Below are 57671 nucleotides of genomic sequence, written 5' to 3'. Positions count from 1 at the left end.
CGCGCCAACACGCAACCGGTGTATCGAGAGACGCTATCCTGATTGTTTGGGGTCGGCCCGCTACCTGATGCGGGTCGACCCCGACACGGCTTACGCATTGTCTGCCTTGTCGCGACGTTTGCGCCGGGCCGACGCATCCCCGTCATGCAGGGCCAATCCCAATAGACGTGCCAACCTGGGCATGCACGATCGCGCTATATCGCCTGCAACCGTTCCAGCGCAAACACCAACGCCGGCAATTCCTGCTGGCTCGGCGGCAACAGCGGCAACGGCGGAAGGCTGTCGATCAGCCCCAGATGATGCGCGGCGGCGTACATCCAGCGCAGGCTGCCCTGCTGGCGGAACAGTTGCCATAACGGTTCGAACGCCGCATTGATACGGGCCGCCTCATGCGCGTTGCCTTCCCGCGCCGCCTGCAACAATTTGCGCGCCTGATGGGGAAACAGCCCCGCCGCCACGCTGTACCAACTATCGGCACCCGCCAGCAAGGCATCTGCCGCATACCAGTCACCGCTAAAACCGATGGAAAATCGCGGCGGCAATCGTGAACGCAGCAACGATAAATCGTCCGATACCGCATCGCCGCCCGGTTGTTTGAGCGCCACGATGCCCGGCTCGTCCGCCAGCCGGGCAATCAGATCATGGCTGAAGATAAAGCGAGTGGTAGAAGGATTGTGATAAATACACAACGGCAGCGGCGTCGCGCGCGCTACCGCCGCAAAATGCCGGAACACTTCTTCGTCGGTCAGCGGCGTATAGGATACCGGCGCCAGCAACACCCCGTTCGCCCCCGCGTCGGCAGCGTCTTTCGCCAGTGTGATGGCCTCATCGGTGCGCAGCGCGCCGATACCGACCACAACCGGCGACGCCCCTCGCGTCACATTGACGGCGGTTTCCACCGCACGCCGTCGTTCCTCGCGTGAAAGATAAGCATAAATGCCGGTGCTGCCCAACACGCCAATACTGTCGACGCCAGCATCAACCAATCGGCGCAATAGCATGGCGAACGCATCGGTATCCACCCGGCCTTGTTCATCGGCCGGCGTCAGAGGAAAAGCGGACAATCCATAAAATGACATCATCGTGCAGTATCCTTATGAAGTTTTAGGGTGCTCCACATCACACACCACCGATGCCATAGCCCGGTCGTGCGAATTATTGCGAACCACAGCCAGTATAGGCTCATCATAACGTCTACTCCGCCGCAGTCTCCCGTCAACAGATCAAGAAACCACAAGACACCGAAGGAAACCGAACGCCAATCGAGCGGTTTTCTCCCGGCGCCCGGGTTGACAGGATGCCGGATGCCCAGTGACTTCCCGCCCAGCCCCACGGCGTTGCGCATCGCTTTCGGAATCCTCGCTCAATATGTGCCGCGCCTATTCGCACGACATCATCGCCGGCAATTCCTCGCTTCACCCGCCGATGTCAAGCCGATGACACAAAAACAGCATACCATGACCGGTTCCGGCGCTATGCTTATCCACCATCAACGCCCTATTTATCATGTTGGAGGATCCATGCAGGATCAGACTCGGCAGCATTACTCTGCGCAAACCGGACGTTTCTTCAATACTCAACCCGTCACAACGCCGCGCATCTCGTTCTGGCAAAGCCTGTCGCTGATCTATCGGCTCGGTTTTCGCACGACAGGCCGTATTCCTGCGTCGCGACTGCCGGACATCACACCGGACATGGCCGCTTTTCTGACGCCGGATACGCACCTGAAATTCATCTGGTTCGGGCATTCGACCCTGCTGCTGAATCTGGACGACACCCGCATTCTGATCGACCCGGTGTTCTCCGCCAGCGTGTCACCGTTCAGCTTTATGTTCCGTCGTTTCCAACCGCCGGCACTGGCGCTGGAAGCACTGCCGCCTATCGACATCATCCTGCTGTCGCATGACCACTACGACCATCTGGATGAACGCACCATTCGCTTTTTCCGCCACACCGCGACTCGCTTTATTGCGCCGTTGAAAGTCGGCCAGCATCTGCGTAAATGGGGCATTGAGGCAAACCGTATCCGGGAGTTGGACTGGTACCATTCGCTGCACGACGGCGATATCACCTTCACCGCCACACCGTCGCACCACTTTTCCGGCCGCAGCCTGAGCGGACGCAACCGAACGCTGTGGGCCTCCTGGGTGATTCAGGGTAAAACCGAACGGATTTTCTTCAGCGGCGACTCCGGCTATGGCAGCCATTTTCGGGAGATCGGTGAGCGCTTCGGGCCATTTGATCTGGCCTTTATGGAAAACGGCCAGTACAACCAACGTTGGCCGGATTCCCACATGCACCCGGAACAAACGGTGCAGGCCGTGCAGGACGTGCGCGCCCGCCAGTTCATGCCGATCCACTGGGGAATGTTTACCCTCTCGCTCCATACGTGGGACGAGCCGGTGCAGCGCACCAGCCGGTTGGCTCAGGCGCAAGGATTGGCGCAGCTCACGCCGCTGCTGGGGGAAATCGTCAACCTGCGCCATCCCCCGCTCGCCAACGCCTGGTGGGAAACCCGGCTCGGCGACGCCAGACAGCCCGCGCTCACCGATACCGCCGTGCAGGATATGGAATAGCTGAGAGTTAGGGATGAAAGTAATATAACCAGAGAATGAATTAAGGACTAAATAGCCTCCGCATTGATGCTCCAATTATCATTGCGAGGCTCCAGAACTGACAGGATTTCATTCCTCACAGATACAGCGCTATTATGAGAAGCCATTTAGTAAAGATCGGCCAAGCTACTTTATTTCTCACTAACTCAGAAAAAAAGATGATATATTTTTAATATAATGAGATGCATTCATTGATAATGATTAATCTTTTTCTCCTGACAAACCTAAGTTCTATAAAAAAATATCATTTAAACATATATAATTATCGAGATAATTATGGCATTTGTAAGCGATCTAAAACTTGAAGATAATTCAACTGCAGCTTCCGCAACCGCACAAGTTACAGCCACCCGACTTGGACATGCATTAAGAGAAAGATATCAGGATTTTATTCATAAACGTGAATGCTCTGTTACTCAACCAGACTACAATATAAAGATGGCCAGTAGAGCCTTGGCTGCTTTTACTATGTTTCAATTAGGTGGCGTTGATGATCGGGAAGCTGGCGAAAGTGTTTGTGATAGCAGCAGTGATGGCGGTATTGATGGTGTATGTATTAACCACAATGAGAAAATTGTAGTTATAGTTCAATCTAAATTTAATCAGTCAGGTAGTGGAACATGGATAAAAGATGATTTTTTATCTTTTAAAGATGCATGCGAAAAACTCCAAAGTGAACAATATAATTTATTTGACGAGATACTACAAAACAAACAGGCAGATATCAGCATTGCACTTAGCTCTTTAGACTATAAATTCATCTTTGCAATGACTCACACAGGTAAAAGAGGCGCTGCAGAACAAATTCTGGATGACATGAAATCATGGCAAGTGGATTTGAATGAAGCGGCGTTAATGACAGAAAATACTCCAAATGAAGAGTTAGCCTTTCAAGTTCATCTTATTTCTGCCGAAGACATCCTTCAATGGTTACAGGCCGGCTCTAGGAATAGCATTGACTTGAAAGATGTTGAAATAGAACGATACGGTTTTATCGACAATCCACATAAAGCTTATTATGGTTTAATTAGTGGAGATCAGATCGCAGACTGGTGGAAATCTCACGGCCAAAGATTATTCACAAAAAATATTAGGAATTTGCTAGGAAAAACAGATGTCAATGAAGAAATTAAAAAAACTGCATTAACAAAACCAGATATGTTCTGGTTCTATAATAATGGCATAACGTTATTAGTTAATGAAATAGAGCCTCATAGAAGGAATGCAGCATTAGGTTCAGAAAGAGGAGTTTTTAATTTTACAGATGTAAGTGTCATTAATGGAGCACAGACAGTAAGCAGCATTGGATCATTGATCGACTCTGCAGGAGAAAATCTTTCAAAAATAAAAATCTCCGCAAGATTTATAAAAGTAAATGATGACAAAGGTGATACCATCGCCAATAGCATAACCAGGGCTAACAACCTCCAGAATAGAGTTCTCGGACGAGATTTTGCATCTCAGCAGCCAGAGCAACACAGGTTAGCCAAGGAATTAATTCTTGAAGGATACCAGTACCAACTATTAAGAACAGATGAAGACTCATTTCAAAAAAACGCCAAAACAATAGATCTTGATGAAGCGCTCAACGCTTTAGCTTGTTTAACCAAAAACAATACAATTGTTGCGACATTAAAGTTATATAGAGGCCGATTTTTTGACAACTTCGATGGTAATTTATACAAAGCGGTATTTAACCCACAAGTACCCGGAATTAGATTAATAAATGCCGTTATTCATCTTAGAATCATTGATGACCTAATTGGAAAGGAACTAACCACCATTGACAAGCTTTCAAATAGCAGAAGACATTTGATTGTCACTCACGCAAATAGATACTTTACCTCAGTATTATTAAATTCAGTTAAAAACCTCAAGTCATCAACAGATCATATCACTCCAGATATAAATGATTTAGGAACAAAGTTAATTAATTTAATCGATAGTACAGAGGAGTATATGAGTAGCAAGTATGCAAATGCATATCCAGCAAGGTTCTTTGCAAACGCAAATAAAATCGATGAGCTTTATAAAAATATTTAAAATATATCTACAATATAATTACTTTATCATGAGATAAGTATAAATAAATTTAACTGTATTAAGTTTACGCGCTAATTTTGGCGCGTTCTTTATACTTTCAACTATCACAAAAACTGTAGTTTCCGCATACAAGAACATAAGCCCCCTCCATACACGAAGTATTAAACAATAAATCAAATATTCGACATCTGATTATTATAAAAAAATAACCCTGATAACCCTGCAATATTGAAATACAGGGTTATCAGGGTTATAATTTATCGATAGCCAGGCTACGGGGTTTAAGGATGGACAGCAGGACGTTAATAGCAGAAATCAAGGCCGATGGATGGGAACTGGTAAGGGTTAACGGCAGTCATCACCATTTTACCCACCCAACCAAACCGGGATTAGTGACCATCCCACACCCGAAGAAGGATTTACCGATAGGTACGGTAAAAAGCATCAGGAAACAGGCGGGGATATGATCCCCTCTTACTTGAAGAGGCTGAATTATGTTTTATCCAATTGCAATTGAAGCAGGCGACGATACTCATGCATACGGCGTGACAGTGCCGGATCTGCCGGGCTGTTTCTCCGCAGGTGATACGCTTGATGAAGCCATCGCCAATGCTAAAGACGCGATCACCGGCCACATCGAGCTGCTGATCGAGATGGGCCAGGATATTCCTGCCGTGTCATCCGTCGGTGCGCTGGCGAAATCACCGGAGTACATCGGTTACACCTGGGCCGTTGTTGATATCGATGTCACCCGGCTGATGGGGGGGGTGGAAAAAATTAACGTCACGCTGCCGAAATCACTGATTGACCGTATCGATCGTTGCGTAGCGAGTAACCCGGAATTTAAAAGCCGCTCGGGGTTTCTTGCCCAGGCAGCGCTAGAACGAATTTCATCCCTGCGCTAACCGTCGCTGAAACCTGCCCCGGCAGGTTTTTCTCTAACATCCTCTGCATAGGCCGCTCCTAACTTGCGAGTGGCGCTGGCGCCTTTGTCGAATATCGGCATCCCCGACTGAACAACCGGCGCGCGCTTCCTTGTCATAGATCTCCATCATCAGCACGTCGACGGCGCGTCTTCCGGCGGTTTCTCGCGCCCGAACGGAATACACAATGGCGTATGGAAAAACGGGTCGGGGATGATACGGCAGTCCAGGTTGAACACCGTATTGACCAGCGCTTCGTCGAGAATCTCGGCCGGTGCGCCCTGCGCGAAAGCGGTGCGATCGTGCACCGCCACCATGTGGTCGGCGTAACGGCAAGCCAGATTAAGGTCGTGCAGCACCATAATGATGGTTTTGCCGTGCTGGCGGTTCAACTCACGCAACAAATCCAGCACCTCAATCTGGTGTGCCAGATCGAGGAACGTCGTGGGCTCGTCCAGCAGCACCACCTCGTTGTCCTGCGCCAGCGTCATCGCTATCCACACCCGCTGACGCTGACCGCCGGACAACGCATCCACCGGTCGTTCCGCCAGTTGCTGGGTGCCGGTTTGTACCAGCGCCAGGTTCACCATCCGTTCATCTTCCGGCGACCACTGCTGCAACCCGTTTTGATACGGGGAGCGCCCCAGGCTGACCAGATGTTTCACGCTAATGCCTTCCGGCGCGTCCGGCATCTGCGGCAACATCGCCAGTTCACGCGCCACTTCGGCGGTGGACTGGCGGTGGATATCCGCGCCGTTGAGGATAACCGCGCCTTTCAGTGGGCGGAGCAAACAGGAACTCTGTTCAGGGGTCATGTCGGCATTAGCCGATGCCTCAATAAAGATCAACCGCTCAACGTGGCGATGGTTGTGATTCAAACAACGGCACCGGTTTGCCGGTGATATAGCGTTGGCGCAGGCGTGCGGAGAGCACATCCATCGCCATCACCACCACCACCAGAATCAAGGTGATGAACATCACCACATCCCAGTTCCATAACCGCATGTTTTCGGCATAGACCAGGCCGACGCCGCCCGCGCCGACAAACCCCAACACCGCCGCCGAACGCACGTTCGATTCCATCTGGTACAGACTGAGCGCCAGAAACGCCGGGAATGATTGGGTGAAAATGCCGAAACGGTGCTTCTGCCAACTGTTGGCGCCGACCGCACCCAACCCGCGACTGGGCGCGCGCTCCACCGCTTCGTGCCCTTCGGCGTACAGTTTGCCGAGCAGGCCGGTATCCTGCATCAGGATCGCCAGCGCGCCGGACAACGGCCCCATGCCCACCGCCCGCACGAAAATCAGCCCCCAGATCGCCATATCGATGCCGCGTAGCACGTCCAGCAGCCGCCGCACCAGCAACGCCACCGGGCGCTGCCACGGTTCGTGCATCACATTACGCGCCGCCAGAAACGACAGCGGCAGTGCGACGAACGTCGCCGTCAGCGTCCCGGCGAATACGATGGCGATCGTGATAAATACCTGCGACAGGTAGTAGCCGAACGGCCAGTCGAGGAAATCGTGCCAGACGAACATCCGCAGAAAATAGCGGCCCAGCTCGCCCACGCCGTGCCCCCACTGCGCCAGCGTGATGCCGAACGTCGACAAAAACCACAGGTAGTAGACGACCATCGCCAACGCCAGCATGCCAATGCGCCACAGATAGCGCCGCTGCAGGGAGAACAGTTCAGCGTGTTGCTTGCGCAGCACCGCCGTATCATTACCCGCTGAGAACATAGGCCTCATGGTCATTTTTTTCCCTCTACGATTCGCTGCCGAATCCGGCCAGATAGCGTATCCAGCACCGATACCACCACGATAATCAGCAACATGGTCATACTGACCTGATCGTAACGATCCAGTTTGATATTAGTCATCAGCTCCTGGCCGATGCCGCCGGCGCCCACCAATCCGAGGATGGTGGATTGACGAAAATTGATCTCCAGCCGCATAAAGCTGTAGGACAGAAACGCCGGTTTCACCTGCGGCCACTGGCCGAAGCGCATCCGCTGCATCACGCCGGCGCCGCAAGCGGCCAGGCCGCGCACCGGTTTGTCGGAGGTGCTTTCAATCGCTTCATAAAACAGCTTGGTCAGGCTGCCGATGGTATGCAGCGTCAGCGCCAGAAATCCGGGAATTACGCCGATGCCGAACGCCATCACAAACATCACCGCCCAGGCCAGTTCCGGCATGGTGCGCAAGAATGCCACCAGTGCGCGCAAACTGATCTGCCCCCCTTGCGGAACCTGAGTATTCCCGGCGGCCAGAAACGCCAGCACCATCGATACGCCGACGGACACCAGTGTCGACGCCAGCGCCAGGTTGAGCGTCTCCCAAATCAGCGGTAACTGGATATTCAGGCGATAACCCCAATACGCCAGCGATCCTTCGGTATGCCCGTCGGCGAACAGCAGTTGCCAGTGCAGGATCGGCAAGGTTTCCGCCAGATAATCAAAGAAATGCGGAAACGAACTCCACAGCGTATAGACATTAAATTCGGACAGCTTACCCGCGCCGAGATACAACAGCGCCAGCGTCAAAGACCAGAGCAGCGTGTCGCGTTTCTGACGGGTGCGAATTTGCTGGTAATAGTGCTCAAAATCGGGATTGTGCATAAGCGGGCCGTGTGAGTGGGGGCGGGAAGCGCTTCCCTTGCGTTTTTCAGGCGGCGGATTTTCGTGCCCCGCCGCCTCGCCTGGCGCTATGGGTCAGGCCGAGCATAGTCGGCCCCCTTGCCGTATTAGCGGTTGCCTTTGGTCAGTTCACGCTTCATATCGATGATGGTTTTGTAATCATCGACCGTGGCTGGGCCGATGTGTTGCTTGCCGCCCACCGCCTTCACGAAGCAGGCGTGGTCTTCCTTATCCAGTTTGTGTACCGCGGCGATAAGCTTGGTTTTAAGATCCGCCGGCAACGCATTGCTCACCAACACCGGGCCGTTCGGGATCAACGGCGATTGCCAGATGATACGGATTTGCTTCATCAAATCCGGATGATCCATGCGAATCAGCCGGCCGAACGCGCCGCTGGTGTAACCGCTGTTGTAATCGCCGATCATGGATGCCCAGGTCACTGCGCCATCGAACTGGCCGTTCAGCACCCCGAGAATGTCCTGCTCATGGCCGCCGGAGAAGGTCACGCTGGAAAAGAAGTTGTTGTATTTATCGTCCGGCGAGCCGCCGAATTTCTCTTTAAACGCATGGTTGGGGATCAGGTAGCCGGAGGTAGAATCCGGGTCGGCAAAACCGAACGCTTTGCCTTTCAGATCTTCCAGCTTCTGGTACGGGCTGTCCGCCTTGACCACCACCACCGAGTGATAACCGCGCGACTGGTCGGCGTCATCCACCACGATCCCCATCACATCCACCGCGTTCGGATCCTTGAGGTAGACCGAGGCGAACGAGGACGGCGACATGCTCAATACCAGATCGATCTTCTTGCCCAGCAGCCCCTGGATCACCCCAGCGTAATCGGAAGCGTTGCGCAGCTGGGTATCCACATTCAGTTCTTTGTCCAGAAACTGTTTCACACACTGGTTATCGCCGATCTGCTGGGTCGCATTCTGGCCGCCCAGAATTCCCAGATTCAGCTCCCGCGGCGCAGCCTGAGCAAAAGAACCGGCGGTCAGTACCGCACCCGCCAGCAGCGTAGTCATCACGATATTTTTCTTCATGGGTTCTGCCTGTTGTTATGTAGTGTTTAACGAGTCATTAAATGACAGGGGGGTGTAAAAAATCAGTGAACCTGATGGATCTCGTCGCCGTACAGCGTTTGCAGCAGACCGTCGCTCAGCCCGGATGGCGCGCCGTCAAAAACGATGCGCCCCTGCGCAATGCCGATGACGCGGGTGCAATAACTTTTGACCAGCTCGACCGAATGCAGGTTGACGACCACAGTGATGCCGTTTTCGCTGACCTGACGCAGCACATCCATAATGCGGCGGGTGTTTTTCGGATCGAGAGAGGCGACCGGCTCGTCCGCCAGCAGGATGCGCGGGTTCTGCATCAGCGCCCGGCAAATGGCGACGCGCTGCATCTGCCCGCCGGAGAGATGCTCCGCGCGCTGCAACGCCTGCGGCAGCAGGTTCATCCACTGCAACAGCCCGATGGCGTGGGCGCGGTCTTCGTCGGAGAAGAGTTTGAAAAAGGATTTCAACGTAGAGGTTTGGCTCAACCGGCCCAATAGCACGTTGGTCAGCACATCCAGGCGCGGCACCAGACAAAAATCCTGGAAAATCATGCCGCACTCGCTGCGCCACTGGCGCATATCGCGCCCGCCGAGTTGCAGAATGTCCTGCTGGTCGTGCGCAGCGCGATAACGCAGGATCTGCCCGGCGTTGGCCGGCAGGGTACCGTTCATCACATGCAGCAGGGTGGATTTCCCGGCGCCGGAACGGCCAATCACCGCCACCATTTCACCCGCGCACAGATCAAAACTGATGCCGTCCAACACCGGGTTGCGCTGTCCCGCGTAAGCCTTACTTAACTGACGCACCGACAAAACGTTGTCCGGCGCGAACGCCCTGGGTTCACTCTGTGGGCTGATTTCGGGTTCCAACAGTGCCTGAGACATGAGCCTATTCCCGCTAACTGAACAATGGCTGTTATTAAGAGCACCGCAGATGAAAATTTGATGACGGGTTTATGATTAAAAAATGAACTCACTGACGTTCCATGTGATTATCGCCGCTGCTCAACCCGAACGGCGGCGTACACTGAACCACGCGATCGGTACTGCCATCAATACCAGCGCCGCAGCCGTCTGAAACGTTGTGCGCATCCCGCCGGATACCGCTTCGGCACGCGCCGTCATATCCAGCGTCGACGCCAGATCGACCGAGCTCGCCTGCGCAAATAACGCCCCCATCACAGCCGCGCCGGTGATCAACCCCAGATTACGCGACAGATTCACCATGCCCGACACCAGGCCGCGTTGGGTGGCATCCACGTTTTTCATCAATGAGGTGTTATTCGCGGTTTGAAACAGCGCATACCCGGCGGTGAGGCTTAACAGCGGCAGAACGTAGCCAATAATACCGGCTGAATACGGCATGACCGACAGCGTGCCACACCCGAGAATGATCAACATCAACCCCAGCATGGTCATGCGCATCGTCCCGGCGCGATCCACCCAACGCCCCGCCACTGCGCCGGTCAACGCGGCGGTTAACGGCCCAGCGGACATCACCAGCCCGGTTTGGGTGGCATCCAAACGCAAGGCATGACGCAGATAGAATGGGCCGACCACCAGCGTGGTCATCATCACGACAGCCACCAACAGGCTGGTCGCCAGCCCACCGCCCATCACCGCAGAACGCAGCATACCAGGCTGAATCAACGGGTTGGCGGTGTGCGTCTCCACCCGGATAAACCCGAACAGGCCGACAATCGCCGCCGACAGCAGCCACGGCCGGGTTGCGCCCATAACGTCTACGTCCGGCGTCATCGCCAGCGCATAAGCCACCAACGTCCCCACCAGCCACAGCGTTCCCGCCAGGTCAAACCCGGTTGTCTGCGCATCCGGCGACATGGCCGCTACCGGCAGACGCCGGGCCGCCAGCCATAACGCCAGCAGACCCAACGGCACATTGATCAGAAACAGCGACGGCCACCCCGCATATGCCAGTAAGACGCCGCCTAACGTCGGCCCCAGCGCAGTGCCGACGGCCGACATCGCCCCCAACTGACCGATCGCACGCCCCAACGACGCCTTATCGACCGTCTCCCCGACCAGCGCCAGCGTCATCGCCATCATGATTGCCGCGCCCAGCCCTTGAGCGATCCGTGCCGCGATCAACATGGCGAGGTTCGGCGCCAGCCCACATCCCAGCGAAGCCAGCGTAAACCACACAATACCGGTCGACAGCCAGCGCCGACGGCCGAACATATCCCCCAGACGCCCGACGCCGATTACCGTAGCGGTCAGCGCCAACAAGTAGGCGATCACCACCCACTGCACCTGCGCCAGCGGCGCCTGAAACGCCAGCATGAATTCAGGCAACGCGATGTTGGCAACGCTGGTGCCCAGCGAGGACAGCAGAGAAGACAGAGAGAGACTGATAAATGCGCCGCCGCCAGTCTGCGGGGCGGCACGGGACGAAGCAGTCAGGGGCATCATAGATAAACCTCGTGGGGTATGTATTCCATAGCCTATGACGCCACATCATCAGGCGGAAGACGCACGACATGCAGTACAATCGTGCATGTCACGCCCTATATCAGGCCATAGCTGCAGGCCACAACAGCTAGCAGGATGTCATCATGTCAAAACCGGATCTGAATCTTCTGAGTACGCTTCATGTTTTGCTGGAAGAAGGCAGCGTCGCGCAGGCCGCCCGACGCTTGCAGTTAAGCCCGTCGGCCATGAGCCGGGCACTGGCTCGACTGCGTCACACCACCGGCGACCCGCTGCTGGTTCGCGCCGGACGCCGACTGGTTCCCACTCCGCGGGCGTTGATACTCCGTGAACAGGTCGGGCAACTGGTGCTGGAAGCACAGGCGGTGTTGCGCCCGGCGGAACAACTCGACCTCGGTCGCTTGACGCGCACGTTCACCCTGCGCAGCCGCGATGGCTTTGTCGAGAACTTCGGCGCGGCGCTGATTACGCGCATCAGCCGGGAAGCCCCCGGCGTAAAGCTGCATTTTGTACAGAAATGGAACAAGGATCCGCAACCGCTACGCGACGGCAGCGTCGATTTGGATATCGGCGTGGTAGGCGAGACGACCAGCCCGGAGTTGCGCGCCCGCGCCCTGTTTCAGGATCGCTTTATCGGCGTCGTTCGCGCAGGCCATGCCTGGTGCGACGGCCACATGACCCCGCAGCGCTATGCCGCCGGGCAACATATTCAGGTATCACGCCGCGGCGATTCTCCCCATTACCTCGACGACGCCATGAACGCGATCGGGCTGACGCGGACGATTGTCACCTCCGTCAGCAACTTCTCCGCCGCACTGGCGTTGGCCAGGCAGTCGGATCTTATTGCCACGGTGCCCGAATACCATACCCGCAATCTGCGCCACGGGTTGTTCGGTTTTCCGCTGCCGGTTCCTCTGGCCGATATGACGGTATCGATGCTGTGGCACCCGCGTATGGACGGTGATCTCGCTCATCGCTGGCTACGTGATTGCTTACGGGCGGTGTGTACCGATGATCCGGCACGTCCCCACATCGAATAAAGACGTCGTCGGGCGGCGGTGCGCCGCCGTTTTCATCCTCAGGCGCGATTCACGTCATACGCGGATCCACGCGCCGTCGGCCGCCGCACGCACCCCGTCCGGCAGGTCGTTTAGCATCAGCCAGGCGTCGGTGTCGTGGCTGATATGGGTCAGCCAGGTCTGCGTCGGTCGCAGTTGGTCACGCACCCGCAGCACCGTGTTCAGATCGCTATGATTGAGCGGCGGTTGATCGCGCGGCGGCTGGGTGCAATCCATCACCATATGATCGAGCCGCCGACCGTGCAGAAAATCCCGCGTCGCGTCCGGCAGGTCGCCGGTATCGGTCAGATAAGCGACGCTCTGCCCGTTACATTCCAGCAGGTAGCCGAAGGTGGGTCTGGAATGATTAAGCGGCAATGCCGTTACCCGCAACGCCCCCATCGCCACCGGCTGAAACGGCGTCATCGGCGGCTGAAAATCCAGCCGGCGCGGGTGTTTGTACAGGTCGTCGCACCCCTGTTCATCCGGCGGGCCGAACACCGGAATGCGATCGCCGATGCCCCAGCGCAATGAAAACAGCCCCTGCACATGATCGACGTGATAGTGCGTCAGTAGAATGCGCCGAATTTCGTTAACGCCAAAACGCTGCTCCAGTTGCGTGACGCCGGCATCCAGCAGCGTCGCCTCGTCGTCGCACCGCACCAGCATGCTGCTCGGCCCGCGCCGAAAACGCGGATCCCGCCGCGCCCGCTCGCAGGCTATGCAATCGCAACCGGTCAGCGGCACCTGCTGCGCGTCGCCGGTGCCCATAAACATCAGTTCCATTCGTTTTCCTCCAGTAGTTGGTAGAACCGGTGCAACGTCTGCGCCAGCGGGCCGTCGTTGTCGATCCACGCAACGGCATCGTCGTCTGTCGGCACCGTGCGTTGCATACGCTGCGCGATCTCCCCGGCGGTCTCCCGGCCACGCGCACTCAGACGTTGCGCCAGCACATCGGGAGACACCTGCAAGCCAACGGGTAATAAGCGACGGCCATAACGCTGGCGAGCCAGCACCAGACAAGCACGGGAGCCGTTAACCACCACATCCAGCCCGGCGGACAGCCAGGCATCGACCTCGATACCAATGCCGTAATGGTACTGATGCGCCTGCCAGTGCAGCGCGAACAGGCCGCGTTCGCGGCGGTACGCAAACTCCGCTTCGCTCAGGGCGACATGGTTTTCTCCGCCCGCCGATGCAGACCGGGTGATGTAACGGTGCGCCACCAGCAGGCGCGTCGGGTTCGTCCGCCGCAAGGCTTCGAGCAAAGCATCTTTGCCGGCGCCGGAGGCGCCCGTCAGCCAAATCAGCCGCGCCATCAGAACACCTGCCTGCCCTGCGCCCAGACATGACGAACCCGCACCTGGCCGTGCGGCGCGTGCGCCAGTACCAGATCCGCCCGCCACCCTTCGGCGATACGGCCCCGATCGCCAAGCCCGATCGCCCGGGCCGGGTTGGCGCTGACCATCGCCGCCGCCTGCGGCAGCGTAAAGACATTGTTCTCGTCCGCCGCCAGCCGGAACACCGCATCCAGCAGGCTGGCGGGGTAGTAATCCGAGGACAGGATATCCAGCGCGCCCAGCGCCGCCAGCCGGGACGCCGCCACGTTGCCGGAATGGGAACCGCCGCGCACGATGTTCGGCGCCCCCATCAATACCTGCATGGCATGCTGATGCGACAGGCTGGCCGCTTCCTCGGTGGTGGGAAACTCGGCGATCACCGAGCCCAGCGCCAGCGACTCGCGCACATGCGCCTGCGTGGCATCGTCATGGCTGGCCAGCGCGACGCCGCGCGCACGGCAATGGGCGGCGATCGCCTGCCGGTTGGGCTGCGACCAACGTGCCGATAATGCGCACTGCTCCGCTTCGAACACATCCATTTGCGCGTCGTTCAGGTGGTACTTGCCCTGATAATACTCACGATACTTTTCCGGCGTGGCGAACTGGCGCTGCCCCGGCGAGTGATCCATCAGCGACACCAGCCGGAGTTCCGGCAGATCCATCAGGTTCTCGAACAGCGGCAGCGTGGATTCGTGCGGCAGTTCGCAGCGCAGATGGATCAGATGCTGCGCCCGGTTTACCCCCTGCTGCTGGCTGTGCACGATGGCATCCAGCATCCGACGCAGGTTTTCCAGCCGATGGCCGCCGTCGCGCACATCCCCCACCGCCACCGCATCCAGCACGGTGGTGATGCCGCTGGCGACGATCAGCGCATCGTGGCTGCTCATTGCCGAGTGCGCCGGCCAGTCCACCTTCGGGCGCGGCATAAAAAATTTATCCAGATTATCGGTATGCAGCTCCACCAGCCCCGGCAGCAGCCAGCCGCCTTCGCCGTCCAGCGCCTGCGGCAACCGGCTGGGGGGTATCGGCCAGCGCGCGAATCATGCCCTGATGACACTCCAGCGAGCCGGTGACGACCTCGTTGTCCAGCACCAACCGAACGTTGTTAATGATCATGCTTTTGATTCCTGTGTTACGGGGGCCATCACATGGAGCCGGTTCGCCACCCGCTGCCGTACCGCGTCGTCGTGGAAAATCCCTACCACTGCCGCGCCGCGGCCGCAGGCCTCTTCGATCAACGCCACCACCGCATCGCGGTTGGCGGCATCGAGAGAGGCGGTGGGCTCATCCAGCAGCAGCAGTGCAGAGTCGGCGATAAACCCGCGGGCGATGTTGACCCGCTGCTGCTCGCCGCCGGAAAAGGTGGACGGCGCCAGCCCCCACAATCGGGACGGCACGTTAAGCCGGGTCAACAGCTCGGCCGCCCGCGCTTCGCATTCCGCACGCGGCACGCCGCGTTCCAACAACGGCTGCATCACCACCTCCAGCGTAGGAATACGCGGGATCACCCGCAAAAACTGGCTGACCCAGCCGATGGTGTCGCGCCGTACCGCCAGCACCTGCCGCGCCGGCGCCGCGACCAGATCCACCCACCCGCCGCGGTGACGTACCCAGACATGCCCGCTGTCCGGCTGGTAGTTGGCGTACAACGCACGCAACAGGGTGGACTTACCGCTGCCGGAATGGCCGTGCAACACCACGCACTCGCCCGCGTTGACCGTCAGGCTGGTTTGGTGCAACACCGGCAGATGAACACCGTGTTGGTTGTGCAACACAAAGGTTTTACTCAGATTTTCAACGCGCAGTTGCGTAGTCATGGGTTCCGTTGCTCCTTATTCAGCCCAACACGGACGACACCAGCAGTTGCGTATACGGGTGGTGGGGGTCGTCCAGCACCCGGTCGGTCAGGCCGCTTTCCACGACGCGGCCCTCGCGCATCACCAACAACCGGTGCGCCAGCAATCGCGCCACGCCGAGGTCGTGGGTGACGATCACCACCGCCAGCCCCAGATCGCGCACCAGATTGCGCAGCAGATCCAGCAGCCGCGCCTGTACCGACACATCCAGCCCGCCGGTGGGCTCGTCCATAAACACCAGTTTCGGGTGCGTCACCAGATTGCGGGCGATCTGCAACCGTTGCTGCATGCCGCCGGAAAAGGTGGTCGGCAGGTCGTCGAGCCGGGATAGCGGGATCTCCACCTCCTGCAGCCACGCCCCGGCCTGACGACGGATCTCCCCGTAATGTCTTGCTCCCACCGCCATCAGGCGCTCGCCGATATTGCCGCCGGCCGACACCTGCGGTCGCAGCCCGTCGAGCGGATACTGATGCACCACGCCCCATTCGGTACGCAGCAACCGGCGACGTTCGCTCTCGCCCATGGCGTACACATCGCGGCCCAGATAACGCACGCTTCCCTGCTGAGGGGTCAACCGGGCGGACAGCGCCCTGAGCAACGTGGTTTTGCCGGAACCGGATTCGCCGACGATCCCCAGCACCTCGCCGGGGTAGAGATCGAACGACACCGCGCCGAACCCTTTGCCGGGCGCATAGAAATGCGTCAGGTTATCCACCTGCAACAGCGACGTTTCGTCGAGCCTGTCCGGCAGGACAGTATCAATGTTCATGGCGCGCTTCCTCCTGACGTTGACGGCAATAATCGGTATCGGAACAGACGTACATGCGGTTGCCTTGATCGTCCATCACCACCTCGTCGAGGTAGCTGTCGCGCGAGCCGCACAGCGCACAGGGCTGATCCCAGTGCTGGACGCTGAACGGATGATCATCGAAATCCAGACTTTCGACGCGGGTGTAAGGCGGCAGCGCGTAAATACGCTTCTCGCGCCCGGCGCCGAACAGTTGCAGCGCGGGCATCATATGCATCTTCGGGTTATCGAATTTGGGGATCGGCGACGGATCCATGATGTAGCGATGGTTGACCCGCACCGGGTAAGCGTAAGTGGTGGCGATGTGGCCGAAGCGGGCGATATCCTCGTACAGTTTCACCTGCATCACGCCGTACTCTTCCAGCGCATGCATCTTGCGGGTTTCGGTTTCCCGCGGCTCGATAAAGCGCAGCGGTTCCGGGATCGGCACTTGATATATCAGAATCTGATCTTCACGCAATGGCGTTTCCGGAATGCGATGGCGGGTCTGGATCAGCGTCGCCGCCGTGGTGCTCAGCGTGGTGGCCGCACCGCTGACCCGCTGGAAAAAGCGCCGGATCGACACCGCGTTGGTGGTGTCGTCCGCCCCCTGATCGATAACCTTGAGCACATCCTGCTCGCCGATCAGGCTGGCGGTCAGTTGGATGCCGCCGGTGCCCCAGCCGTAAGGCATCGGCATTTCCCGTCCGCCGAACGGCACCTGATAACCGGGGATCGCCACCGCCTTGAGCATGGCCCGGCGGATGCTGCGTTTGGTTTGTTCATCCAGATAACCGGGGTTGTAACCATCAAGCTGCGCCATCGTCACCCTCCTGACGTTGCTGGCGCAGTCGGCGCAACAGCGCCAGCTCCGCCTGAAAATCGACGTAGTGCGGCAACTTGAGGTGCGACACAAACCCCGCCGCTTCCACATTGTCCGCATGCGACAGCACGAATTCGTCATCCTGCGCCGGGCCTTGCACCGCTTCCTGATACTCCGCCGCCTGCAATGCCCGATCCACCAGCGCCATCGCCATCGCCTTGCGCTCCACACGGCCGAACACCAGCCCGTAGCCCCGGGTGAAGTGCGCCGGCGCATCATCAGGCTGAATAAAGCCGTTCACCATTTCACATTCGGTCAGCAGGATTTCGCCGATCTCCAGCGGGAACCCCAACTCTTCCGGCGCCACCTCCACCGTGACGTACCCGGTGCGGATTTCTCCGGCGAACGGATGGTTGCGGCCGTAGCCGCGCTGGGTGGAATAGCCCAGCGCCAGCAAAAAACCCTCGTCGCCGCGCGCCAGCTGTTGCAACCGGGCGCAACGCGGCGCCGGATAGGCGGGCGGTTCGCGCGTGACATCCGCCGGCTCACGGCCGTCATCGTCCTCTACCGCCGCCAGCCCCTCCGCCGTCAGCAACGAAAACAGATGCGGACACGGCTCCGGCAGCGGCTGTTCCGCCAGCTCGACCGACGGTGTTTCGCCTTCCGCCAGCAGAGCGAAATCCAGCAGCCGATGGGTATAGTCGTAAGTCGGCCCCAACACCTGCCCGCCGGGCAGATCCTTGTAAACCGCCGAAATACGCCGCTCGATGCGCTGTTTACGGGTATCGAGCGGCAGGCTGTCCGCCAGACGCGGCAGCGTGGTGCGATAAGCGCGCAGCAGGAAAATCGCTTCGACCAGATCGCCGCCCGCCTGTTTGATCGCCAACGCCGCCAGCGACCGGTCGTAAATACCGCCTTCGGTCATCACCCGATCCACCGCCAGCCCCAGTTGCTGGTCTATCTGCGCCGTTTGCAATGCCGGCAGATGGTCATCGCCCCGGCGCAGCCGCGCCTGCAACCGGTGCGCGGCCTCAATGGCCTTTTCACCGCCTTTCACCGCGACATACATCAGCACACCTCCACTTGCGTAGTGCGGGGCAACGCCAACAGCGACGCGCCGCAAGTCAGGATAATGTCCAGCCCGGCGGGAAAGGCATGCGGGCGAGAACACCAGTAATCCAATACGGCTACCGGCAACTGCGGCGCTATCATCCTCGCTTGCGCCAGCCCCGGCCCGGTCAACCACAACGGCAGCCCCCCCGCCAGATCATCGACTTCCAGCACCAGCGTGGTACTCCGTTCCGGCGACAGCTCATCGCCGGGATTGAAACTCGCCAGCGGTTGCTGGCTATTCACGCCAAGCACGGCGAACTGCGCCTGCGCCGGCGATGTTAGCTGGACGCCGGTGTAAAAACGCAGGCTGGTGACGACGTCGTCCTGCGCCAGACGCGGCTCCAGCCACAACGGCGTTTCATGATCCACCAGCGTCAGCAGCACCGCCGTCGCCGCCGGCGACAGTGCGCCCCAACCGACGTGATGATGCAGCGTCACCGTTTCTCCCGGTTCGCTCATCGCTTTGAGCAGGCGGCGAAAAACCTGCTGGGCGTCGCGATGCGCATCAGCGAACCCCGCCTGTATGGCGTCTGATTGCGTTACGGTCATGCGTTATCCCCTCGTACCAGCGTAAAAAAGTCCACCCGGCTGGCGGCGACTTCCCGCGCACGTTGCTGCAAACGTTCGGCGCGATCGGCGGCCAGCGGCGCGATCAATTGCTGGTGGAGCGCTCCGGTCTCACCCTGCTGCAACAGCAGCCCATCGATCAGCGCGCACAGCTCGGCGTGCGCTTTGTCGCGCCCCATGACGTAGCTGTAACCGCAGGTGCCGTCATCCAATCGAATGACCGCCCGGGTGATAGTCATATCGCCCAGCACAAAACGTGAGCCGGTACCGCCCATGCGACCTTGTAGCCTGGCCAGGCCGATTTCCGGCGCCCGCACGGTTTGCCAGGCGGGATGGAGCCCCAGTTGCCGCCATCGATGGCGTAATTGCGCCGGGTCGCTATGCGCCAGCACCGAGAGCCAGCGTTGTCTTGCGGTTTGCATCGTCATTCAGTGCTCCATGGTCAGTTCAATCATGTCGGCGCGCGTCAGGCTGATGGAATATTCCGCCACCCGATCGCTGCCGGTGCAGGTGTTCAGCGTGCGAATGCACATCACCGGCGTCTGCGGGGGGATTTCCAACAGTTGCCGTTCCCGCGCCTGCGCCTGACGGGCGCTGATGCGGGTTTGACGCCGGGTCAACGGTTGGTGTAATTCACGCGCGAGAAAATCGTGCAGCGAGCCGCTGCAAAAATGCTGTAATACGGGCCACCAGCGCAGTTCCGGCAGATAGTGGTCAATCACGCATACCGGCGAGCCATTGACCCGGCGCAACGTGCGCAAATGGATAATCTCCTCACCATCCCGACACCCCAGCGCAGCGGCAATCGCCGCCTCGGCCAACACACACTGTGCCGACAGACGTTCACTGGTGGGATGGCTGCCCTGTTCCAGCAGGTTCTGGCTGAAGCGGGCCTGCGCGTGCAGCGGATAATCATACGGACGCATCAGTACCAGAGTGCCGACGCCGCGACGACGCTGTACCAGCCCTTGGTTCACCAGTTCATCCACCGCCCGTCTCAGCGTGTGGCGGTTAACGTCATAACGTGCCGCCAGTTGTTGCTCCGACGGCAGATAGTCGCCGCCGCGATAATGGCTGCGCAGTTCTTCTTCCAGCTGGAGGGCGATCGCTTCGTATCGTGTGGTCGGATGTCTAGACAACACGTCCATAAAAAAACTCCTGATAACAGGGAAACCTGCGCCACCGGACGAACAAGGCGCAGGAAAGTGTGGCAAAGGACGATTAAATCCCCGTATCGCGACAACCTTATATCTTCACCGGCGAGCGACAACGGCATCAGGGGTTTCACGCTTACCGATAAAAAAACGAGGAGTTAACGGCGTTTATGGTGACGGCGAAATATGACAACGCAGTGAAGACAGGATGGCGAAGAGATGAATAAAAAAAGACCAGACAGGTATTCGGCATGCCAACAGCACGCGATAACGTTTAGACAGGATGCCCGCAATGGCAGTGCCATGGAAATAAGATAGCGACGATATCACTGGCCTGATTAAATAAATCAGACATTTTTTCAATGCTGGAATTTTTGTTAACACGCAGGCAAAAAAACACTTTGTATATCCATACTTCAATACGGTATCGACACTCATGTCAGAGGCTTCGCCAGAACATCAACGCAATGTATGAATACCATGGTTTTATGTATTACCAGAACGAGATCCACCCACCCAAACAGCCTGCTGACCGTTTGGTTGATAGCTCTATGATTCATTTACGATCTGAATAGGCCAACATCGCCAGGTCATTACACCGTGAATATCACCTGACGATCACACCGCGACGTTTTATATCGTCATACGTCGAGTTACCGGTACGTTGGCTTTATGACCCAGCCCATCAGCGCCGCCGCAAACTGCATTCACATCGGCTCCCGACAGCGGTTTTTTTCACCCGAATCCCTCACCGGAGTAAATTCATCGGGCACCTTTCTGCCGCTCGCAGGATGCGAACCTGAATTATAATAATTCAGGCCTGTTCCATTCGGCAGAAACACAAAATTCATACAACTCTTTTTTTGAATTTCTCTTCCTGACGATTTTCGAACTCACATTGTCATAGCCTAAAATACGCAGTGATTGCTCAAAAAGTTTGTCAGAATCCACCTTCACTCCATAAAAGCTTGAATTCCCGACGACATAATCCAATTTTGCACCTTTTGATAAAACGCTCCGCAGCGAACTAAAATGCCTGTGCATATCAAAGAAATATTTATGCACATATCTGCTCATCAGGTTTGCATGTTTATCATCTTTATTATTGATATCGTCACAGACATCAATAAGTATATCGGGTAGAGATATATCTGACGGCGCCCAATCTTTTAATTTAGATGTTGCGCTTCCCCAGGTTCCGCCAATAGCTTTCCAATCTAATTCAGCAGCTTCTTTCGACTCATTCAGGAACTTTGTCCAATACATATATGGACGGAGCTCCCTGATATAACTCATCCGGTTAGGATAAGGAGGCGAGGTTATAACATGATCAAACAGCATGTTTTCACCATTTTGATCAATCTCTCTGGCGTCACAACGAATGACCTTGGCTTGACGGTGAGTCAGGGTATTAGTCGCTGAGAATAAACGAGTTATGATCATCTGAAAAAGACCCGCAACCTCTTGATGATCGTGGCGAACCGTATCGGCATTAAAAGACATCGACACATGATTAAATGCCGCCGAAGACGTTTCAATGATCAATCGACAAAAACCGATCCAGATCAGACTATGATATTGATTCAATGCATTCGGCTCACCGATTTCATGAACAATTGCCGATCGTAATGCAGCCAAACTGGCTAACGTATCCTCACTCCACCATCTGTTAATATTATGAATCTCAGGAGTCCAATTTTTTTCACCCCAAAAAGCATTTGATTGACTAATAATTCCTTGGGCAAGTTGATACGTTTCAGACAAAAGTGACTGTTCAAAAGTAGCCAGTTTAGTATTACCAAACCAAATTAAAAACGGATTTATATCGCAAAGCAAAGCATCATACCCTTGCTCAAGAGAACATAACCCCGTCGTTGCGGTGCCCGAAAATGGATCTAATATTTTCTTGCCTTTTTCTGTATGTAAAATTAATTCTTCAACCAATTTTACAGAATACGCCGGAGTAAGCCGCAACCATCCATGTCGACCCTGGTTTTTATTATATTTAAAAGTATATTGACTACATTTTGATACTTTTTCGTTGTTCATCGTGCGCTCAACAATGTTGATAAAATACTGTTCATTTCATTTTTTATTCTGTTGGAGTTTCTCAGGAAAAAGCCTGACAAATCATACCCCAATACATTTTTCACAAAAGAAAACAGCGATAGGTACTCATCGGCTTCGCTTTCATGCACCCCTGTCAGAATACCACAGCGATTATTAACATAACGATAGACAAGATCTTTATCTATTTGAGATGAAAAAATCGCAAATATAGGAAGGTACCCACTCGCCCAGGCGACAGTAGCATTATCTAAATCGCCATTTTGTCTTTTGCTATCCTTACTCTTGTAACCCTGCCTGACCTCAAAAACAACCCCATGTAATGGCGGAGTCACATGAATCCGTTGGCAATATTCCGTCATCCATTCTTTCACTCGTTTTTTTACGAATAAATTTTTTATTTCGTCTAATTCAAGACGTCCATCCAGATAAAGGGTTTTAGTTTTCCCGCTACCAGCCTGGGTCTCATAGGACCAATTAGAATATTTAGCGTCGTCATAAAGACAACTATCCATAATAATTCGTCTAAATAGCTTTTCACAACCGAGACCAATCTGTCTGTAAACAGACGTCATTCCTCCAGCCGCTTTATGGGCTGAATACATAAGGTCACTATCAACACCAATCCAGGAATAAAAGGGATCACTTCCATAAAGGCTTTTAAACCCGTTAAGATCCACTCCATTAATATCATTAATCCCAAATTTAGGTTTATAATCCTTACATTTCCTCACTGGCGCCATAAATAATTCAAAATAAGCATCATCATAATCACTTTCATCTTGGCAGCTATCAGCGATAACTTTCACCCCGACAATTTTCATTTATTCTTATCCCACCCCAGAAAAAATTAATTTTTATATATTAACATTTACAGATATAAAATACCAGTTTTACGCCCTAAGGCGTCGATTGGCATAGATAAAACACATACGTTCACATTTAAAAACATAGCCAAAGATTAAATAAAAAACATTAAAAAATGCCAACCCTCTATCATTTTCATTATTTACAGAGAGACATAAAATATCTATTTAATTAATTAAAACGAGCACGACAGATATAAAACAGCCCTACCGATTCGAACAGCATTTAACTAATACTGACGAATAGCAATACTCTTCTGAAACGTGGACAGCACTCAACCGCAATGAGGTCAACGGGAAATTAAACAGGAGGTCGCTAAATATCTTAACCGGAACAGATACGGCGGCATGAATTCAGACTGAAATACAAAGGGAAGCAATAAAAGCAACCAAACTCAGCGAATATAATGTTTCATTGTTGCGCTAATCCCCGAAAAACGTACCAAAAAAAACCAGTCGAATAATCAGACTGGCTTGGCGTATCGGCTCAGCACCGGGCTGAACGCATATGACGGAATGTTCACTGTAGCGCAAATTCCATGTTGATGGGTTTAGGTTTGGCATCCTCCACCTGCACCGCCCTCAGCTTCGCCAGTGCGCGATCTGCTTCCTGCAATACGCGACAACACTGCTCGTGGGTGATGGTTAATGGGGGTTCGATACGGATTGACTTCGCGTTGTTCAACGTGCCAGCCACCAGCACGCGGCGCTGGAACAGCTCGCTGGCAAACGCATAGCCGATTTCGTTTTCGCGGAACTCGATGGCCTGCAACAGCCCCAGTCCGCGTGCTTCTACAATCAAGTCCGGGTACGCCGCCGCCAGCCGTTGCAGGCCGGAAAGCAGGAACGCCCCCTGACGGGCGGCCTGTTCAGGCAGCTTGTCGCGCAATAACACGTTGATGGTCGCCAGCGCCGCCGCACATGCCATCGGATTACCGCCGAAGGTGGTGGTATGCAGAAACGGGTTGTCGAACAGCACCGAGAAGACCTCTTCCGTCGCCACGGTGGCGCCGATCGGCATCACGCCGCCGCCCAGCGCTTTCGCCAGACACAGAATATCCGGCTCGACGCCATAGTGTTCACAGGCAAACATCTTACCGGTGCGCCCCATGCCGGTCTGTACTTCATCCAAAATCAACAGCGCGCCAGTCTCATCACACAATGCCCGCACCGCCGGCAGATAGTGCTGTGGCGGCAAGTTGACGCCGCCTTCGCCCTGAATCGGTTCCAGGATCACGGCGGCGATGCCTTCGCCATTGCGTTGACACTGCACAATCTGCTGCTTCATCGCATCGATATCGCCGAACGGGACATGGTGAAATCCCGGCACCAGCGGCATAAACGGACGACGAAACATCGGTTTGGCGGTGGCGGAAAGCGCGCCCAACGATTTGCCGTGGAAAGCGCCATGCGTAGCGATAAAGCTGAACCGCCCGCGCGGCGACTGGTAAGCTTTCGCCAGTTTCAGCGCCGCTTCCACCGATTCGGTGCCGCTGTTGCTGAAAAAACTGTACTTCAGGTTGCCGGGCGTGAGCGCCGCCAGCGTTTTCGCCAGCAGGGCACGCAGCGGATCCAGCAGTTCCTGGCTGTGCAGCGGTTGTTTGGACAACTGTTTTTCCACTGCGGCCACCACGGTGGGGTTACGGTGTCCAACGTTAAAGATGCCGTAGCCGCCCAGGCAATCGAGGTATTCGTTACCCTGAACATCCAGTAAGGTATTCGGGCCGCTGGCGCGCCATTCGACGGCGCCATAGCCCCCGCCGGCAGTCACCGACTTACGGTATTCAAGAAAACCAGGATTGACGTAATCGCGGAAGGCGTGGAGGGTGTCAAGACTGAGCGTGTTCATGGCGTCTGGCGATAATGTATCGCTCATAATCCATTCAAGTGCCTGCTGAGAAGACTCTAGCGGGGTGAAATGTGACGTTGATCTGGACAAAATAGGCTCCTTGTTTAACAGGTATCACAGGATACCAATCAAGTTTATGCACATATCGAGCCACTTGCTGACCACACACCGCCGTACCCGTCCGGGGTTTCAGGAAAGTCCTTCATAACATTAAATAAACAAAACTAATCATTATGTGAAATAGTCACCCGGTCATCGGGCTCAATCCGCGGCGAGGGCCCGCAACATGCACCGTTTGCGGGCAGGTTGCTCCACAAAAAAGCAACGGTTGGCCGCATTCATCCCCCCGAAACCGCACCCGGCAACACGGCGCCCCTCACGACGGACGCATTGCCGGGCGCCGTTAATTAATGCCGAATCATGATATGCCGCACTACGGTGTAATCCTCCAGCCCGTAGATCGACATATCTTTGCCATAACCGGAAAGCTTCTGGCCGCCGTGCGGCATCTCGCTCACCAGCATAAAGTGGGTGTTCACCCAGGTGCAGCCGTACTCCAGACAGGCCGCGACCCGATGCGCCCGGCCGACGTCGCCGGTCCAGACCGATGACGCCAGACCATAACGCGAGTCATTGGCCCAGGCCACGACCTGCGCCTCGTCGTCGAACGGCGTCAGGGAAATCACCGGCCCGAAGACCTCGCGCTGAACGATCTCGTCCTCCTGACGCGCATCCGCCAGCACGGTCGGCTGGAAATAGTAACCGCCGCCGGGAACACGCTCGCCGCCGGTAATCACCCGGATATGCGGCAACGCCTTCGCCCGCTCAACCGCCCCGGCTACCCGCTCCCATTGCTCCGCGGTAATCAACGGCCCCAATTCGGTATCGGGATCGTTCGGATCGCCCATTTTCAACGTGGACACCGCCTGACCCAGCGCCTGCACCAATGGTTCGTACACCGGCCGCTGGACGTAAAGTCGGCAGGCGGCGGTGCAGTCTTGGCCGGCATTGTAGAAACCGAAACTGCGGATGCCATCCACCACCTGCTGCAAATCCGCATCGTCAAACACAATGACCGGCGCCTTGCCGCCCAGCTCCATATGCGTGCGCTTCAACGTGGGTGCGGCATTACCGACGATATGCGCGCCGGTGGCGATCGAACCGGTCAGCGAGACCATGCGAACCTTGTCATGCCCGGTCAGCGCATCGCCGATGTCTTTGCCACGCCCGAACAGGATATTAACCACCCCCGGCGGGAACAGATCCGCCAACAGACTGGCGAGATAAAAGGTGGTCAGCGGTGTTTGTTCCGCCGGCTTCAGCACCACACAGTTCCCCGCCGCCAGCGCCGGCGCCAGTTTCCAGGCCGCCATCATCAGCGGGTAGTTCCAGGGGGCGATGGATGCCACCACCCCGATGGGGTCGCGACGGATCATCGAGGTGTGGCCTTCCAGATACTCCCCCGCCGCCGAACCGTTCAGGCAACGCGCGGCGCCGGCAAAAAAGCGGAATACATCCGCCACCGCGGGAATCTCGTCATTCAGCGCAGCATGAAACGGCTTACCGCAGTTGAGCGACTCCAGTTTCGCCAGCGCCTGTGCGTGCGCTTCGATGGTATCCGCCAGTTTCAGCAGCAGTGCCGCGCGGGTCTTCGGCGTGGTTTGCCCCCAGTGGGCAAACGCCGCGTCGGCGGCATTGACGGCAGCATCCACCTGCGCCAAATCTGCCTGAGCGATCGCCGCGATCGCCTCTCCGGTCGCGGGGTTAAATACGGTGTAAGGCTCACCGAGCCCAGCCACCAATTTCCCGTCAATCAACATGTTATCGTGCATACCTGTTTCCCTCTAAGGCCCATTCTGTCGGGGGTATATACCCGTCATGTATCTCGTTGCTGATGTGCCGGCTGCATGATTCGCGCCCCGCGGGGCTGCGGCACACTACGTTCAATGCGGCTCCCGGCCACATTGTCTCACCCTGACTTAATGCTGTAAGCGCCTGGATACCCAACAGATTGCCGCGTTACAACGCGCTGATGAGCTGGCCTAAGGCGTTGTGTTGCGACACTCAGACGGGTTGTCCGGCAACGCAACGTCGTTGAGGTATAACAAGCAAAATATCTGCCAGCTTGATTCAGATAGAACAGATTTGGTGGGCTTGAGGTGGGGCTCACATAAAAGCGGCGACCATTGGCCGCCGCCCGTTCAGATGACAAACAGGAGAAATAATCACGGGCCGGCCAACAGAGGTCTGACGGTTAAAATACGCATTAGCGCATACCAACATCGGCCACGAGATGGACTTACGGCGATGACGGCCGCCACAACGCCACACAGGCCAGCGCCAGCGCCTGGGTGGTATCAATGCTGCGTTGCAGCCAACGCGAACGGATAGCGTCCAACCCCGGCGCGACTTCGGTACAGGCCAGTATCAACCGCTCCGCGCCGCGCTCCGCCAGCCGCTCGGCCAGTTGTTCGAACAAACGCCCGCCCGCCGCCACCTCGCCGCGCTTCACCGCGTAACAGCCGGGCACAAACAGCGTCTCCAGCTCATCGGCGTCCGGCAACACCGGCGTCATTCCCCGTTCGGCCAGGCGTTGCTGATACCAACCCGCCGCAAGGGTGCCGTGGGTGGCGATCAGGCCGATACGCCGCTCCGACGGCGGTGCGGCCGTCGTCAATTGCGACAGCGCAGCGTCGGCGATATGCAGCAACGGCGCCTCGCTTGACGCCTGCAAATCGTCAAACCAGTGATGCGCGGTATTACAGGCGATCGCAATATGGCTGGCCCCCAACCGATTAAGCCGGGAGACGCCGTCCCGCAATGCAGGCAACGGCGATGGCCCGGTTCCGGCCAGCGCCCGCTGACGATCCGGGATCTGCGGCACGTTCCATACCACCAACGGAACATGCTGCTGGTCGCGTTCGGCGGGCGTGGCGGCAATGATTTTCTGCAGCAGATCCGCCGTCGCCAGCGGCCCCATCCCGCCCAGTATGCCCAGTAGAAACGGTGAAGATGCCGGCATCATCACTCGGCCTGCCGTTCAAACCATTGACGATAGCCGAACAATCCCGCCGCGCCGCCGGTGTGCACAAACAGTACGTTATCCTGTTTGCCGAATTCGCCTTTGCGGATCAGATCAATAAGCCCGGCCATCGCTTTACCGGAATAAACCGGGTCAAGCAGAATACCTTCCAGCCGGGCCAGCAGTTGCAACGCCTCCAACGTCGCGGCGGTGGGGATGCCGTAACCTTGCCCAACGTAATCGCTGTTGACGCGCACCGCCTCGCGCGGCACCTCGCCCTTCAGCGCCAGCTTCTGCCATACGCGCTGCGCCAACAGCCAAACATTCTCTTCTTGCTTCTCCCGAGGGGCTCGCACGCTGATGCCCAGCACCGGAATACCGCTGTGGGTAGCGGCCAACCCGGCTACCAGCCCGGCCTGAGTGCCGGTGCTGCCGGTAGCATGCACGATATGGTCGATACGCAACCGTTGTTGGCTCGACTGGTATAGCAGCTCTTCCGCCGCCGCCACGTATCCCAGCGCCCCCGTGGCATTGGATCCGCCGCCGGGGATCACATACGGACGGCGGCCCTGCGCGCGCAGTTGCTCGGCGTGCGCTTCCATCGCCAGTGGCATATCCGCCCCCGCTGGCAGGTGATCCACCCGTTCGCCACCCAGCAAATCATCCAGCAGCACGTTGCCCGAGCGCTGGTACTCCTCACCGAAATCATCGACCCGCCGCTCCAAAAAATAGTGCGTCTGCAACCCGAGACGCGCCGCCCCGGCAATGGTCTGCCGCACATGGTTGGACTGGGTGGCTCCCTGCGTCAGAATGATATCCGCATGCTGCGCTACCGCCTCCGCCAGCAGAAACTCCAGCTTGCGGGTTTTATTGCCGCCGGTCGCCAACCCGGTGGCGTCGTCGCGCTTGATATACAGTGTCGGGCCGCCGAGGTAGGCGGACAGCGCCGGTAACGGCTCCAACGGCGTGGGAAAATGTCCCAGCGACAAACGGGGAAAACGCGCCAGATGCATAATCAATTCCTTAATGGTTGAGCACTATTCACATCGATGTCGCGGCCGCGAAAACCGCTACCGCGCGATTCGTCAGATAAATCAGGTGATTGCTGCGGCTTCACCGGCCGAGCCGCCATCCACGTGGCGGCTATTCGGCGCGTCATGCTGCGTGCCGGTTAAACGTCAGGATATGGCGCGATCGCAAGGGAGAAGCGCGTCCGTCCAGGAAACCGATCCCGCGCGTTCGGCTTGTGAATTCAGCAGCGATCATCAGGCGTATTGTTTTTCCAGCGCCTGCAATTGCCCCCAACTGGTGTCGTCCACGGTGATGCCATGCTCCATCCGGTACGCATACGCCCGCTGTTCAGGGTCGCCGGGCAGCAACAGGTCGCCCTGTGGGCGCGATTGACGCACCCAATCCAGCAGCGCGGGAATCTCCTGCTGATAGCTGTCGGCGCCGCCCAAGCGCGCCGGATCGATCAACACCGACAGCATACTGTTGATAATACCTTTGCTCTTGCCGTCGGCGGTGCGCTCGGTACGCCCGCCGGTGAGTGCCGCTCCCAATAACGAACAGACCAGCGCCAACCCGGAACCTTTGTGCTGGCCGAACGCCAACAGCGCGCCGAACGGCGCTTCCATCAACCAACGCGGATCCACCGCCGGTTGCCCCTGGTCATCCACAATTTGCCCCGGCGGCAGTTCGCGACCTTCATTCCACGCGATGCGCGCCTTGTTGCCCGCAATCACGCTGGTGGCGAAATCCAGCACCACCGGTGCGGCATCCACCACCGGCACCCCGACGCAGAACGGATTAGTACCGAAACGCGGCTGCTGGCCTTGCCACGGCATCACAATAGGACGGGTATAGACATTGGCGAAATGCAGCGACACCAGCCCCGCTTGTGCCGCCTGTTCCGCCCAGGCGCCGATACGCCCCAGATGGTGCGCCTCCGACAGGCTGATCACCGCCACGCCGTGCGTCTGCGCCCGTTCAATACCCTGCGCCACCGCCTGACGCGCCACTACCTGCCCAAAGCCATGCTGGCCGGAGAACGCCAGCATCGGCCCGGCGTCCAGGGTTTTCTCAGCCTCGGCGTGAGGGTTCAGCGCGCCCTCATCAATGGCGGCGAGATAGCGCGGCAGCATGCTGACGCCGTGGGAGTCATGCCCTTTCAGACTGGACTCCACCAGATTATCGGCGACAACACCGGCGGGGCCGGCATCCACAGCCGCCTCCGCCAATCGCTCACGCAAATAACTGCGTAAATAATGATGAGAAAATACCGGCATACCTCACTCCGAAATAAATCCGTCAATAGAAAAGTCGTTTTACTATAATCGCCCCAGGAAGGTGGATAACTGCATATTCTGACTTTACTCATGACAAATTATGATTAAGCGGATATTTCAATCGGTGTATTGGCGTAGCCAACCGAAAAAAAACGGCGTGCAAACGAATACAACGAATACAACGAATACAACGAATACAACGAATATTGAACGGGCAATGGGCATCTCGCTTTAATAGCGAACGCTACGCGCAGCCCATGCGGATATGGAGCATGTAAAGATTTCAATTCCCGCCAGAGCTGGATGCGGTCGGGAAAACAACCTTGATGAAAAGGTTTTTCGCTTTCAATCACCGGGTACTCGCCGCCTTCTCCCCCTAAATAATTCGGGTTGCAGGACAACATGTTAGCGTTGAACAATGCGGCCGGGAGTAGAGTTGAACGCAGCTTGTTACGGCCCTGAAAGGACGAGACTCAGGGAGGGCCGAGTCATCAAACCAACACGCCAGCGACGTGAAGTATGGCGGTTATATCATTCGTATTTCTCAGCCATAGAAAATATCCGCATTTTATTTTCATAAAAATAAATAAACTAAAATCCAATAAGATATTCCCAAAAAAATTTATTTCCCCAGCCACACTTCTCTAGCATAAAAAAACACTTCCGATATCAGCGTGAAGTCTCTTGTTTAACGTATTGCTGATTATTCCGTTATTTAGAACCTATCCCAGTAGGCGTTATTGACACAGCCCGAAAAGAAGCCGGTTCAGATACGAAATACCAGAGAAACACCTGAGACGCTCAAACACAACCTGGAACGGTGTAGCCATTCACTCAACGAGCCCTTATGGAATGGGCTCTCAATGCGACTCAGACTATGGGAACCAATATCGTGGGAAATACAACCATCACGCCGACGGAGAAAAAAACGCGCCGACCCGAGCGATTCGCCCCGCTGCTCCTGCTGCTGGCGCTCAGCACAAGCAGCTTCACGACGGCATGGGCGGAAGGTACGCTACGCATCGCGCAACAGTTTGGCATCGGCTACCTGACTTTGGATGTCGTGCGCGACCAGCAACTGATTGAAAAACAGGGTAAGGCTCAGGGGCTGGAGATCAAGGTAGACTGGAGTACGCTGTCCGGCGCCACCGCCATCAATGAAGCGCTGCTCTCCGGCGCGCTGGATATCGCCTCCGCCGGTTTGCCGCCGTTGCTGACCCTCTGGGATCGGACATACGGCAAACAGAATGTACGTGCCATCGCCTCGCTGGGGTCGATGCCGAATTATCTGCTCAGCAACAATCCGGCGGTGAAAACCGTACAGGATCTGAGCGACAAAGATCGCATCGCCACCCCCGCCGCAGGCGTCGGCTTCCAATCCCGCACGCTGCAAATAGAAACTGCCCGGCTGTTCGGCAACAGTGAGTTCAAACGGTTCGATACCCTTACCGTCAGCCTACCGCATCCGGACGCCAACGCCGCGCTGATCGCGGGCGGCTCGGAAATCACCGCCCATTTTTCCAGCCCGCCATTTCAGTATCAGGCGTTGGAACACCCCAACGTTCACAAGATCCTGAGCTCTTACGATGTACTGGGCGGGCCGGGTACCTTCAACGTGCTCTACACCACGCAGAAATTCCATGATGAAAACCCGAAAACCTACCGCGCCTTCTATGACGCGCTGGTTGAGGCCGCCGCGATCATCAAGGCCAACAAGGCCGCGGCAGCAGAAACCTATATCCGGGTGGAAAAGTCCTCACTGCCGCCGGCGCTGGTCAAGCGCATCGTGGAAGACCCGGAAATAGATTTCACCACCGTTCCGCAGCGAACCTACGTTTATGCCGATCGGCTGTACCAGTTGGGCGTGCTGAAAAACCGGGCGGCGTCATGGAAAGACTATTTCTTTAGTGAGATTCACGACCAGCCGGGCAGTTGACGCCCGGCCAGCAGGAGAGCGTTATGACTGACATTGCACCCCGGCCGCTGCTGGAAGTAAAAGGCGTGGATCTCTTCTATCGCACCCACCGTGCGCTAATTCAGGCCACCCATGACGTCAGTTTCGACATCTACCCGGCGGAACGCTACGTGCTGTTGGGGCCTTCCGGTTGCGGTAAATCCAGCCTGCTCAAAGCGATTGGCGGGTTCCTGCCGCCCGCCGGCGGCGATATTCTGTTGGACTCCCATCCGGTATCGCGACCCGATCCAGACCGTATGATGGTGTTCCAGGAATTCGACCAACTCCCCCCCTGGAAGACGGTGCTGGAAAATACCCTGTTCCCGCTGCTCGCCAGCCGCAAACTGTCGAACAGCGAAGCACGGGAGCGCGCATTGCACTTTCTCGACAAAGTGGGACTGGCGAAATGTGCCGATGCCTATCCACACACGCTGTCCGGCGGGATGAAACAACGTGTAGCGATCGCCCGCGCGCTGGCGATGCAGCCCAAAATCCTGCTGATGGACGAACCTTTCGCTGCGCTGGACGCGCTTACCCGCCGTCAAATGCAGGAAACGCTGCTGGAACTGTGGGAGGAGGTGCGTTTTACCTTACTGTTTGTTACCCATTCCATCGACGAGGCGCTGGTGGTCGGCAGCCGAATTTTGCTGCTGTCGCCGCACCCTGGGCGGGTACGTGCCGAAATCAACTGCCACGCATTTTCACTGAGTGACCAGGGCGGCGCGGCGTTCCAGCACACCGCCCAGCGTATTCACCATTTGTTGTTTCCGGCCGGCGCCGTACCGGCCGTTGATGAGCCGCAAGGAATCTCCCATGAATACCTCACCCCCAATCCGACCTGAATATCAACGCGAACTCGCACCGCTGCCCGCACGCCGGCTGGAAGCGCCGTTACCGGTGCTGACGCGGCTACTCGGCCTGGCGGCATTCCGTCGCCTATTGCTGCTGGCGCTACTGTTGAGCATCTGGGAATTGGCTGCGCGCTGGCAGAACAACGACATGCTGCTGCCGGGCTTTTGGCAAACGCTGCAAGCGTTCCGGCAGGACATATTCAGCGGCGAACTGCCGCAGAAGATCGCCATTTCGCTCGGCACCTTGTTGAAAGGTTATGTCATTGGCAGCCTGCTGGCCCTGTTGTTGAGCACGCTGGCGGTTTCCGTCAGGTTCGGGCGCGACCTGCTGGCGTTGCTGACCAGCATGCTCAACCCGCTGCCCGCCATCGCGCTGCTGCCGCTGGCGTTGCTGTGGTTCGGGCTCGGTGAAAAGAGCCTGATTTTCGTCCTGGTGCACTCGGTGATGTGGCCGATGGCGCTCAACGCCTACAGCGGTTTTCTCGGCGTGCCGGAGACGCTGCGCATGGCCGGCCGCAATTACGGCCTGACCGGCTGGCGCTATGTCTCGCAGATCCTGATTCCGGCGGCGCTGCCCGCCATCATTTCCGGCCTGAAAATCGGCTGGGCCTTCGCCTGGCGCACCCTGATCGCTGCAGAGCTGGTGTTCGGCGCATCCAGCGGTAAAGGCGGGCTGGGCTGGTACATTTTTCAGAACCGCAATGAACTCTATACCGACCGCGTATTTGCCGGTCTGGCGTCGGTCATTCTGATCGGCCTGCTGGTGGAAGGGTTATTTTTTTCCACACTGGAACGGCTGACCGTCAGGAAATGGGGCATGCAGCGGTAGCTGTCGGCTTCGTATCGGCACATGATTTTTTATGGGAGAGCAAGATGATAGCCATCAAAGTTCCTGACACTTACCTTAATCAGGACGGCATTATCGCCCGCGTGGGCGACTATATTCAGCCGCTCGCCCACCGGGTGCTGATCGTCACCAGCCCCCGCGCCTGGCAAGCGGCCTCGGAGCAGGTGACAGCCAGCCTGGAGCGGCACGGATTACACTATCGGGTGCTGTTCCTCGAGGGCTATTGCACTCGGGAAACGGTAGCGGCGCTGCATGAACAGGCGCTGGAAGAACGGGCGGAGTTAATCCTCGGCATCGGCGGTGGACGGGTACTGGATACCGCCAAGGCCGTCGGCAATCACCAGGCGTCGTTGCCGGTGATTACGGTACCCACTATCGCCGCCACCTGCGCGGCCTGGTCCCCCATCAGCGTGGTGTACAGCGCACAGGGCGCGCACCTGGGCGCCATCACCCTGCAGCGACTGCCGGTATGGGTACTGGTCGATAGTGAAGTCATCGCCCGTTCGCCGGTTCGTTATCTGAAGGCAGGGATCGTTGACGCGCTGGCGAAGTGGTATGAATTCCAGCCCTACCTGCGCCACGGCGACGATGCGCTGGCGTTGCAGATCAAGGCGCAGGTCGCCCGGCTGGCGGTGGACGTTTTCGATCAGTACGGCGAGCAGGCATTGGCGGACAACCAGCGCCAGCGAGTCACCCCCGCGTTACACAAGGCGATTGACGGCGCCATCGCACTGGCGGGCGTCGCCAACAGTTTCCGGGATGATAAGCCCCGTTTGGGTGTCGGCCACGCCATCCACAATAGCCTGACGCACTTGCCCGCTCTGCAGCAGTGGCTGCACGGCGAAAAGGTCGGTTTCGGGCTGGCGGTGCAGGCGCAACTGCGCCGCTACGGCAGCCCCGTCACCCCCACAGGCGCTGGGGCTGCAGGAGACGGATTTCGCGACAATCGTCGCGCAAGTCAAGATCCCGGCCGACGTCGCCGCACGTCTGCCGTTCGCAGTGGACGACAACGCCCTGCAACTGGCGCTGTGGGCGACGCTTCCCTGAGCACAGCGTCAATGACGGGCCAGAACGGGGAAGAGGATGTTTCCTTCCTCATCCCCTTCAGTGCGCCACCGGGTTAACTTCGCCAGCACAAACCATGCGCCGTCAACCGCTCCCCTGCCATCATCACCTTGTCGGGAAGATCGACATGCCCGATAAAACCGGCGCCTGATGGGCCATACCCATTGCTATCATCGTTAAGACGGCGAAGCTCGCCCAGCATCATGGCGATATAACGCTCAATGTCCCATATACCTGGCAGTTGCCCCCCCATAATGACCGGTACATCGCCAATCCTGACCAGATACGGAACAAACACCGGCCAACTGATGAAACGGCACGGCATTCCCTTTTTACGCCAATGAAACATAAAGGTTTCAACCGTTCGCCGCTGCATCAGCGGATCCTGCACCAGGATAATGTTGCGCCATGTCCGCTGCCCATCACGCAGCAACTCGCTACTGAAATCGGCATTCTCACCACAGTTTCTGGAACGGGGCTCCATCAGAATCTGCGCGTCCGCCATACCGAACACCCGTCCGGCAATTGCGCTTAGCATCTCCGCTTCACACATGCCGGCCGTATCGATAGTCGTGGTCAGGGGGTTTTTCGCCATCGCTGTCTGCAACAATGCTGTCGAATGCCCGATGCCGCCGCTCAGTAACACCGGGATGTTGATGGATTGCGCCAACGCCAATGCACCCAAAATGTTGGGCAATACCGCATGACCGGCCAGAATAAGCCCATCAGGATTGATATGAGTAAGACCGGGCATATCGTCTTGCGCCAGCCAGGTTGCCAGCGTATTCAGGTCAGTCATCATCGCGTCGGATAAGTGCATGGCGTCCTCGTTAACGGATATCCCCGTCATATCGTCGGGATTGTTAGTGTAGCCAGGGATGGTGTCAACGCCTGCAACGTCCCCTGATCCGGCGAGACGCCCATCAGGGCGTCAAACCGGCTTCAGTACGCGACGGACGTCGGCCTAAGCGAATGCCGTGATGAGAAGGCCGCAGCCCACATTAACTGGCTACGGTGTAGGCTAATGCTTCACCAGCGGCGACGTGTCTGCGGGTTGCGTTGCCGTGGAATCGGCATGCTGAACCATCACGTTAGCCTTAAGCTGCAACAATGCTGCGGTGTACGGTTCCGCCCGCCGCTCGGCAAAGCCATCGATCAACAATCCGATCGCCCCCAGCAGTATCAACGTCGAACCCAGACCACGCCCCCACTCGGGCCCCGCCAAATAGTGAAAGCACAGCCCCACGGCAACCAGAATACCCAAGGCATAGAAGGTCACTCGAAAATTGGCGTTGACCTGTTGCATACGAGGCAACTCCTTTTGCACCAGCTCGGAAGGATTCTGATAGAAACTGTGCTCGATCACAGCCACCTGTTGATCGGTACGCAAGCCAACACCGGCCCCGACACCGATTAGCAACAACCCAAACAGTATTGCCGGCACCGCGACGCCCCAGCCGTACCCGCTGCGCTCCGCTTTCAGTGCTACCAGCCCAAAGATAACCAGCAGAATGCCTGCCAGCGCGATAAACCATAGGGCTTCGGTCTTTTCCCCACGAAAATATGTGTGCATGGCGTCGATAAATGTCACTTTTCTTCTCCTTCTCGTCGATTGAATGGATAGGTAAGGTGCTAATCAGCAAAGACCGAGATACCCGCGTACCACCGGGCTTTCGCCGTGTCGTCCGTCAGTGCAAGCAGTACAGCAGCACATAATTCGCGACTTGCCGACGGTAAACCGGCTTCGCGATATGCTGCGGATACGCCTGACATCAGCGCCTCGGCCCCAATGATCAATCGGAAATTTTGGGGCAATTGCGGGGCCGCCGCATGGCATAGCTCGGCAGACAGAGAGTGGGCCTTGCGGCAAACCGAAGGCCGTACAGCATAGATGGAACATCGGGAATCATGCAGAAAGGCACAGTCGGATAAGCCTGCATGGTGCGACGACGAAGGCTTTGGAACGGCCGTGTGATGGCGCAAGCGCGCGATCAGCGCAACCTGTTCGGCCGGAGAACGGCGCTGCAATGCTTCAGCAATGCGGAATGCCTCGGCATCGATAATTTCTACGCGAAGACGGCAGCAATGGCTACAACCCACCTTGCAGGCCGGTTTTAAGGTGCTTGACGATTCCCGTTGAAATACGACATCGACGGCTCGATGGAGATCGCCGATAAATTTGATTGCATCGTCGGCGTTGTGACATTCCTTGAGGTAGGCATAACCGCGTTGCCGAACTCTCTCGATGGCCATCAGAAAGTCGGCACGTTCATCTTCTGTCAGCCCCTCTTGGGCGGACGACGCGGCAACCTGTCGAACCCCCATGCCCGGCGGTGCGTCAGGGTCTAAGTCGGTTTTCTTTCCGTTGATCAACATGGCGAGCCTCGTTTGCCTGGACGCCGTCTATTCTCCGGAGAAGACAGATAATTCCACTAGCAATATGCGCCAGAGTGCCAACGTTTTGCGCCACCCACCGCCACGTCGAGACGGTGCCATCTCCGTGCGCTGTCGTGCGTCAGGCAACCTGCGGACAACACGGCGACATGAACAACGCTATGCGCTTCTCAACATGATGAATTTTACTGTCGCGAAAAAGTGCGTACCTGGGAACCGCCTCCATGCGGATAGTGACCGACCCCTTGCTGGCGCGTGAATCGATGAAGTGACAGTCAGGAGTTGCCCTGGACGATACTGCGGCACAGCCGAAGGGGCGTTCTTCGGCAACCCTAAACGATGACGGAGATCCCTCCCTCATATCTCTACGCTGTCATTCGTGACGCGCGGCAGGTAGCAACGCATCACGAATCCGGTAACAAACAGGCCAAATCAGCCGGCTGTTTCGCCTGACATCGAGAACCTGGCCGCCGCACTCAACACGGCCAACACCGAAGCGGTAACGATGTTCGAGTGTTGACCAACGCCAAAGCGCGAGCCTGGCACACCGACCATGGCGGCCTCCACAATGGCCAGCGCGACCGCATCCGAACCTGCGCCCAGGCTACGTTCCTCATAACTGTCGAGGCGCAACGGTAAACCCAACGCCGCCACCGTCGCAGCAATAGGGCCATTGCCTGTACCCTCGTAGGTTTTGATGTTGCCATCGGCATCCGCGAGCTCCAGCACGATGCCCAGCCCGTTCGGGTGATCAAACAAATGGTAGTTGCGATAAATAAAGCCGGATTGTTCCCGCACCGGGGCAAGGTAGGCACGCTCAAATACCGCCCAGATTTGCTCGCTGGTCAGTTCCGTCTCGCTGGCATCGGCCTGCGCCTGGACTATCGCGCTGAACTCTACCTGCATGCGGCGCGGCATGACGATGCCGTGGTCACGTTGCAGCAGAAAGGCAATCCCCCCTTTGCCCGACTGGCTATTGACTCGCACGATGCTGTCGTAAGTACGGCCCAAATCTTTAGGATCGATAGGCAGGTAAGGCACGCACCAGGGCGCATCTGCCTGTTGCGCGGCAAAGCCCTTGGCGATGGCATCCTGGTGCGAGCCGGAGAACGCGGTGAAGACCAGATCGCCGACATACGGGTGGCGCGGATGAATAGGCAGCGCGGTACACGCCTCCGCCACGCGGGCAACCGCCGCGATGTCGGAAAAATCCAGGCCTGGCGCAATGCCCTGGGTGTACAGGTTCAGCGCCAGCGTCACCACATCAACATTGCCGCTACGCTCACCGTTGCCGAACAGACAGCCTTCGACCCGTTGCGCCCCCGCCAGCATGGCTTGTTCGGCACAGGCCACGCCAGTGCCCCGATCGTTGTGGGGATGCACGGAGAGGACGATATGTTCGCGCCGCGCCAATCGCCGATCTATCCATTCAACCTGGTCAGCGAAGACGTTAGGGGTGGACACTTCGACCGTGGTCGGCAAGTTGATGATCATTCTCCGCTGCGGCCCGGCGTCCCATGCACGGATAGCGGCATTGCAGACAGCCAGTGAAACATCCAACTCCGCCATGCAGAAGGTCTCGGGCGAGTATTGCAGGATCCATTCGGTGTCCGGATGAGCTGCGGTCAGCCGTTTGAACAGCGCGATGTGACGTTCCACCATGTCGATAATCTGCGGCACGCTCATGCCGAATACCCTCTCACGCCAGACGGGCGCAATGGCGTTGTAGACATGCACGATCACTCGCCGCGCCCCAGCCACGCTGCGCACCGTCTCGGTGATCAAGTCATCGCGCAATTGCGTCATGACCATAGGGGTAACATCTTCGGGGATTTGGTCTGCATCAATGAGATGACGCACGATCTCGAAATCAGTACGCGAGGCGGCGGGAAAGCCGACTTCAATTTCTTTGAAACCAATGCGTACCAGTTCATGGAACAAGCGCAGCTTGCGCTCACGGTTCATCGGCTCAAACAACGCCTGGTTGCCGTCTCGCATGTCGGTGGACAGCCAGATCGGCGCCTGCGTCAGGGTACGTGACGGCCACTCACGATCGGCAAGATTGACCGGGGAGAGCGGGCGATATTTCTGGGAAGGATCAGTCAGCATGAAAAACACTCCTGGGAAATCGTTGGCACCTAATTCCCCTGGCTCGGAACAAGCTGACGGTGGTCGGGGTCAGGGGGAATCAGGATGGGTCATAGCACGAACGGGCGCGCGCAGACCCCGACCGGGAGGGAACCCGCGTGAGTAGTCGTTGTGCAAGACAGAATGCGAACATAAGTAAATAGCCCCTGTGGATGACTGACTTCCGATATTAGGCTTGCATGCATCGTCCATCTACATAAAAATAGACAGATTCTTTATCTATTTGGACAAGCTGTATCGCCATGGGCTTTTCATCTCCCGAAGACGGCTGTCATGCGCTCGACCTGAGCGTAGGAGAGGCGTGCGGTCTGCCGGTATTCGGCGTAACCGTGCGCTACCCTGCGGGCCATGTCGTTCCTTTGCACACGCATGCGCATGGTCATCTGATATATGCGAATCGCGGTTTATTACGTGTAGAAGCCGAAAGCGGCCAGTGGCTGGTGCCGCCCACGGCGGCGGTCTGGTTACGGTCTGGCGTGGCGCACCGTCTGGTTGTGCCCGTGGCACTGCAGGCACATGGCCTGTTCGTGCGCGATGATGTTTGCGCCCGTCTGCCGGCCGCCGATTGCGTTGTGCATGTCTCCGCTCTGCTGCGCGAGTTGATCATGGCATTGACCCAAGCCGACAGCCCGACCACACCGTCTCAACGTATACGCTTGCTTAGCGCGCTTCTGGTCGAAGAACTGCACAACCAGCCCGTTCTTCCGCTTCATCTCCCCTGGCCGACGGGCGATGCTGACAGCCCGATACCCCATGTGTGTCAGGCTCTGCTGGACAACCCCTGCAATGCCGCCACCGCCGCCGAGTGGGCAGACAAGCTGGCAATGGCCGATAAAACGTTCCATCGACACTTTATCCAATCGACCGGCATGACCTTCGGTAAATGGCGTCAGCAATTACGGTTGATGTCGTCTCTGACGCTATTGATGCAGGGAATGCCGATAACACAGGTGGCACTGGCGAGTGGTTACGATAGCCACAGCGCCTACACCACGGCATTCAGTAAACAATTTGGCCAGCCGCCTTCTGCATTTGCAGCGAATAGATAAAAAGCCACCGCGTCGGCCCGCAGGGCGGCGTACAGGGAGATGCGCCATAGCAAAACCGGGCCTGTAGCCCGGTTTGCCTAAAGCGCTGCGGCACTATTCTTGGCGGGCGGGGCGCGGTTCCGCCTGCCGCGCCATCGCCTGTTCATACGCCCGCGCTTTTTCCGTGTCGAACTGCCCTTCCCATTTGGCGATGACCAGTACCGCCAGCGCATTGCCCACCACGTTCAGCGCAGTACGGGCCATGTCCAGAATACGATCGACGCCCGCGATAAACGCCAATCCCTCCAGCGGAATGCCGACGCTGCCCAGCGTCGCCAGCAGTACAACGAAAGAAACACCCGGTACACCGGCGATCCCTTTGGAGGTGATCATCAGCGTCAGCACCAGCATCAGCTCCTGCCACAGACTCAGGTCGATACCATAGAGCTGGGCAATGAAGATGGCGGCAATGCTTTGGTACAGGGTCGAACCATCAAGGTTGAACGAGTAACCGGTCGGCACCACGAAGCTGGTGATGGCTTTCGGCGCGCCGTAAGCCTCCATCTTCTCGATGATGCGCGGCAGTACGGTTTCCGAGCTGGCGGTGGAGTACGCCAGCACCAGTTCATCCTTCAGGATACGAATCAGCGTCATGATGCGCAGGCGACAAATCCGCGCCACGGTGCCCAACACCACCAGCGCAAAGAACAGGATCGACACATATACCATCACCACCAGCTTCGCCAGCGGCCACAACGAGGCGAAACCGAAGTTGGCGACAGTCACCGAAATCAGCGCAAATACTCCAACCGGTGCGTAGCGCATGATCATATTGGTGACGCGGAACATGGTTTCCGACGCGCTGCGAAACACGTTCAACAACGGGTCGCGCTGTTCACGCGGCAATGAGGACAGCCCCAGACCAAACAGCACGGCGAAGAAAATCACCGGCAGCATGTCCCCTTTCGCCAATGCAGCGAAAATGTTAGGCGGGATCAGCGACATAATCGTCGTAATCAGACTGTGTGAGCCGCTCTGCACCTGTTCGGTGGTCTTCTCATACTGGGAAATATCCACGCGGGTCAGCATCGACATGTCGATACCGTGACCGGGCTGGAAAATATTCGCCAGCGTCACCCCCAGCACAATCGCCAATGTGGTGATAATTTCAAAATAAAGAATGGTTTTCAGCCCGATACGGCCCAGTTTCTTGGCATCGCCCACCCCGGCAATCCCCACCACCAACGTGGTAATCACGATGGGCACGACGATCATCTTGATCAACCGGATAAAAATATCACCGGCCGGGCTGAGAATATTGCTGATCAACCACTGCTTGTCGGCAGGGTATTCATGCAAAAAAGCCCCGACGGCAATACCGAGGATTAACGCGATGAGAATTTGCCATGCGAGGCTAACATTCTGTTTTTTCATCATAGGATCCATTGTCTGTGCTCCCTGCAACCCATCGACGGCATAGCATTTGCCGCCACCGCGTCGGCGCGATGCCGGGCGGCTGGATACAAAGGGGGAAGTATGAAGATCGGCAAGGCCCGTTATGTAAAGCAGCCCGCCAGGGTACTGGTTGTTTTATTGCCCGGCCGACGTTATCGGCCTCGGCGTGATATGCCGCAGACGCTTGCCGGGTGAGAACCGCCCGGTGAACGGCACCGCGTCTTCCGCAACATAGTTATTCACCTGGAGCGCACAACTATTTGTATCAAAAAAGAAATTTATATTCATAAGTTATTGTTATGGCTGGGCATGCTACTATCCCCCCCGCATGAGATCAAGCAAAACATACCGTCAGATATTCATAATTATGCGGATATCCGTCGTCGACGGGCAGTGCAGGAGCGGCGATAACCTAAGCAAAAACAGCACGTTTTGCCATTTCAGCGCCTGGGAAAAATCGTTGCGGTGAAATAAACCAAACGGGCATCCGCAGGGATGCCCATCCGATATGCGTGGGTGATATGGGTCAGATCTGATAGTCGATGGCAGTTTCGCTGTCATCACTCAAGACACGCGCTTTGATCTCTTCCTGAGTCAACTCCGGGTTGCACAACTGAATGAATTTCCAGGTGTAATTGCGCTGCAACTGACCGCGCTTAAGCCCCAGCCAGACGGTACTGGCCTCAAATAAATGACGGCCGTCCAGTTTAATCAGACCCACATCGCGTTCGGCATCAAACGATTGATCCGCCACGATCCCCACCCCTAAACCCAACCCCACATAGGTTTTGATCACGTCGGAATCCTGGGCGCTGATGGCGACATGCGGCGACAGTCCGGCGGCGGAAAACGCGCGATCGATGCGGGAGCGCCCGGTAATCCCTTGTCGATAGGTAATCAACGGCACCGCGCTGAGCTTGTCCAGCGTCACCACCGGCTCGCTGGCCAGCGGATGCCCCTCCGGCACCAGAATGGCATGGTTCCAGCGGTAATAAGAGAACGCCGCCAATGAACCGGTATTCATCAGTTGTTCGGTCGCGATGCCGATATCTGCGGCGCCGGACTCCAGCATACTGACGATCTCGTCCGGCGTACCCTGATTCAACACCAGTTGAACCTGCGGATAGAGCGCACGGAATTCGCGGATCACCGTCGGCAGGCTATAGCGCGCCTGCGTGTGGGTGGTGGCGATCACCAACTGCCCGCTATCGTTATCGCTGAACAGATTCGCCAGCCGGCGGATATGGTTGGCGTCGTTGAGAATACGCTCCGCCATAACCAGCAACTCCTTGCCCGGCTCAGTCATCCCCAGCAGCCGCTTGCCGCGACGGATAAAGATCTCAATCCCCAGTTCCTCTTCCAGCTCTCGGATATGGCGGCTTACGCCGGACTGGGAAGTGAATAGGCTATTCGCCACCTCGGTGAGGTTGTAATTGCACCGTGATGATTCACGGATAATTTTCAACTGTTGAAAATTCACGTCCTGGATCCCTGTCAATCATGCCTGTTAGCACTATTGATACGAAGTATTGTTATTCCACACAAATAAAAAAAACTTACTATTTATAACTTTTAACCATAATTAAATCGTCGAATCCCGTAATTATCGGCACTCAGGCATACTGAGCGGCATTACGAATTCAGGCTAACCGGGTCAGTTATGTTAAGCGGTATTTTTTTCGCGCTCTCCGCCGGGTTGATGTGGGGGCTGGTATTTGTTGCACCGTTACTGGTGGCGGATTATCCCGCCGCGTTACAGTCCACTGCGCGTTATCTGGCATTTGGGCTGGTGGCGCTGCCGCTGGCGTGGCTCGACAGAACACGGCTGCGCCAGCTTCAGCGCGCCGACTGGCTGGAGGCATTGAAACTGGCGGCGGTGGGCAACCTGCTGTATTACCTGTTTTTAGCCAGCGCCATTCAACGCACCGGCGCGCCTGTCACCAGCATGATCATCGGTACATTGCCGGTGGTGATGGCCGTCAGCGCCAATCTGCTCTATAGCCGTCACGAAGGGAAATTGTCATGGAAACGTCTGGCGCCGGCACTGCTGGCAATCGCTGCCGGGCTGTTGCTGGTGAACATCGCGGAACTTGAACTGACGGCCCCGACCTCGCTCAGCCATTATCTCTCCGGTATTGCGCTGGCGCTGCTGGCGCTCGCCTGCTGGACCTGGTACCCGCTGCGCAACGCCCGCTGGTTGAAACAAAACCCGGCCACCACTCCCGCCACCTGGGCCACTGCGCAAGGCATCATGACGCTACCGCTGGCGTTGGCGGGGTTTGTGCTGGTCAATGGTTATCTGGCGCTGACGGCACCCGCGTTCTCATTGCCATTTGGCCCCGACCCGTGGGTGTTTATCGCACTGATGATCGCGATCGGGTTACTCAGCTCCTGGCTGGGCACACTCTGCTGGAATGCCGCCAGCCAGCGGCTGCCGACGGTACTGGTGGGGCCATTGCTGGTGTTCGAAACGCTGTCGGCGCTGGCGTACACCTTTCTGCTGCGCCAGGCATGGCCGCCGTTGATGGCGCTGGCGGGCATCCTGTGTCTGATTGTCGGCGTGATTTACGCCATGCGGCTCAAACCGCAACCGGTGGAACAGCCGGAAAAGCCGACGTCAAACGCCCGCACCGGCGAATGCTGACGCGCACATTCCTCCGACGCGCAGGACCTGCGCGTCGGTCGCCATTTATGCCGACTGAGACAAAAACGCGGAGACATCCTGCTCCACCTCCTCCATCTGCCTGAGCGCGTCCAGCGTATCGCGCGCCTCCTGCTCATCCAGCCGGCTCATGGCGAACCCAACGTGAACCAACACCCAACAGCCGAGCAGCGCCTCATCGCCCGCCACCAACGCCACATTGACTTCTCGCCGCACGCCGCAAACATCCACCCACGCCAGTTGCTGCTCTTCTGACGCCCACTCTACTACCTGACCCGGTATACCAAGGCACATAGCCGGTTGCTCCCTGTTCATCGCATTGTTGATTCAACATGATATGCCAGCCTAAGCAAATTCGGTGCCAGAGACGTTGATCGCAACAGGGTAATGGTGTCGATGCATGATTTGTCAGGACTTTCATTCCGCCCTTTCCCACGCGACGACCATTCTGCGCCCACCGCCTGCCGTCGTTAGCCGCAGGCTCGTCAAAAGTGTCGACATGATACGAAAACGGCCGAATTCCGCTCGGCGATGAAAACTCGTCGACTGTCGACGGTGACGACGCAACGCGACGCATGCCGGAAAAAACGTCGTCACTAATGTCGAGTTACCGTTTTGCAGACACGTCAAACGCAAAACGAAAAACAATTAACTCATTGAATTAATTTAATATAAGTCCAATATTTTTCTTATGGCATGAAAAATGCTTTCCGGGGTAAAACATTCATTATCACCCCGGAGGGTATGGCTATGAACCGCTTCGTCATTGCGGAGCCAAAACGTTGTATCGGATGCAACACCTGTATGGCCGCCTGTACACAGGTGCACCGACAGCAAGGTCTGCAAACCCATCCGCGACTGACGGTGGAGCGTGATGCCGGCGGCACCGCGCCGGTGTTGTGCCGTCACTGCGAAGATGCGCCTTGCGCCAAAGTGTGTCCGGTCAATGCCATCAGGCATGAAGATCATGCAGTAATGCTGGATGAGAACGCCTGTGTTGGCTGCAAACTCTGTGCGATTGCCTGTCCGTTTGGCGCGATTACGCCATCCGGCAGCAAGCCGTTGTCCACGCCGGAAACCTTCGACCAGCACATTCCGTTGTCGCTGTTGTCGGATGTTCCGGTCAGCGTTTCGTCCATTCATCCCATGCTGTCCTGGAACGCCGGGATACGCAGCATCGCGGTGAAATGCGATCTGTGTCATTTCAGCGAACAGGGGCCGGAATGCGTCCGCGTTTGTCCCACCCAGGCGCTCTACCTGATTGACGATACGGAACTGGACAACGCCGTCGCCGCCAAGCGTATGCAGGCGGCGGTCTGGCCGGCCGGCAACGACCCCTTCCCGACAACGGACCATCAACGGGAGCCGAAACTATGATGACCACTCTGGAATGGCTGGGGCTGTCGCTGTCGTTCTATCTGGCTGGCGCGCTGCTGTCATTATTGCTGTGCCGTCAGGAAACACTGGCGATCCGCGCCAGCGGCCTGTGCGCGTTTATCGGCGGTTGCGCCGGCGTGGCGGCGGCATTGCCGGTTCTGCTCGGCGGCGCCGCCGTTACCGCCGTCTTTAGCGGGCCGTTCGATGCCTTCGCGCATCTGACGCTGCGTGTGGATGCGCTGGCGGCCTTTATGGTGCTGGTGATTTCGCTGCTGGTTATCGTCACCGCACTCTACTCGCTGGCTTACCTGCAGGAATACCGCGGGCGCGGCGCCTGGGCGATGGGGTTCTTCATGAACCTGTTTATCGCATCGATGGTGGCGTTGGTGGTGGTCGATAATGCCTTCTACTTCATCGTACTGTTTGAAGTGATGTCGCTGAGCTCCTACTTCCTGGTGATTTCCGACCAGGACGAAGAAGCCATCAGCGCCGGGCTGCTGTATTTCCTGATTGCGCACGCCGGTTCGGTGCTGATCATGATGGCCTTCTTCCTGCTCTATCGTCACAGCAACAGCCTCGACTTCGCCGACTTTCGTCAAGCCTCGCTGTCTGCGCCGCAGGCGTCCGTCGTCTTCCTGCTGGCGTTTTTCGGTTTCGGCGCCAAAGCCGGGATGTTGCCGTTGCACGGTTGGCTACCACGCGCACACCCGGCGGCGCCGTCGCATGCATCGGCACTGATGTCCGGCGTGATGGTGAAAATCGGTATCTTCGGCATCATCAAGGTCGGTATTGATCTGCTGGGCGCCACCGAAGCCTGGTGGGGCGTCGTGGTGCTGGCATTCGGCGCCGTGTCTTCGGTGCTGGGCGTGCTGTACGCACTGGCGGAGCATGACATCAAACGGCTGCTGGCGTACCACACGGTAGAAAACATCGGCATCATCTTGATGGGCGTCGGCGTCGGCATGATCGGCATCGCCACCCACCATCCGCTGCTGGCGCTGCTCGGCCTGCTCGGCGGGCTGTACCACCTGCTCAACCATGCGGTGTTCAAAGGGTTGCTGTTCCTCGGCGCCGGCGCGGTGATCTACCGCGTTCACACCAAGGATATGGAAAAAATGGGCGGTCTGGCGCGTCAGATGCCGCGTACCGCGCTGGCGTTTCTGACCGGGTGTATGGCCATCTCCGCGTTGCCGCCGCTCAACGGCTTCGTCAGCGAATGGTTTACCTATCAGTCGCTATTCACCCTCAGCCATGACGGCGGCATCGGCATGAAACTGGCGGCGCCCATCGCTATCGTCATGCTGGCGATTACCGGCGCGCTGGCGGCGATGTGCTTCGTCAAGGTTTACGGCATCAGCTTCTGCGGCGCGCCGCGCAGCGAAAAAGCCGCTCAGGCGCGCGAAGTGCCGTGGCCGATGACCGTCGCCATGCTGCTGTTGGCGCTGTTATGCGTACTGCTCGGCATCGGCGCCAGTCTGGTCTCCCCCATCATCACCGGCATCGCCGCTGATCTGGCGCACACCAGCGCGGTCGCGGTATCGCAAGGCAGCCAGGTCTTCCCCGGCGACAGCCGCCAGACCGTGCTCGATACACCGCTGATCTTCATCCTGCTGCTGGCGCTGCCGCTGCTGCCGCTGGCGATCTACAGCCTGCTGCGCGGCCCGCGACTGGACTTCCGCCAAAAAGGAACCCCCTGGGCTTGCGGCTACGGCTATGAATCCGCCATGTCCGCCTCCGCCGGCAGCTTTACCCAACCGCTGCGGGTGATGTTCGCGCCGCTCTACAAGATGCGTAAAACCCTCGACCCGGCTCCCGCCATGCAGCGTGCGTTGGAGCGTACCACGCAGGCCGCCGCGCGCACCGAACCGGTGTTCGACGACCATATCGTGATGCCGATTGTGCGCGGCGTGCAGCGTCTCAGCCGTACCGCGCAGTGGATCCAGCACGGCGATTTTCGGGTGTACTGCCTGTATGTGGTCGCCGCGCTGGTGATCCTGATGCTGGTCACTGTGGTTTAAGGAGAAAGAGCCATGACACAAACCGCCTTGTTGATTCCCCTCGTCTGCGCGCTGTTGCAGGCAGTGGTCATGATGGCGGCAGCTCCGCTGCTGTCCGGTATGTCCCGCGTGATCCGCGCCAAAATGCACTCCCGCCAGGGCCCCGGCGTGTTGCAAGACTACCGCGACCTGTTCAAATTGCTGCGTCGTCAGGAAGTGGCGCCCCAACACAGCGGCGGCGTATTTCGTCTGATGCCGTTCGTGCTGCTGGGCACCATGCTGCTGGTGGCGATGACACTGCCGGCCGTAACCGATGCCTCGCCGTTCGGCGCCGGCGGCGATGTGATCACCCTGCTGTATCTGTTCGCGGTGTTTCGTTTCTTCTTTTCGCTGGCAGGGCTGGATTCCGGCAGCACCTTCGCCGGCATCGGCGCCAGCCGCGAGCTGACGCTCGGCATTCTGGTGGAACCCATCCTGATGCTCGCCCTGTTGGTGGTGGCGTTGATCGCCGGTTCGACCAACATCGGCAACATCAGCCAGCATCTGGCCGGCGGTAACTGGACGTCGCCCACCGCTACCGGGCTGGCGCTGCTGGCCTGCGCCTTCGCCACCTTCATCGAGATGGGGAAAATCCCGTTCGACGTGGCGGAAGCGGAACAGGAACTGCAGGAAGGGCCGCTGACCGAATACGCCGGCGCCGGTCTGGCGTTGGTGAAATGGGGCATCAGCCTCAAGCAGGTGGTGGTCGCCGCGCTGTTTCTGTCGATTTTCATCCCGTTCGGTAAGGCGGCCGCCTTTTCTGCCGCCGGTCTGCTGTGGGGAACGCTACTGCTGTTCGTCAAACTGGTGGTGGTGTTCGTCATCGCCGCGCTGATTGAAAACAGTCTGGCGCGCGGACGTTTCCTGCTAACCGGGCGCGTTACCTGGCTGGGCTTCGGCGTTGCGGCGCTGGCGTTCGTTTTCTACCTCACCGGTCTATAAGGAGTCGGCATCCATCATGGAGAATATTGCCCTTGCGACCCTGCTGCTGCCGTTTCTCGGCGCGCTGCTGATCGCCTTCATGCCGCAGCGAATGGCCAAAGTGCTGTGTACGTTGTTCGCCCTGCTGGCTACGCTCGGTATGGCGGCGCTAGCCTGCGCCTATTTCAATAACGGTAAAACAGACGTGGTGTTCACGCTTTACCGCTACGGCCAGACCGACCTGTTCGGCTTCGTGTTCGATCGCATCAGTTTGTTGATCGGTTTCGCCGTCGTTTCGCTCGGCTTTCTGGTCAGCCTCTACTCCTGCGGCTACCTGACGCTGGGCAACCGCGAGCACCCGCACGACGGCAGTAATCGCTACTATGCGTTTCTGCTGGTGTTTATCGGCGCGATGGCCGGGCTGACGCTGTCGTCCACCATTCTGGGACAACTGCTGTTCTTCGAAGTCACCGGCGGTTGCTCCTGGGCGCTGATCGGTTATTACCAGAAACCCAAGTCGTTACGTTCGGCGCTGAAGGCGCTGCTGGTGACTCACGTCGCGTCCATCGGCCTGTATCTGGCGGCCGCCTGGCTGTTCGCCACCACCGGCACCTTCGCGCTGAGCGCCATCGCGCAGCTGGATGACACCAGCAAGATTGTGGTGTTCGGCGGCGTACTGTTCGCCGCCTGGGGGAAATCCGCCCAGTTGCCGCTGCACGTCTGGCTGCCGGATGCGATGGAGGCACCCACCCCGGTGAGTGCTTACTTGCATGCCGCGTCGATGGTGAAAGTGGGGGTGTATATCTTTGCCCGCGCGATCCTCTCCGCCGGCGATGTGCCGCACATTATCGGCTGGGTCGGCGCCATTATGGCGACCCTCACGCTGGTGTACGGTTTCCTGATGTATCTGCCGCAGAAAGACATGAAACGGCTGCTGGCCTACTCCACCATCACCCAGCTCTCCTACATCTTTCTGGCGCTGTCGCTGTCCATCTTCGGATCACGCATGGCTTTCGACGCCGGCATGGCCTACATCTTCAACCACGCCTACGCCAAAAGCCTGTTCTTCCTGGTGGCAGGCGCGCTGAGCTACAGCTGCGGCACCCGCATGCTGCCGCAACTGCGCGGGATGATGAAGCGGCTGCCGTTGCTGGGCATCGGCTTCTGCGTAGCGGCATTGGCGATCACCGGCGTACCGCCGTTCAACGGCTTCTTCAGTAAATTCCCGCTGTTCGCCGCCGGGTTCGCCCTGTCGCACGAGCAGGTCTGGCTGCTGCCGCTGTTGGTGATCGCACTGGTGGAATCGGTCGCCAGCTTCGCCTGGTTCCTCTACTGGTTTGGTCGTACCGTGCCGGGCGAGCCGTCCGAGGAAGTGGCCAACGCCACGCCGGTGCCTGCGTCCATGAATATCGTACTGCTGGTGCTGATCGTGATGTCGCTGTGTTCGAGCGTTATCGCCGCACTCTGGCTGAAATAAGGAACGAATATGACTGGATCACTGCTTGTCAACAATCTGGCCGGTCTGTTGATCATCACCTCGCTGTTGGTGATCGCCGCCAAAAAACCCACCGTGTCCTCCTGGCTGTATGCGCTACAGTCGCTGGTGCTGGTGCTGATCTTCGTCGCGCTGGGCGGGCTGTTGGGCTCCCATGAGCTCTATTTGTGGTCGCTGACCGCGTTCGTCACCAAGGTCATTCTGGTGCCCGCCATCATGTATCGCGCTTTCCGCAAGCTGTCGGATCCTAACGCCGACGGCGGCGTGCTCAGCACCGCCACGCTGATACTGATCGCCACGCTGATCGTCCTGGTGAGCTACTTCGCGGTAGCGCCGGTGCAGTTGCCGATGGTCAGCAACCTGAAGCCGGTGCTGGCGGTTTCGCTGGGCCATTTCCTGATCGGCCTGCTGTGCATCGTCAGCCAGCGCAATATCCTCAAGCAGGTGTTCGGCTACTGCCTGATGGAAAACGGCGCGCACCTGACGCTGGCGCTGCTGGCCTATCGCGCGCCTGAGCTGGTGGAAATCGGCATCGCCACCGACGCCATCTTCGCCGTCATCGTCATGGCGCTGATGGCGCGTAAAATCCACCGAACGCTGAACACGCTGGACGTTCAGCAACTGACCGCACTGAAAGGGTGACTGTCATGGCTACACTGGATCTGTTTATCACCCTGCTCGCCACCCCGCTGGTGGTGGCGCTGCTGGCCTTCGTCAGCCGCTTTACCGGCGGCGCCGCACGCACCCTGGTGACGGCTGTCCACCTGGTGGGCATCGTCGCGTTGCTGGCGATAACGTTGTTCACTGTCTGGAGCGTTTACCAACAGGGCGAACTGTTGGCGGCCAACCGCTGGCTGCATCTGGATAGCCTGAGCGCGCTGTTCCTGGCGATCCTCGGCGTCATCGGTTTTATCACCGGGCTCTACTCCATCGGTTATATGCGCCATGAGCTGGATGGCGGCGAGATCAGCCTCCCGACGCTGTGTTACTACTACGGCTTCTTCCACCTGTTCCTGTTCACCATGTTGTTGGTGATCACCAGTAATAACCTGATCCTGATGTGGGCAGCGATTGAAGCCACCACGCTGAGCTCCGCGTTTCTGGTCGGGCTGTACGGACAGCGCTCTTCGCTGGAGGCGGCCTGGAAATACATCATCATCTGTACCGTCGGCGTGGCCTTCGGTCTGTACGGTACGGTGCTGGTGTACGCCAACGCCGCCAACGTGATGACCGAACCGGGCAACGCCATTTTCTGGACGGAAGTGCTGAAACACGCCGGCGAGCTGGACGGCACACTGATGCATCTGGCGTTTATCTTTATCCTCATCGGCTTCGGCACCAAAACCGGGTTGTTCCCGATGCATGCCTGGTTGCCGGATGCCCACAGTGAAGCCCCCAGCCCCACCAGCGCCATGCTTTCCGCCGTACTGCTCAACTGTGCGCTGCTGGTGATCGTGCGTTACACCATTCTGATCAGCGCCGCCATCGGGCCGGAATTTCCGCAACGGTTGTTGCTGGTGTTCGGCCTGCTGTCGGTGGCCGTGGCCGCGTTCCTGATCCTGGTGCAACGGGATATGAAGCGCCTGCTGGCCTACTCCAGCGTGGAAAACATGGGGTTGATTGCCGTGGCGATCGGCATCGGCGGGCCGCTCGGCATTCTGGCGGCGCTGCTGCACACCCTCAACCATAGTCTGGCGAAAACCCTGCTGTTCTGCGGTTCCGGTAACGTGCTGCTGAAATATGGCACCCGCGATATGGATGCGGTGAAAGGTATTCTGCGCGTGGCGCCGCTGACCGGCGCACTGCTGGCGGGCGGCGCGCTGGCGCTGGGCGGCATGCCGCCGTTCAACGTGTTCCTCAGCGAGTTCATGACCGTTACCGCCGGGATCCACGCCGGGCAGCTACCGCTCACACTGCTGCTGCTGGCGTTGTTGACCGTGGTGCTGGCCGGGCTGGTGCGCATGGTGGCGATGACCGTCCTTGGCAGCAAGCCAGAGGCGGTCAGCCGCGGCGAACTGGGCTGGCTGACCACCGTTCCCATGCTGATCCTGTTGGTGCTGATGCTGGTGATGGGCACCCGCATCCCGCAGCCGGTGACGCAACTGCTGGAGCGAGCCACCGCCATCGTGCTTAACACCGCGCCGGGCGCCGACGGCCAAGCGGCCCCGCTCGGCTGGCCGTCGCTGAGCCTGCGCGCGGCCCCTCAGGAACATGCGCCCGTTTCATCGTTAACCCCTTCCCGTCAGGAGATGTACCGTGATTAATCAAACCCCCGCGCAAAACGCCGATGCCTTGGGCGCGAGCTATGTGGCTCAGGTAAGAGCGAAATTCCCCACGGCGATCCTGGAGGAAGAGCGACAGACCAGCAATCAGCTGACGATTACCGTGAAGCTGCATACGCTGCCGGAAGTGGTGGAATACCTCTATTACCAGCACGGCGGCTGGCTGTCGGTGCTGTTCGGCAACGACGAACGCTCCCTTAACGGCCATTTTGCCGTCTACTATGTGTTGTCGATGGAACAGGGCGAGAAGTGCTGGGTGGTGGTGAAGGCGCTGGTTAACCCGACGGTGCCGGAATTCCCCTCGGTCACGCCGCGCGTGCCCGCCGCCGTGTGGGGCGAGCGCGAAGTGCGCGACATGTACGGGCTGATCCCGGTCGGCCTGCCGGATGAGCGTCGCCTGGTGCTGCCGGACGACTGGCCGGACGAACTCTACCCGCTGCGCAAGGACGCGATGGATTACCGTCAGCGCCCTGCGCCCACCCGTGACGACGAGTCCTACACCTTCGTCAACGAAGCCACCGGCGATACCCGCGTGGTGCCGATCGGCCCGATGCATATTACCTCCGACGAACCGGGCCACTTCCGGCTGTTCGTCGACGGCGAGCAGATCATCGACGCCGACTATCGCCTGTTCTACGTCCACCGCGGCATGGAAAAACTGGCGGAAACCCGCATGGGCTACAACGAAGTGACATTCCTGTCCGACCGGGTGTGCGGCATCTGCGGTTTCACCCACAGCGTGGCCTACACCTCGTCCATCGAGAACGCGCTCGGCGTCGTGGTGCCGGCCCGCGCCCATACCATCCGCAGCATTTTGCTGGAAGTGGAGCGCCTGCACAGCCACCTGCTCAATATCGGGCTGTCGAGCCACTTTGTCGGCTTCGATACCGGCTTTATGCAGTTCTTCCGGGTGCGCGAAAAATCGATGCAAATTGCCGAGATGCTCACCGGTGCGCGCAAGACCTATGGGCTGAACCTGATCGGCGGTATTCGTCGCGACATTCTGAAAGAAGACCGGCTGAAGACCATCAAGCTGATCCGCGAAATGCGCGAAGAGGTCACTCAACTGACCGATATGTTGCTCAACACCGCCAATATGGCGCAACGCACCCAAGGCATCGGCGTGCTGAACCGGCAGGTGGCGCGCGATTACAGCCCGGTGGGGCCGATGATCCGCGCCAGCGGGTTTAACCGCGACGTGCGCGTCGACCATCCGTTCGCCGGCTATCTCGACCTGCCGATGGAGTTGCACCACCTCGATGGCGGCGACGTGTATTCCCGCGTGTTGGTACGGGTGCGCGAAGTCTTTACCTCGCTGGCGATGATCGAATTCGGGCTGGACAACATGCCCGGCGGGCCGATCCTCAACGAGCATATCCACTACCGGCCGCACAAGTTCGCACTGGGCTTTACCGAAGCGCCGCGCGGCGAGGATATCCACTGGAGTATGACCGGCGACAACCAGAAGCTGTTCCGCTGGCGCTGCCGCGCCGCCACCTACGCCAACTGGCCGGTGCTGCGCTTTATGCTACGCGGCAACACGGTATCGGACGCGCCGCTGATCATCGGCAGCCTCGACCCGTGCTACTCCTGTACCGACCGTGTCACGCTGGTGGATGTACGCAAAGAGAAGATCACCACCGTGCCGTACAAAGAATTGGAACGCTACGGACTGGAACGTACCCGTTCGCCGCTGAAATGAGGGATGCATCATGCTGAAACTGTTTAAAACCATCCTTAAAGCGGGCAACAGCACGGTGAAATACCCGTTCGCTCCGCTGGAGGTCCCGACGGGGTTCCGCGGCAAACCGGAGTACGACCCGGCCCAATGCATCGGCTGCGCCGCCTGTACCATGGCCTGCCCGGCTAATGCGCTGACCATGGACAACGACATCAATAACGGCGAACGCATCTGGCAGTTGTTCCTCGGCCGCTGCATTTTCTGCGGCCGCTGCGAAGAAGTTTGCCCGACCCGCGCCATCGTGTTGTCGCAGGAGTTTGAAATGGCGGTCGCCAGCAAGGCCGACCTTTACCAGCGTGCGACCTTCCGCCTGCTGGAGTGCCATGTTTGCCATACGCCGTTCGCGCCGCAAAAAGAGGTGGAATACACCATGGCGCTGCTGGTGCAGTCGGGGCTGTCGGAAAGCGAGGTGGAGTCGCGCCGCAGCCAGTTTGAAACCTGCCCGGACTGCAAGCGCAAAAAGAATATGGATAACAAAGGCAACGTCATGCTGAGCCACCACCTGCCGACCCCGGCCCACAAAGAGGGGAATCCGTCATGAGTATGTTGCCTAACGGTGCCGACCACTACCGCACCACGCCGATCACGTTGGATGAACAAACCCAACAATTGAAAAAAACGCTGCTGAAGGATATCCAGCGTTCCGCGTATGTCTACCGCGTGGACTGCGGCGGTTGTAACGGCTGCGAGATCGAGATCTTCTCCGCCATTACCCCGCTGTTCGACGCCGAGCGTTTCGGCATCAAGGTGGTGGCCTCGCCGCGCCACGCCGACATTCTGCTGTTCACCGGCGCGGTCACGCGCGCTATGCGCACCCCGGCGCTGCGCGCCTACGAATCGGCGCCGGATCCGAAAATCTGCATCTCCTACGGTGCGTGCGGTTGTGGCGGCGGCATCTTCCACGATCTGTACTGCGTGTGGGGCGGCAGCGATAAAATCGTGCCGATCGACGTGTATATCCCCGGCTGTCCGCCGACGCCGGCGGCGACCATTTACGGGTTCGCCGTGGCGCTGGGCCTGCTGGAGCAGAAGCTGCACGGTCAAAGCCACCAGCAGGGCGAGGACGAAAAAGCCGCGCTGATCCACCCCGACGTACCGCCCGATCTGCGGGTACTGCTGGAGCGCGAAGCCCGGCGGATGGCGGGTTATCGTCAGGGCCGCGAAATCAGCGACCGGTTTCTGGGGCTACTGGAAAACCAGCCGCTGGCCGGGTTTGAACAACGGGTGGACAGCTGGCTGCAACAGCATAACGACCCGCGCCTGACGGAGATCGTCGGCCAGCTGTTGCAGATCTACCAAGCGATGCTGAGCGGAGCGATCGTCCGATGAACGCGAAAGTCATGTTCTACGCGCTGAACCAGAAGTTTCTGGACAGCCGCGACAAGGTGCCGGAGCAAGCCCAGCAGGTGATGTATTACTCACTGGCCATTGGCCACCACGTCGGCGTGATCGACTGCCTGAAGCGGGTACTGGAGTGCCCGCTGGCGGACTACGAAGGCTGGGTGGGTCAACTGGAAGACGGTGATGCCAAGCGCAAAATGCTGGGCCTGCTGCGCTTTGGCGAAATCACCATCGACCAGACGCATGCCGCCCTGCTGGGCGGCGCTTTTTCCACGCTCGCCGGGCAAGACCAATTCCCGGAATGGACCCAAACGCTGACGGACAATCTGGCAGCGATGCAACGGGAACCGGCGCTTTATCTCATGGTGAAACGTATTGATGACTGAACACCCGTTACGTACCGAGAATATGGTGTTGACCGTCGGCAACACCATGATGGCCGACGACGGCGCCGGGCCGTTGCTGGCGGAGCGCATGACCCGAGAACCGGTGCCCGGTTGGTCGGTTATTGACGGCGGCGCCATCCCGGAAAACGCCGCCCATACGCTGCGGGAGCTGAAACCGCAACGCCTGCTGGTCGTCGATGCCACCGATATGGGGCTGGCGCCAGGCGAAATCCGCATCGTCAACCCGGACAGAATCGCCGACGACCTGTTGATGAATACCCACAATATGCCGTTGAACTACCTGATCGATAGCCTGAAGGAAGACATTCCCGAGGTGATTTTCGTCGGCATTCAGCCGGCATTGGTGGCGTTCTATTTTCCCATTGGTGCGGAAGTCACCCAGGCGGTGGAGCATCTTTATCAACGTCTTGACGGCTGGGAAGGACATGGCGGATTCGCGACGCTGGAATAAACCCGGCCATTGACGCCGAGCCTGCGTTATCTCCGCACGCTCGGCGCCATGCGTTTCGTACCATGCTTTCCGTACATGCGTTCAGCATCATGACCGATGGCCGGGCATAACCAGCGCCGGCGCTATCCGCGTCTCAGAGGATACGTCACATGACGTTTCCTCCTCCTTCTGCTACCGAAACCGATCTCAGCCGTAATCCACCGCATCCTGGTTCGGGTTTTATCTTTAGTCCGCGTCATGACGCTTAACAAGCGCGCTGAGCCATTTCGGTATCAGGCTCATGCCATCGCTTTTTTTACTGCCGCGCTCATCAATCGACCATGCTCGCGCGGGTTTTCTATTTAAGTCGTGCTCCGTCACGTTCTTCACCCGCGTGGTGCACGCCGCCCTCCAGACCGGCAGAATGCGAGATAACTGACGGCCATCCCTGGCGATAAATTCATAACGATTATTTTAAAAACAATGTGTTGATTCATATTCACGCTATCACTTCCGATCTGGCATACATGATGCATCATATATAAAAACAACGTAACTCCACACCATGAGGAAAGCAGCATGCTCAACAAAACATTACTGGTTGTCAGTCTGTTCGGCGCTTCGCTTGCCGCTCAGGCAGAAAGCGTGACCGTCATTTCGTTTGGCGGCCTGAACAAAGAAGCGCAACAGAAAGCGTTCTATGCGCCATTTAAACAGGCGGGTTTAGG

General features: G+C 57.9%; 53 protein-coding genes and 2 pseudogenes (2 of these 55 cut by a window edge). 24 read left to right on the top strand and 31 right to left on the bottom strand.

What is annotated here, in order from left to right:
• On the top strand, positions 1 to 42 hold the final stretch of the coding sequence (locus DPA2511_RS06825) for an MFS transporter (protein WP_012764949.1). Its footprint begins 1239 nt before the window's first position; only the last 42 of its 1281 coding nucleotides appear in the window; the start codon falls outside the window, past its left edge; the stop codon is at positions 40 to 42.
• A 152-nt stretch (positions 43 to 194) separates the two neighbouring features.
• Here DPA2511_RS06825 and DPA2511_RS06820 read toward each other — a convergent pair whose 3' ends face one another.
• Positions 195 to 1082: a dihydrodipicolinate synthase family protein gene (locus DPA2511_RS06820; protein ID WP_012764948.1), complete on the bottom strand. Its 888-nt coding sequence runs from the start codon at positions 1080 to 1082 to the stop codon at positions 195 to 197.
• 438 nt (positions 1083 to 1520) lie between these two features.
• On the opposite strand from DPA2511_RS06820, the gene DPA2511_RS06810 reads away from it, so the two are divergent.
• From DPA2511_RS06810 to DPA2511_RS06795, 4 genes are all read left to right on the top strand, one after another.
• Positions 1521 to 2576, top strand: coding sequence for an MBL fold metallo-hydrolase (locus DPA2511_RS06810; protein WP_012764946.1), 1056 nt, complete (start codon positions 1521 to 1523; stop codon positions 2574 to 2576).
• Positions 2577 to 2891: 315 nt separating this feature from the next.
• Positions 2892 to 4658 (top strand): AIPR family protein, encoded by a 1767-nt coding sequence (locus DPA2511_RS06805; protein WP_012764945.1) that lies wholly within the window; start codon positions 2892 to 2894, stop codon positions 4656 to 4658.
• Positions 4659 to 4945: 287 nt separating this feature from the next.
• Positions 4946 to 5125 (top strand): type II toxin-antitoxin system HicA family toxin, encoded by a 180-nt coding sequence (locus tag DPA2511_RS22700; RefSeq protein WP_012764944.1) that lies wholly within the window; start codon positions 4946 to 4948, stop codon positions 5123 to 5125.
• Positions 5126 to 5152: 27 nt separating this feature from the next.
• Positions 5153 to 5563 carry a type II toxin-antitoxin system HicB family antitoxin gene (locus DPA2511_RS06795; RefSeq protein WP_012764943.1) on the top strand — a complete coding sequence of 137 codons (411 nt, stop codon included), beginning with the start codon at positions 5153 to 5155 and terminating at the stop codon, positions 5561 to 5563.
• Positions 5564 to 5712: 149 nt separating this feature from the next.
• On the opposite strand, the gene DPA2511_RS06785 is transcribed toward DPA2511_RS06795, so the two are convergent.
• The 6 genes from DPA2511_RS06785 to DPA2511_RS06760 all read right to left on the bottom strand — a co-directional run bounded on the left by DPA2511_RS06785 (position 5713) and on the right by DPA2511_RS06760 (position 11701).
• The gene (locus DPA2511_RS06785; RefSeq protein WP_012764942.1) at positions 5713 to 6459 is read right to left on the bottom strand and encodes an ABC transporter ATP-binding protein; all 747 of its coding nucleotides are present in this window, start codon (positions 6457 to 6459) and stop codon (positions 5713 to 5715) included.
• On the bottom strand, positions 6434 to 7321 hold the full coding sequence (phnE, locus tag DPA2511_RS06780) for a phosphonate ABC transporter, permease protein PhnE (protein ID WP_023638205.1): 888 nt from the start codon (positions 7319 to 7321) through the stop codon (positions 6434 to 6436). Before phnE (DPA2511_RS06780) ends, DPA2511_RS06785 begins: the two co-directional genes overlap by 26 nt.
• Before the next feature lie 11 nt (positions 7322 to 7332).
• A complete protein-coding gene (gene phnE, locus DPA2511_RS06775) occupies positions 7333 to 8199 on the bottom strand; it encodes a phosphonate ABC transporter, permease protein PhnE (RefSeq protein WP_012764940.1) in 867 nt (288 codons plus the stop codon).
• A gap of 125 nt (positions 8200 to 8324) precedes the next feature.
• On the bottom strand, positions 8325 to 9257 hold the full coding sequence (gene phnD, locus DPA2511_RS06770; protein WP_012764939.1) for a phosphonate ABC transporter substrate-binding protein: 933 nt from the start codon (positions 9255 to 9257) through the stop codon (positions 8325 to 8327).
• 62 nt (positions 9258 to 9319) lie between these two features.
• On the bottom strand, positions 9320 to 10156 hold the full coding sequence (gene phnC, locus DPA2511_RS06765) for a phosphonate ABC transporter ATP-binding protein (protein WP_012764938.1): 837 nt from the start codon (positions 10154 to 10156) through the stop codon (positions 9320 to 9322).
• Positions 10157 to 10276: 120 nt separating this feature from the next.
• A complete protein-coding gene (locus tag DPA2511_RS06760; RefSeq protein WP_012764937.1) occupies positions 10277 to 11701 on the bottom strand; it encodes an MFS transporter in 1425 nt (474 codons plus the stop codon).
• A gap of 143 nt (positions 11702 to 11844) precedes the next feature.
• Between DPA2511_RS06760 and DPA2511_RS06755 the strand changes: the two genes are divergently transcribed.
• Positions 11845 to 12759: a LysR family transcriptional regulator gene (locus tag DPA2511_RS06755; RefSeq protein WP_012764936.1), complete on the top strand. Its 915-nt coding sequence runs from the start codon at positions 11845 to 11847 to the stop codon at positions 12757 to 12759.
• Between the two features lie 54 nt (positions 12760 to 12813).
• Here DPA2511_RS06755 and phnP read toward each other — a convergent pair whose 3' ends face one another.
• The 17 genes and pseudogenes from phnP to DPA2511_RS06670 form a co-directional block, all read right to left on the bottom strand.
• Positions 12814 to 13563: a phosphonate metabolism protein PhnP gene (phnP, locus tag DPA2511_RS06750; RefSeq protein WP_012764935.1), complete on the bottom strand. Its 750-nt coding sequence runs from the start codon at positions 13561 to 13563 to the stop codon at positions 12814 to 12816.
• Positions 13554 to 14096: a ribose 1,5-bisphosphokinase gene (gene phnN / locus DPA2511_RS06745; protein WP_012764934.1), complete on the bottom strand. Its 543-nt coding sequence runs from the start codon at positions 14094 to 14096 to the stop codon at positions 13554 to 13556. The genes phnP and phnN overlap by 10 nt, the downstream gene beginning before the upstream one ends.
• A pseudogene (phnM, locus tag DPA2511_RS21220) lies at positions 14096 to 15233 on the bottom strand (alpha-D-ribose 1-methylphosphonate 5-triphosphate diphosphatase). Before phnM ends, phnN begins: the two are co-directional and overlap by 1 nt.
• Positions 15230 to 15934, bottom strand: coding sequence for a phosphonate C-P lyase system protein PhnL (gene phnL, locus DPA2511_RS06735; RefSeq protein WP_012764932.1), 705 nt, complete (start codon positions 15932 to 15934; stop codon positions 15230 to 15232). The pseudogene phnM and the gene phnL overlap by 4 nt, the downstream one beginning before the upstream one ends.
• A 19-nt stretch (positions 15935 to 15953) precedes the next feature.
• The gene (phnK, locus tag DPA2511_RS06730; protein ID WP_012764931.1) at positions 15954 to 16742 is read right to left on the bottom strand and encodes a phosphonate C-P lyase system protein PhnK; all 789 of its coding nucleotides are present in this window, start codon (positions 16740 to 16742) and stop codon (positions 15954 to 15956) included.
• Complete coding sequence (locus tag DPA2511_RS06725) at positions 16732 to 17583, bottom strand: alpha-D-ribose 1-methylphosphonate 5-phosphate C-P-lyase PhnJ (protein ID WP_012764930.1); 852 nt, start codon at positions 17581 to 17583, stop codon at positions 16732 to 16734. The genes phnK and DPA2511_RS06725 overlap by 11 nt, the downstream gene beginning before the upstream one ends.
• Positions 17570 to 18652 carry a carbon-phosphorus lyase complex subunit PhnI gene (locus DPA2511_RS06720; protein ID WP_012764929.1) on the bottom strand — a complete coding sequence of 361 codons (1083 nt, stop codon included), beginning with the start codon at positions 18650 to 18652 and terminating at the stop codon, positions 17570 to 17572. Before DPA2511_RS06720 ends, DPA2511_RS06725 begins: the two co-directional genes overlap by 14 nt.
• Entirely contained in the window at positions 18652 to 19245 is a 594-nt protein-coding gene (phnH, locus tag DPA2511_RS06715; protein WP_012764928.1) for a phosphonate C-P lyase system protein PhnH, read from the bottom strand. Before phnH ends, DPA2511_RS06720 begins: the two co-directional genes overlap by 1 nt.
• Positions 19242 to 19691, bottom strand: a complete 450-nt coding sequence (phnG, locus tag DPA2511_RS06710) for a phosphonate C-P lyase system protein PhnG (protein WP_012764927.1) — start codon at positions 19689 to 19691, stop codon at positions 19242 to 19244. The genes phnH and phnG overlap by 4 nt, the downstream gene beginning before the upstream one ends.
• Entirely contained in the window at positions 19692 to 20411 is a 720-nt protein-coding gene (gene phnF / locus DPA2511_RS06705) for a phosphonate metabolism transcriptional regulator PhnF (protein WP_012764926.1), read from the bottom strand.
• Between the two features lie 810 nt (positions 20412 to 21221).
• Positions 21222 to 22466: a DNA methyltransferase gene (locus DPA2511_RS06700; protein ID WP_012764925.1), complete on the bottom strand. Its 1245-nt coding sequence runs from the start codon at positions 22464 to 22466 to the stop codon at positions 21222 to 21224.
• Positions 22463 to 23308 (bottom strand): hypothetical protein, encoded by an 846-nt coding sequence (locus DPA2511_RS06695; RefSeq protein ID WP_012764924.1) that lies wholly within the window; start codon positions 23306 to 23308, stop codon positions 22463 to 22465. Before DPA2511_RS06695 ends, DPA2511_RS06700 begins: the two co-directional genes overlap by 4 nt.
• A gap of 562 nt (positions 23309 to 23870) precedes the next feature.
• Positions 23871 to 25289, bottom strand: a complete 1419-nt coding sequence (ygjG, locus tag DPA2511_RS06690) for a putrescine aminotransferase (RefSeq protein ID WP_012764923.1) — start codon at positions 25287 to 25289, stop codon at positions 23871 to 23873.
• Between the two features lie 317 nt (positions 25290 to 25606).
• Positions 25607 to 27031 (bottom strand): aminobutyraldehyde dehydrogenase, encoded by a 1425-nt coding sequence (gene patD, locus DPA2511_RS06685; RefSeq protein ID WP_012764922.1) that lies wholly within the window; start codon positions 27029 to 27031, stop codon positions 25607 to 25609.
• Positions 27032 to 27498: 467 nt separating this feature from the next.
• Positions 27499 to 28224, bottom strand: a complete 726-nt coding sequence (gene cuyB, locus DPA2511_RS06680) for a cysteate racemase (protein ID WP_012764921.1) — start codon at positions 28222 to 28224, stop codon at positions 27499 to 27501.
• Positions 28224 to 29234: a D-cysteate sulfo-lyase gene (gene cuyA, locus DPA2511_RS06675; RefSeq protein WP_012764920.1), complete on the bottom strand. Its 1011-nt coding sequence runs from the start codon at positions 29232 to 29234 to the stop codon at positions 28224 to 28226. Before cuyA ends, cuyB begins: the two co-directional genes overlap by 1 nt.
• A 252-nt stretch (positions 29235 to 29486) precedes the next feature.
• Positions 29487 to 30509 carry a malate/lactate/ureidoglycolate dehydrogenase gene (locus DPA2511_RS06670; protein WP_012764919.1) on the bottom strand — a complete coding sequence of 341 codons (1023 nt, stop codon included), beginning with the start codon at positions 30507 to 30509 and terminating at the stop codon, positions 29487 to 29489.
• Positions 30510 to 31386: 877 nt separating this feature from the next.
• Between DPA2511_RS06670 and DPA2511_RS06665 the strand changes: the two genes are divergently transcribed.
• The 4 genes and pseudogenes from DPA2511_RS06665 (at position 31387) to DPA2511_RS21215 (ending at position 35208) form a co-directional block, all read left to right on the top strand.
• The gene (locus tag DPA2511_RS06665; RefSeq protein WP_023638202.1) at positions 31387 to 32445 is read left to right on the top strand and encodes an ABC transporter substrate-binding protein; all 1059 of its coding nucleotides are present in this window, start codon (positions 31387 to 31389) and stop codon (positions 32443 to 32445) included.
• A 23-nt stretch (positions 32446 to 32468) separates the two neighbouring features.
• Positions 32469 to 33305, top strand: a complete 837-nt coding sequence (locus DPA2511_RS06660) for an ABC transporter ATP-binding protein (protein WP_012764917.1) — start codon at positions 32469 to 32471, stop codon at positions 33303 to 33305.
• Positions 33277 to 34143, top strand: a complete 867-nt coding sequence (locus tag DPA2511_RS06655; protein WP_012764916.1) for an ABC transporter permease — start codon at positions 33277 to 33279, stop codon at positions 34141 to 34143. The genes DPA2511_RS06660 and DPA2511_RS06655 overlap by 29 nt, the downstream gene beginning before the upstream one ends.
• A gap of 44 nt (positions 34144 to 34187) precedes the next feature.
• Positions 34188 to 35208: pseudogene (locus DPA2511_RS21215) on the top strand (iron-containing alcohol dehydrogenase family protein).
• Between the two features lie 73 nt (positions 35209 to 35281).
• Here DPA2511_RS21215 and DPA2511_RS06645 read toward each other — a convergent pair.
• The 4 genes from DPA2511_RS06645 to DPA2511_RS06630 form a co-directional block, all read right to left on the bottom strand.
• On the bottom strand, positions 35282 to 36046 hold the full coding sequence (locus DPA2511_RS06645; RefSeq protein WP_012764914.1) for a YdcF family protein: 765 nt from the start codon (positions 36044 to 36046) through the stop codon (positions 35282 to 35284).
• A gap of 201 nt (positions 36047 to 36247) precedes the next feature.
• Positions 36248 to 36817: a hypothetical protein gene (locus DPA2511_RS21210; RefSeq protein WP_012764913.1), complete on the bottom strand. Its 570-nt coding sequence runs from the start codon at positions 36815 to 36817 to the stop codon at positions 36248 to 36250.
• A gap of 41 nt (positions 36818 to 36858) precedes the next feature.
• The gene (locus tag DPA2511_RS06635; RefSeq protein WP_012764912.1) at positions 36859 to 37602 is read right to left on the bottom strand and encodes a YkgJ family cysteine cluster protein; all 744 of its coding nucleotides are present in this window, start codon (positions 37600 to 37602) and stop codon (positions 36859 to 36861) included.
• A 450-nt stretch (positions 37603 to 38052) separates the two neighbouring features.
• The gene (locus tag DPA2511_RS06630; RefSeq protein ID WP_012764911.1) at positions 38053 to 39729 is read right to left on the bottom strand and encodes a 2-isopropylmalate synthase; all 1677 of its coding nucleotides are present in this window, start codon (positions 39727 to 39729) and stop codon (positions 38053 to 38055) included.
• Between the two features lie 281 nt (positions 39730 to 40010).
• On the opposite strand from DPA2511_RS06630, the gene DPA2511_RS06625 reads away from it, so the two are divergent.
• Entirely contained in the window at positions 40011 to 40817 is an 807-nt protein-coding gene (locus tag DPA2511_RS06625; protein WP_012764910.1) for an AraC family transcriptional regulator, read from the top strand.
• Positions 40818 to 40910: 93 nt separating this feature from the next.
• On the opposite strand, the gene gltP is transcribed toward DPA2511_RS06625, so the two are convergent.
• Positions 40911 to 42230, bottom strand: a complete 1320-nt coding sequence (gltP, locus tag DPA2511_RS06620; protein WP_023638201.1) for a glutamate/aspartate:proton symporter GltP — start codon at positions 42228 to 42230, stop codon at positions 40911 to 40913.
• A 547-nt stretch (positions 42231 to 42777) separates the two neighbouring features.
• Entirely contained in the window at positions 42778 to 43731 is a 954-nt protein-coding gene (cbl, locus tag DPA2511_RS06615) for an HTH-type transcriptional regulator Cbl (protein ID WP_012764908.1), read from the bottom strand.
• Positions 43732 to 43911: 180 nt separating this feature from the next.
• Between cbl and DPA2511_RS06610 the strand changes: the two genes are divergently transcribed.
• Positions 43912 to 44895 carry a DMT family transporter gene (locus DPA2511_RS06610; RefSeq protein ID WP_012764907.1) on the top strand — a complete coding sequence of 328 codons (984 nt, stop codon included), beginning with the start codon at positions 43912 to 43914 and terminating at the stop codon, positions 44893 to 44895.
• Positions 44896 to 44940: 45 nt separating this feature from the next.
• Here the strand turns inward: DPA2511_RS06610 and DPA2511_RS06605 are convergent, their stop codons facing one another.
• Positions 44941 to 45207, bottom strand: coding sequence for a HypC/HybG/HupF family hydrogenase formation chaperone (locus DPA2511_RS06605; RefSeq protein ID WP_012764906.1), 267 nt, complete (start codon positions 45205 to 45207; stop codon positions 44941 to 44943).
• A gap of 456 nt (positions 45208 to 45663) precedes the next feature.
• On the opposite strand from DPA2511_RS06605, the gene DPA2511_RS06600 reads away from it, so the two are divergent.
• From DPA2511_RS06600 to DPA2511_RS06545, 12 genes are all read left to right on the top strand, one after another.
• Positions 45664 to 46290, top strand: coding sequence for a 4Fe-4S dicluster domain-containing protein (locus DPA2511_RS06600; RefSeq protein WP_012764905.1), 627 nt, complete (start codon positions 45664 to 45666; stop codon positions 46288 to 46290).
• Entirely contained in the window at positions 46287 to 48308 is a 2022-nt protein-coding gene (gene hyfB, locus DPA2511_RS06595; RefSeq protein WP_012764904.1) for a hydrogenase 4 subunit B, read from the top strand. Before DPA2511_RS06600 ends, hyfB begins: the two co-directional genes overlap by 4 nt.
• Positions 48309 to 48320: 12 nt before the next feature.
• Positions 48321 to 49268 (top strand): respiratory chain complex I subunit 1 family protein, encoded by a 948-nt coding sequence (locus DPA2511_RS06590; protein WP_012764903.1) that lies wholly within the window; start codon positions 48321 to 48323, stop codon positions 49266 to 49268.
• Positions 49269 to 49284: 16 nt separating this feature from the next.
• Positions 49285 to 50724, top strand: a complete 1440-nt coding sequence (locus tag DPA2511_RS06585; protein WP_012764902.1) for a hydrogenase 4 subunit D — start codon at positions 49285 to 49287, stop codon at positions 50722 to 50724.
• Between the two features lie 9 nt (positions 50725 to 50733).
• Positions 50734 to 51384, top strand: a complete 651-nt coding sequence (hyfE, locus tag DPA2511_RS06580; protein WP_012764901.1) for a hydrogenase 4 membrane subunit — start codon at positions 50734 to 50736, stop codon at positions 51382 to 51384.
• A 5-nt stretch (positions 51385 to 51389) separates the two neighbouring features.
• Entirely contained in the window at positions 51390 to 53006 is a 1617-nt protein-coding gene (locus DPA2511_RS06575; protein WP_012764900.1) for a hydrogenase 4 subunit F, read from the top strand.
• Positions 52999 to 54726, top strand: a complete 1728-nt coding sequence (locus tag DPA2511_RS06570; protein WP_012764899.1) for a hydrogenase large subunit — start codon at positions 52999 to 53001, stop codon at positions 54724 to 54726. Before DPA2511_RS06575 ends, DPA2511_RS06570 begins: the two co-directional genes overlap by 8 nt.
• 10 nt (positions 54727 to 54736) lie before the next feature.
• A complete protein-coding gene (hyfH, locus tag DPA2511_RS06565) occupies positions 54737 to 55306 on the top strand; it encodes a hydrogenase 4 subunit H (protein ID WP_012764898.1) in 570 nt (189 codons plus the stop codon).
• Positions 55303 to 56094, top strand: a complete 792-nt coding sequence (locus tag DPA2511_RS06560; RefSeq protein ID WP_012764897.1) for an NADH-quinone oxidoreductase subunit B family protein — start codon at positions 55303 to 55305, stop codon at positions 56092 to 56094. Before hyfH ends, DPA2511_RS06560 begins: the two co-directional genes overlap by 4 nt.
• Entirely contained in the window at positions 56091 to 56492 is a 402-nt protein-coding gene (locus DPA2511_RS06555; protein WP_012764896.1) for a formate hydrogenlyase maturation HycH family protein, read from the top strand. The genes DPA2511_RS06560 and DPA2511_RS06555 overlap by 4 nt, the downstream gene beginning before the upstream one ends.
• On the top strand, positions 56485 to 56964 hold the full coding sequence (gene hycI / locus DPA2511_RS06550; RefSeq protein WP_012764895.1) for a hydrogenase maturation peptidase HycI: 480 nt from the start codon (positions 56485 to 56487) through the stop codon (positions 56962 to 56964). Before DPA2511_RS06555 ends, hycI begins: the two co-directional genes overlap by 8 nt.
• A gap of 558 nt (positions 56965 to 57522) precedes the next feature.
• Positions 57523 to 57671 carry the beginning of an ABC transporter substrate-binding protein gene (locus tag DPA2511_RS06545; RefSeq protein WP_012764894.1) on the top strand. Its footprint extends 880 nt past the window's final position, so the window shows 149 of its 1029 coding nt (coding positions 1-149); its start codon is at positions 57523 to 57525; the stop codon falls past the right edge of the window.

The organism is Musicola paradisiaca NCPPB 2511 (genome assembly GCF_000400505.1).
GTDB classification, from domain to species: domain Bacteria; phylum Pseudomonadota; class Gammaproteobacteria; order Enterobacterales; family Enterobacteriaceae; genus Musicola; species Musicola paradisiaca.
Note: the sequence above shows the minus strand (reverse complement) of the source record. Positions and strands in the feature narration are given on the sequence as shown.

Bases quoted from the DNA above. Each gene is read 5' to 3' on its own strand.
- DPA2511_RS06635 (WP_012764912.1), bottom strand. From the start codon at position 37,602: ATGTTGATCAACGGAAAGAAAACCGACTTAGACCCTGACGCACCGCCG.
- DPA2511_RS06805 (WP_012764945.1), top strand. From the start codon at position 2,892: ATGGCATTTGTAAGCGATCTAAAACTTGAAGATAATTCAACTGCAGCT.
- hycI (WP_012764895.1), top strand. From the start codon at position 56,485: ATGACTGAACACCCGTTACGTACCGAGAATATGGTGTTGACCGTCGGC.
- phnP (WP_012764935.1), bottom strand. From the start codon at position 13,563: ATGGAACTGATGTTTATGGGCACCGGCGACGCGCAGCAGGTGCCGCTG.
- cuyA (WP_012764920.1), bottom strand. From the start codon at position 29,234: ATGCATCTGGCGCGTTTTCCCCGTTTGTCGCTGGGACATTTTCCCACG.
- gltP (WP_023638201.1), bottom strand. From the start codon at position 42,230: ATGAAAAAACAGAATGTTAGCCTCGCATGGCAAATTCTCATCGCGTTA.
- phnE (WP_012764940.1), bottom strand. From the start codon at position 8,199: ATGCACAATCCCGATTTTGAGCACTATTACCAGCAAATTCGCACCCGT.
- DPA2511_RS06720 (WP_012764929.1), bottom strand. From the start codon at position 18,652: ATGTATGTCGCGGTGAAAGGCGGTGAAAAGGCCATTGAGGCCGCGCAC.
- phnN (WP_012764934.1), bottom strand. From the start codon at position 14,096: ATGGCGCGGCTGATTTGGCTGACGGGCGCCTCCGGCGCCGGCAAAGAT.
- DPA2511_RS06810 (WP_012764946.1), top strand. From the start codon at position 1,521: ATGCAGGATCAGACTCGGCAGCATTACTCTGCGCAAACCGGACGTTTC.
- DPA2511_RS06560 (WP_012764897.1), top strand. From the start codon at position 55,303: ATGAGTATGTTGCCTAACGGTGCCGACCACTACCGCACCACGCCGATC.
- phnK (WP_012764931.1), bottom strand. From the start codon at position 16,742: ATGAACATTGATACTGTCCTGCCGGACAGGCTCGACGAAACGTCGCTG.
- DPA2511_RS06725 (WP_012764930.1), bottom strand. From the start codon at position 17,583: ATGGCGCAGCTTGATGGTTACAACCCCGGTTATCTGGATGAACAAACC.
- DPA2511_RS06625 (WP_012764910.1), top strand. From the start codon at position 40,011: ATGGGCTTTTCATCTCCCGAAGACGGCTGTCATGCGCTCGACCTGAGC.
- DPA2511_RS06695 (WP_012764924.1), bottom strand. From the start codon at position 23,308: ATGAAAATTGTCGGGGTGAAAGTTATCGCTGATAGCTGCCAAGATGAA.
- DPA2511_RS06795 (WP_012764943.1), top strand. From the start codon at position 5,153: ATGTTTTATCCAATTGCAATTGAAGCAGGCGACGATACTCATGCATAC.
- phnF (WP_012764926.1), bottom strand. From the start codon at position 20,411: ATGGACGTGTTGTCTAGACATCCGACCACACGATACGAAGCGATCGCC.
- DPA2511_RS06630 (WP_012764911.1), bottom strand. From the start codon at position 39,729: ATGCTGACTGATCCTTCCCAGAAATATCGCCCGCTCTCCCCGGTCAAT.
- phnG (WP_012764927.1), bottom strand. From the start codon at position 19,691: ATGACGATGCAAACCGCAAGACAACGCTGGCTCTCGGTGCTGGCGCAT.
- phnL (WP_012764932.1), bottom strand. From the start codon at position 15,934: ATGACTACGCAACTGCGCGTTGAAAATCTGAGTAAAACCTTTGTGTTG.
- DPA2511_RS06670 (WP_012764919.1), bottom strand. From the start codon at position 30,509: ATGCCGGTATTTTCTCATCATTATTTACGCAGTTATTTGCGTGAGCGA.
- DPA2511_RS06665 (WP_023638202.1), top strand. From the start codon at position 31,387: ATGGGAACCAATATCGTGGGAAATACAACCATCACGCCGACGGAGAAA.
- DPA2511_RS06755 (WP_012764936.1), top strand. From the start codon at position 11,845: ATGTCAAAACCGGATCTGAATCTTCTGAGTACGCTTCATGTTTTGCTG.
- DPA2511_RS06760 (WP_012764937.1), bottom strand. From the start codon at position 11,701: ATGATGCCCCTGACTGCTTCGTCCCGTGCCGCCCCGCAGACTGGCGGC.
- DPA2511_RS06555 (WP_012764896.1), top strand. From the start codon at position 56,091: ATGAACGCGAAAGTCATGTTCTACGCGCTGAACCAGAAGTTTCTGGAC.
- DPA2511_RS06590 (WP_012764903.1), top strand. From the start codon at position 48,321: ATGACACAAACCGCCTTGTTGATTCCCCTCGTCTGCGCGCTGTTGCAG.
- DPA2511_RS06610 (WP_012764907.1), top strand. From the start codon at position 43,912: ATGTTAAGCGGTATTTTTTTCGCGCTCTCCGCCGGGTTGATGTGGGGG.
- DPA2511_RS22700 (WP_012764944.1), top strand. From the start codon at position 4,946: ATGGACAGCAGGACGTTAATAGCAGAAATCAAGGCCGATGGATGGGAA.
- DPA2511_RS06700 (WP_012764925.1), bottom strand. From the start codon at position 22,466: ATGAACAACGAAAAAGTATCAAAATGTAGTCAATATACTTTTAAATAT.
- phnD (WP_012764939.1), bottom strand. From the start codon at position 9,257: ATGAAGAAAAATATCGTGATGACTACGCTGCTGGCGGGTGCGGTACTG.
- DPA2511_RS06585 (WP_012764902.1), top strand. From the start codon at position 49,285: ATGGAGAATATTGCCCTTGCGACCCTGCTGCTGCCGTTTCTCGGCGCG.
- DPA2511_RS06655 (WP_012764916.1), top strand. From the start codon at position 33,277: ATGAATACCTCACCCCCAATCCGACCTGAATATCAACGCGAACTCGCA.
- patD (WP_012764922.1), bottom strand. From the start codon at position 27,031: ATGCACGATAACATGTTGATTGACGGGAAATTGGTGGCTGGGCTCGGT.
- hyfH (WP_012764898.1), top strand. From the start codon at position 54,737: ATGCTGAAACTGTTTAAAACCATCCTTAAAGCGGGCAACAGCACGGTG.
- cuyB (WP_012764921.1), bottom strand. From the start codon at position 28,224: ATGATGCCGGCATCTTCACCGTTTCTACTGGGCATACTGGGCGGGATG.
- hyfE (WP_012764901.1), top strand. From the start codon at position 50,734: ATGACTGGATCACTGCTTGTCAACAATCTGGCCGGTCTGTTGATCATC.
- DPA2511_RS06575 (WP_012764900.1), top strand. From the start codon at position 51,390: ATGGCTACACTGGATCTGTTTATCACCCTGCTCGCCACCCCGCTGGTG.
- phnC (WP_012764938.1), bottom strand. From the start codon at position 10,156: ATGTCTCAGGCACTGTTGGAACCCGAAATCAGCCCACAGAGTGAACCC.
- DPA2511_RS06600 (WP_012764905.1), top strand. From the start codon at position 45,664: ATGAACCGCTTCGTCATTGCGGAGCCAAAACGTTGTATCGGATGCAAC.
- hyfB (WP_012764904.1), top strand. From the start codon at position 46,287: ATGATGACCACTCTGGAATGGCTGGGGCTGTCGCTGTCGTTCTATCTG.
- DPA2511_RS06605 (WP_012764906.1), bottom strand. From the start codon at position 45,207: ATGTGCCTTGGTATACCGGGTCAGGTAGTAGAGTGGGCGTCAGAAGAG.
- DPA2511_RS06820 (WP_012764948.1), bottom strand. From the start codon at position 1,082: ATGATGTCATTTTATGGATTGTCCGCTTTTCCTCTGACGCCGGCCGAT.
- phnH (WP_012764928.1), bottom strand. From the start codon at position 19,245: ATGACCGTAACGCAATCAGACGCCATACAGGCGGGGTTCGCTGATGCG.
- DPA2511_RS06660 (WP_012764917.1), top strand. From the start codon at position 32,469: ATGACTGACATTGCACCCCGGCCGCTGCTGGAAGTAAAAGGCGTGGAT.
- DPA2511_RS06645 (WP_012764914.1), bottom strand. From the start codon at position 36,046: ATGCACTTATCCGACGCGATGATGACTGACCTGAATACGCTGGCAACC.
- phnE (WP_023638205.1), bottom strand. From the start codon at position 7,321: ATGTTCTCAGCGGGTAATGATACGGCGGTGCTGCGCAAGCAACACGCT.